This is a genomic window from Streptomyces sp. NPDC056347 (assembly GCF_042262625.1).
Classification (GTDB): Bacteria; Actinomycetota; Actinomycetes; order Streptomycetales; family Streptomycetaceae; genus Streptomyces.
On the sequence record NZ_JBHJQP010000012.1, the window covers coordinates 1 to 57,671 of the forward strand.

Here is a 57,671-nt window from a genome sequence, read left to right on the forward strand (position 1 = left end):
CGCCGGGCCGTTCCCGCACCAGGCGGCCCGAGGAGGCATCAGGAGGCGCCCACCCCGCTGTACCGGACCAGCTGGGGCACCCGGACCGCGAGGGTCAGCAGTACGGCGACGAGCAGGAGGCCGCTGAGGAAGGCGGTGGTCGCGACCCCCATCAGTTCGGCGGCCGCACCGAGCCCCAGCGAAGCGACCGGCATGACGCCGATGGCGAGTTCCTGGAGCCCGAGGGCGCGGCCGCGCACCTCGGGCTCGGTCGTCATCAGCAGCAGGGTGGTCTGGAGCACCCCGAACGACGCGCTCATCAGACCGATGCAGGCCATCAGCGCGAACGAGAGCGGCACACTCCGGGACAGCGCGAACAGGGACCACAGAGCGCCCCAGGCCGCCGTGCCGAGTACGAACAGGCCGCCCTTGAACGTGAAGTCGCCGAGCATGGCGATGACCAGGGACCCCACCAGACCGCCCAGCCCGCTGCAGGTCAGCAGCCAGCCCAGCCCCGCGGCGTCCAGGCCCAGGGCGTCCTTCGCGAAGACCGGCATGAACCCCTGGTAGACCGGCCACAGCAGGACGTTGGCCGCCAGCGTCACGAACAGCACGGCCGCGGTGAGCCGGCCGGCCAGGACGGCACGGAAGCCGCCGACGAGCATCCGCAGCACCGGCTCCGGGCGGCCCCGTTCCGCCTGGCCCGTACCGCGCAGCGGCCAGAGCGCGAGCAGGGACACCGCGTACCAGGTCGTGGAGATCCAGAGGGCGGCGGGCGCACCGAAGGCGCTGATCATCGCCCCGCCGATCGCCGGGCCGACGACCTGCGTCATGTTCATCGCCAGCGCGTTCAGCGCGTTGGCGTTGCTGAGGTTCTCCCGTCCGACGAGATCGAGGACGAGTGAACCGCGCGCGGGCTGGGACGGGGACTGTGCCAGGCCGATCGCCAGTCCCCCGGCGACCAGCGCCCCGTACGACACCTGGCCCGAGGACGCCATGGCCGCCACCACCACGACGGCGGCGAGCGCCCACAGGCAGGCGGCCATGAGCAGCCGCACCCGGTCGTACCGGTCGGAGAGCACTCCGGCGAAGGGGCCCAGGAGCATGGGGGCGAGCCGTACGGCGGTGAAGACGGCGAGCAGGAACTCGGAGTCGGTCGTGTCGAAGACCAGCCAGCCCAGCACCATGGTCTGCGTCCAGGCGCCGCCGTAGAAGAACAGGTTCGACACCCACAGCAGGCGGAAGCCCGGGCTGCCGCGCAGTGAGGCGATCGCCTGCCCCGCCCGCGACGCCCGCGGTTTCCCCGTTCCCGGCGACGCCTCAACCGGCCTTTCGCGTGACAACGCGCCCCTCCTCGTCCGACGACACCGAAAATGGTATACCGAATGCGCCGGGGCGGGCCGGCCGGGCCCTGCCGAGGCGCCTCGGCACGGTGCGCGGGGAGGCGGGGCGCGGGAGTGGCGGCTACTCGAAGCGGCTGACGTCGCCCGCGCCGCGGCGGACGATCTCCGGTTCGCCCTCGGAGAAGTCGATGACCGTGGTGGGCTCGGTTCCGCAGTCGCCGGAGTCGAGCACGGCGTCCACCACGTGATCGAGCCGTTCCTTGATCTCCCAGCCCTGGGTCATCGGCTCTTCCTCGTCGGGCAGGAGGAGGGTGCTGGAGAGCAGCGGCTCACCGAGTTCGGCCAGCAGGGCCTGGGCGACGACATGGTCGGGAATCCGCACCCCGACGGTCTTCTTCTTCGGGTGCAGCAGCTGGCGCGGCACCTCCTTCGTCGCGGGGAGGATGAAGGTGTAGCTGCCGGGGGTGGCCGCCTTGATCGCCCGGAACACGTCGTTGTCGATGTGCACGAACTGCCCGAGCTGCGCGAAGTTCTGGCAGACGAGGGTGAAGTGGTGGCGGTCGTCGAGATGCCGGATCGACCGGATGCGGCCGATGCCGTCGCGGCTGCCGATCCGGCACCCCAGCGCGTAGCAGGAATCCGTCGGGTACGCGACGAGCGCGCCGGAGCGGATGCTGTCGGCCACGCTGCTGATAGTGCGCCGCTGAGGGTTCTCGGGGTGCACGTCGAAGTATTTCGCCATTCGCGGAGTCTAGGGCCTTTCGTTTCGGTCGGGCCGGGTCGGCGAGCGGAGTCCGGTGCCGCGGTTCGCGAAGCCGAGGAGGGAGCCGGATGGAGTCTCTCCCGTTCGAGCGGAGCCAAGGGGCCGGGGAAAGGGTGTCGGCGAGTGCCGGCGACGCGGCGGGGCGCGGCACCGGGGGCATGCGAGCCCGGCCCGATCCGGACGCAAGACCTCGGGGGCGGGGTGGTTCGCGGCCCCCGGCGGATCGGCGACACTGTTGGCGAATCCGTGTCGGCGGTCACGCATTCCCCAGGCGGTGGACGTAGCAGCTACCGGGGCCCGCACGTGATGCGGAGCCCGACGGGTCAGTCTTGCCCGTCCAGCTCTGGTTCGGGGATCCTGATGCATCGTGCGCGGTCCGCAGCCTGCCGTGAAGACACCTGTATCCGAATCCGGTTGCTGCTTCGTGGTCAGCTGCGCATCCTGCTGGGATGCGCTTCTCCGTCAACATCCCGAACTTCGGTGACTTCGCCGACCCCCGTAACGTCGCGACGGCGGCAGCGGCCGCCGAACAGGCCGGCTGGGACGGGCTCTTCGTCTGGGACCACGTCCTGCACCGTCGGCACCAAGGGCGTCCCTTCGGAGATCCCTGGATGCTGCTGACCGCGGCCGCGCTGACGACCTCCCGGATCCGGCTGGGCACACTGCTGACGCCGGTCCCCCGTTACCGTCCGCAGCAACTGGCCCGCCAGGTGGCCACCCTGGATCACCTCAGCGGCGGCCGGGTGATCTTCGCCGCCGGCCTAGGCGGTCCGGTCGAGGACGAATACCGCAGCTTCGGCGACGCCGCCGAGCCACGCGTACTCGCCGAGCGGCTGGACGAGGGACTGGAGCTTTTGGGCCGCTTCTGGTCCGGCGAGGCGGTGAACCACCACGGTCGGCACTACGAGGTCCGGGATGTGGCGCTGCTGCCCGCCACCGCGCAACGGCCCGGTCCGCCGGTGTGGATCGGCGGGTTCTGGCCGCGTCGTGCGCCCATGCGGCGGGCAGCGCGGTGGGATGGCGCGGTGCCGCTCTTCGAGTCGGCCCGGCATGGGCATGTGCCAGACGCGGCGGAGGTACGCGAGCTGGTCGGTTATGTGCGCAAGCACCGTACAGCCGGGGCCGAGCGCCCCTTCGAGTTCGTGCTCGGCGGTGCCACGCCCCCGGACGCGGCGAAGGCCAGGGACGTGATCGGTCCCCTGCACGACGCCGGTGCCACCTGGTGGGACGAGCGACAGGTCCAGACCGGCCCCGACCTGGACCGCCTCCCTCCGGTGCTGCGCCGCATCGAGGCGGGGCCGCCGGTGGTCTGATCAGCCATTCGAGATTGTGCCGGGCGCGTTTAGCATCTTCCTGGGGAATTGTGACCGCGCTCGGAGGGCCGGAGGACTGCCAGGTGTGATGTGCGCGGGCGGGCTCGCGGGGTCTCGGTCCACCAGGCGTCGAGGCGGTGGAAGTTCATCGCGGTGGCGGCGAGCTGGTGCTGTAGCCGAGCCTTGGCCAGGCCGTGATACCGGCACCGACGCAGGCCGAAGGCTCGCACTCCCTGGGAGATCGTGCCTTCGATCCCGGCCCGGTGTGCGTACTGCTCCTTCCACTCCTTGGTGTCTTCCTGAGCCCGGGCCTGCTGGATCGCCTCATATTCCGCCTGCGGGCGGAGGGCGATCCGGCGGCCCATGTCCGACTTGTTGTTGGAGCGAGTGCACTGCTCTCGGACCTTGCGGGGACGGCAGGCGGCTGTCGGGAACCATGCCCGGACCACGGCCGCCCCGTACTGGGAGCGGTCTTCTCGCCAGTGGCTGGTGGTGGTGCCGTTGGGGCAGGTCACCCGCCTGTTGTCCCAGTCGATAACGAAGTCGGCCTGGGAGAAGCCGCCACCGTCCTTGGTCTGCCAACTGGCGGACGCGAGGATCGGGCCCACCAGGTCAACTTTGTGGTCCCGGCGGGCGGTGACTACTTCCCGGGCTGTCGCATAGCCGAGCCGGCGTCGACCAGGTGCCGGGCGGGCAGCAGGTCACGCTTGGCGAGGTGGTCGTGGATCGGGGCGACCAGGCGCACGTCCTGGACGGTGGAGTCGGTCGTGGCGACGTGCGTGATCAGGTTCGGGCCGTCCGGCTCGCAGGCCTCAGTGAGGTGGACCTTGTAGCCGTCCCGGAAGATGCCGTGTTTCACGCTTCCCCGCGCGTCGGTGTCGTAAGGCGTCACCAGCCGCTGCGCGCCCGGCGGGCAGTCCTTCAGGTCCCGACGACGGACCTGCCCGTCATCGATGAAGTACTGCTGAATCCGCATCTGCCGCAGGGTATGAACCCGCGGAAGCAGGCGCAGGGACGGAGGGGCGTCCGGTCCGTGCAGGGCTGCAAGCAGGCTCAGCCCGTCGGCGCCGATCTGCTCGATCAGCTCGGTCTGCTCGGTCTGCTTGGCCTTCCCTTTGGGCAGGCGGGTGTCTTCGAACCGGATCGCGTACCGGTCGAACCACTCAGGCGGAACCCAGTCGGCCGGCCACTCCGGCTCGCGGGTGGCCACGCTGTTCAGCGCGGCTCGCAGAGTCTCACCGAGCCGTACCAGTCCGTTGATCTGCCGCGCGGCGGCCAGCACGATTGCGGAGTCCGTGCGTGCACGGCCACCGGCCTTGAGTAAGCCGTGCTCCGCGGCGGCCTCAAGGACCCGGTCCAGGAGCTGGATCCCGGCGTCTCCGGCGATCAGCCGGTCCCTGAACTCGGTGAGCACCGAGTGATCGAAGCCCGGATCGACCAGCTCCAGCCCCAGCAAGTACTTCCAGTCCAGACGCCCGCGGACCGCGTCCGCGGCCTGCCGGTCCGACAGGCCCTCAGCGAACTGCATGACCGATACGAGCGCCAGCCTGCTCGGCGGCCACGCCGGCTTCCCTCTGGTCGGATACAGCCCGGCAAAGTCCGCGTCCGAGAACAGCTCGCCCAACTCGTCACGAATCCGCATGGCCAGACTGCCCTTCGGGAACGCAGCCCGCGCCACCCGGGCCGTTTCCTCAGGAACCCCATCGATCTTCCTGGCGTGCAACGACACCGACACCCTCCCCAAACACAACGTCGGCCTTCACAACCACAACGGGTCGTGAAGGCCGACGTCACGTTCAGCCACAGGATTCGCCAACAGTGTCGATCGGCGGGCGGGGGCGGGCGGCATCGGGCGCGGGGTGGCGCACGGGCGCGGGGTGGTGCGCGGGCGCGGGGTGGTGCGCGGGCGCGGGGTGGTGCGCGGGCGCGCGGGCGCGGAGGCCCACGTCAGGCGCGGTCGCGGAGGGAGGCGGGGGCGAGGCCGAGCAGGCGCTCGGCCGTCGCGATGGCCATGCCCTCCAGCACCGGATGGTCCAGCGGCGCGTCGTCGTTCGCGTACACACCGAGGCCGTCGACGGTGACCAGGACGTGCAGGGCCGCCCCGAGCGCGTCGCCGGTGGCGAAGATCCCGGCGGACCGCCCCTCCTCGATGAGTTCCGCGAGGGCGTCGCGGGTCGCGGACTCCTCGGCGCGCACCGCCTCACGGAGTCCTGGCCGGAACCTGCTGGCGTGCCGCGCGTCGAGCCAGAGGCGGCTGAGGTCGCGGTGGGCGCCGTCGGTGAGGCGTACGAGGAAGCGCGCGAGCCGCACGTCCGCCGCCAGTCCGCGTTCGGCGGGCGGCAGCAGCGACCCGCGCTCCTCCGTCGCCGCGTGCGAGAACGCCTCGCTCACCAGCCGGTCCGCAGCCGGGAAGTAGTGGCCGATGAGCCCCGGACGGACACCCAGCTCGTCCGCGACGCGGCGGAGCGTGACGCGCTCCAGCCCCTCCTCCAGAGCGATGACCGCCGCGGTCCGCAGAATCTCCGCGCGGCGCTCACCGGGCTGCTTGCGAGTTCGTACCGGCCGAGGTCTTGACGTCATGGGGGACACGCTATTGGATGTGTGACCAACATGCAGTTGGCCATTTGCCCAATAGTGGTCGACGGCCGGCGGAACGCGAGAGGCCCCCGATGACCACGACACAGACCGGCTCCTCCGCGAGCCCCCTGGACGAACCCGGCTCCGAGCGCGCGGGACACATCGAGACCCGGGGCATCGACCTGGTCCCTGAGGACGAACGCGGCGGCCGGCCGCGGCAGCTGTTCGCGGTCTGGGCGGCACCCAACGTCAGTTACCTGAGCTTCGTCGTCGGCGCCGCGCTGATCCTCATGGGCCTCACGCTCCCCCAGGCCCTCGGTGTGATCGCGGCCGGGAACCTGTTGTGGATCTGTACCGGCGTCCTCGCGGCGAGCGGCCCGGTCGCCGGGACGAGCGGGTCGGTGATCAGCCGCGCGTTCTACGGTGTCGTGGGCAACAAGGTGGTGCTGGTGGTGACCGGCTGGCTGATTGCCGCCGCCTATCTCGCGCTGAACTGGTCGGCCGCCTCCGTCGCCGGGATCGGCCTGGCGGGCCGGTTCGGCCTGCCGGACAACTCGGCCGTCGACGCGACGGTCATCTGCCTGATCGCCGGTGGCACACTGCTCATCGCGATCTTCGGACACGCGACGATCGTCCGTCTCTACACCGCCCTGAGCGTGCTGCTGACCGTGGTGTTCGTCGTCGTCACGGGGTACGTGCTCGCCCACACCGACTGGTCCTACGCACCGGCCGAGCCGCTCAGGGGCGGCGCGCTCGCCGTGGCTCTGGCCACCGGCTTCACCCTCATCGCCTCCACGCCGCTCTCGTACAGCAACAGCCCCGACCTCGCCCGCTATCTGCCGCGCGACAGCAGCTCGTTCGCGGTCGCCGGGTGGACGGCGCTGGGCGCGTACCTGCCGAGCACTCTCTTCACCATGGTCGGCGCGCTGGCCGCGACCACCCTCGACATGAGCGAGCCGGAGGCGGCACTGGAGAGCATCCTGCCGGGCTGGTTCATCCCCGTCTTCGTCATCGCGGTCGTCGTCAACACCATGACGAACAACGGCATGACGGCCTACAGCGCCAGCCTCTCCATCCAGTCGGTCGGCGTCCGCCTCGCCCGCATCCCCGCGGTTCTGATCATCGGGGTGCTCGGCACGGTCATGACGCTGTACGCGATCCTCGTCTTCGACTTCCTGACCAGCGTCCAGACCATGCTCCAACTGGTCGTTGTGGTGACCGGGCCGGCCATGGCGGTGGCCGTGTGCGACCTGCTCCTGCGGCGCAACCGCTACAGCGGGGCGGACCTCCTCGAACAGCGGCGCGGCGGCCCGTTCTGGTACCGCCGCGGTGTGCACTGGGCCGGATTCCTCGCCATCGTGACCGGCGGCCTCGTCTCCGCGCTCTGGGTGAACACCAGTTTCTGGGTCGGCCCGATCGCCGCGGCGCTGGGCGATGTCGACCTGGCGATCCCGTCCGGGATGATCACTGCCGCCGCCGTCTACCTGGCGGCGGCCCGCGCCCTCGGAACCGTCCCACGCGGCTGACCGACGCCGGGTCCGCACTCCGGACCCGGCCGCCCCGTCCGCGCCCCGTCCGCGCTCCGGACCCGGCAGGACACCGCATCCGCCCCCTCCGCAAGACCCGAAGGAAACCCTGTGCACGCCGACCTCATCGTGCTCGCCCAGCACATCGAACACCTGGCCGGGGAGGCCGCCGACACCTCCGCCGACGCGATCGCGATCACCGACGGCCGGATCGTCGCCGTCGGCACCGCGGCGGAACTCGACGCGTTCCGCGGCCCCGGGACGCTCGTCCACGACTTCCCGGGCGCCACCGTCCTGCCGGGACTCACCGACGTCCACGCCCACCCCGTGTGGGGGTCGATCTCCATCGGCAGCGGGGTGGACCTCTCCGGCGCCGCCACCCTGGAGGAGGTGTTCGCCCGCCTGGCCAGGGCGGTGGGCTCCGGGCCGGCCGACGAGTGGATCAGCGGTTACGACCTCGATGTGAACGTGTTCGACGGTGAACCGGCGGGCTCCGTGTTCGAGGAGCGCTTTCCCGGACGGCCGATCTCGCTGATGACCTCCGACGCGCACGCGCTCGTCGTCAGCCCCCGGGCGGTGGAGCTCGCCGGGCTGACCGGCCGGGAGACGTTCGGCGACGCGTCCTGCGTGGTGGCCGGACCGGACGGCCGCCCCACCGGCTACGTGGTCGAGCTCCAGGCGATGGACCTGGTCTTCGCCCACTACCCCGAGGTTCCGGTGGAGACGGCCGCCGGTTACGTGCGCGAGCAGCTCGAACAGCTCGCGCGCGGCGGGCTGACCGGGCTGCACGCGCTCGACTTCTCCGACCCCTCCGAGGCGGTGTACCGGTACCTGGAGGAGCACGGGGAGCTGCCGCTGCGCATCCGGTGCTCGCCGCTGGTCCCGGCCGACTCGCCTCCCGAGGTCTGGCGGGAGATCGCCGGTCTCCAGGGCCTGCGCGGGCGGCGCTGGCACGTCGAGGGCGCCAAGTTCATGCTCGACGGCACCGCCGACAACGGCACGGCCTGGTTCGAGCAGCCCGACATCCACGGCGAGAACCGCGAGCCGCTGTGGCGCGACACCCAGGCGTACCGGACGGCGGTGCGCTTCTTCGCCGGGCGCGGCATCCCCACCGCCACCCACGCGATCGGCGACCGGGCCGTCCGCTTCGCCCTAGACGTCATCGAGGAGGCGGGCCCGGCCGCCCGCGGCCCGCACCGCATCGAGCACCTGGAGTCCATCCCGGACGACCTGCTGGACCGGTTCGCCGAGCTCGACGTCGTGGCGAGCCTCCAGCCCGTGCACGGCACCCGGCACACCCGCGCGGACGGCTCCGACAACTGGTCCCGGCGCATCGGCCCCGAGCGCGCGGCCCACGGCTGGCGCACCCGCGACCTGCTGGACCACGGCGCCGTCGTCGCACTCGGCTCCGACTGGCCCATCGGCCCCGGCGATCCGCGGATCGGCCTGGCCGACTGCCAGCTGCGCCGCCCGGTCGAGGAGTCCGGCGCCGCACCCGTCCAGCCCGGACAGGCCGTCACCGCGCGCGAGGCGTACGCCGCGATGACCACCGCCGCCGCGTACGCCGCCGGGGCCGGGGCCGAACTGGGGCGGATCGCCCCCGGCTGCCTCGCCGACCTCACCGTCTTCGCGGCCGACCCGCTCCGCCTCGCCCCCGAGGCACAGCCCGGCAACACCGTACTCGCGACGGTCGTCGGCGGTGCCGTACAGCTCCACCCGCACCACGCGAAAGGACAGTCGTGACCACGACGCCGATTCCCCGCCCCGCACACCGCCGTCACGTCGAGGCCACCGGCGCCGACCCGCGCGCCCGCGGCACCGCCCGCGGCGAGCGGCTGCGCGATGCGCTGCCCGCCGCGATCGACACGTACGACCGGCTCTTCGCGCTCGGCGGGATCTCCCCCGCCCGGGTGCGCGAGGACGCCGAACGCGCCCTCGACGACATCGGCCGGTTCCGTCCGGGCGCCCGTGCCGAGATCGAGGGCATCGCCCATGGCTCCGGCATCGACACCTGGCGCATCGGCGCCCTCAACGCGCGCACCGAGATCCTGGCGCGCAGCGCGACCGTGCCGCCCGGCGAGTGCACCACGCTGGTGCGCCGGACCACCGGGGCCGGCGGTCCGGCGCCGCGCACCTTCGGCGTCCAGACCTGGGACTGGCACGTGGAGCTGAGCGGTGCCTGGCACACCCAGGAGATCCGCGGCGGCCGGCACGACGTCGTCGGTCTCACCGAGGACGGCATCCTCGGCAAGATCGGGATCAACAGTGCCGGTCTCGCCCTGCACTTCAACATCCTCGGGCACGTCCGCGACGGCGTGGGCGGCGTCCCCGTGCACGTGCTCGCGGCGATCGTGCTCGAAGAGGCGGGCAGTGTCGCCGAGGCCGTCGAGCTGGTGCGCTCCGCTCCGCTGGCGTCGTCCGGTTCGTTCGCGCTGTTCGACGGGGTGGACGCGGTGCTGCTCGACCTGAGCCCGGTCGGCGTGTTCCCGGTCCCGGCCGAGAACGGCACGCTCGTGCGTACCAACCACTTCCTGACCCCGGAACCCGCCGCAAACGAGAAGACCTGGCTCTACCAGCCGGACTCGGGCGAGCGCCACGACTTCGTCCGCGATCGTCTCGGCCGGGGGCGGGGGCCTGCCACGCCCGAGGAGCTCGCCGGGCTGCTGGTGACGGGCGACGGCGAGCCCGCGGTGACCTGTCTGCCGGACCTGGACAAGCCGCTCGGGCAGCGCTGGGCCAGTCTGGCGACGGTCGCCCTGGACCCGGCGACGCGTACCGCCCGGATCCTCGACGGCACACCGGCGGACATCGGCTCGCGCGACTGGCGCGTGCTCACCGCCGCCTGACCGGGTCCGCGCCCGCCCGTGGCCCGGCGGGCCTGCCCGGGCGGGCGCCGCTCGGGGCGCCGCTCAACCGGTGCCCGCGTACGAGGCGGTCTTGCTGACCCACTGGGAGAGCGTGATCTGCCGGGCCGTGGCCCGCTCCGCGCCACGCCGCTGCACCGGGCCGTCGCTCCCGCCCGGCCCGGCCGCGGCGCCCGCGCGGCGCTCGCGGCCCTGGCCGTGGGCGAGGGCCTCGCACAGCAGGGTCAAATGGGCCGGAACCGCCGCGGGGCGGACGTGCTCCGCACGGCAGGCGGCGCAGGCCGCCAGGTGGGCGCCCACGGCACGCGCCTCGTCGGGAGCGAGGGTCTCGGGCGCGTTCGCGGCCAGCTGTTCACGGATCGTGCGGCATTCCTCGGCAACGGGCTTCCCGCCGGACATCTCGGTCGGGCTGTGGGCTCCGGTCATGGCGAAACCTCCGTTCATGGCCCCACCCTCCCTCCACGAGGGCCCCCGGCACATCGTCCGCACACAGTGATTCGCGACTACCACGGCTGCGGTATCCGGTGCGCCGGAGTACTGCCGCCGCCGGGCGCGGGCGCCGTGCCACCGCTCAGGCGGGCACTTCCGGGCCGCTCGGGCTCACCAGCCCGCACTGGTAGGCGGCGACCACGAGCTGGGCGCGGTCCCGGGCCGCCAGCTTGGTCATCGCCCGGTTGACGTGCGTCTTGGCGGTCAGCGGACTGACGAACAGGCGGTCGGCGATCTCCTCGTTGGACAGGCCCAGCGCGGCGAGCGCCGTGACATCGCGCTCCCTCGGCGTCAGACAGGCCAGCCGCTCGTGCACGGCCACCGGGCAGGGGTCCGGCTGGGCCAGGAAACGTGCGATCAGGGCCCGGGTCGCGGTCGGCGACAGCAGGGCCTCGCCGCCCGCGACCGTACGCACGGCGTCCAGCAGTTCCTCCGGCCGGGCGCCCTTGCCGAGGAAGCCGCTCGCACCGGCCCGCAGCGCCTCGGCGACGTGCTCGTCGTCCTCGAAGGTGGTCAGGACGAGCACCTTGACCCCGGCGGCCCCGTCCGCTCCGTCCACCCCGTCCGCCTCGGTGATGAGCCGGGTGGCCTCCAGGCCGTCCATCTCCGGCATGCGGATGTCCATCAGGACCACGTCCGGCTGCTCGGCAGCGGCCAGCTCGACCGCCTCGCGCCCGTCGGAAGCCTCGCCCACGGTCTCCATGTCCTCCGTGGCGTCGAACAGCATCCTGAAGGTGCCCCGCAGCAGGGCCTGGTCATCGGCAAGCAGTACGCGAATCGTCATGCCCGTCCCTTTGATCCCGTGCCGGTCCGGGGCGGGATCGGCCGGGGCGCAGCGGCAGTTCGGCCGTCACCGTGAATCCGCCCTCGGGGCGTGGTCCCGCGTGCAGCCGGCCGCCGATGGCGGCGGCCCGTTCACGCATGCCGATCAGTCCGTGACCGGCGCCCGGATGCGGACGGCGCGGTCCGGCGGACCCGTCGTCCTCGACGGTGATCGTAAGGCGTTCGCGTCGGTAGTGCAGGGACAGCCGGGCGTGGTCTGCCCCGGCGTGCTTGCGGACATTGGTCAGGGATTCCTGGACGATGCGGAACGCGGCGAGGTCGACGGCCGGGTCCAGTGGTCCGGCGTCGCCGCGCCGGGTGTGGCTGACGGACAGCCCGGCGCGTTCGAAGGAGGCGAGCAGGGCGGGCACCTGGGCCAGGCCCGGCATGGGGGCGCGGGGGGCCACCGGGTCGTCGGACTGCCGGAGCAGGCCCACGGTCACCCGTAGTTCGTCCAGGGCGGAGCGGCTGGTGTCACGGATGTCCTCCAGTGCCGTGAGGATCTGTTCCGGCCGTTGGTCCACCAGGTGGACGGCGACGCCCGCCTGGGCGTTGATGAGAGCGATGTGGTGGGCGACGATGTCGTGCAGCTCGCGTGCGATCCGGACCCGTTCGGCGGCCACGCGCTGCTGCGCCTCCTGCTCACGGGTGCGCTCCGCGTGCTCCGCCCGTTCCTCGACGGCCATCACGTAGGCGCGGCGCGAGCGGACGCCCTCGCCCACGGCGACCGGCAGGGCGGTCCAGGCCAGCATCGCGAGGGTGTCGGGTTCCAGCCACGAGCCGGTGGTGCTCGTCGTGGCGGCGACCAGAACGGCAGCCGATACGGCGGCCGCGGTCCAGGCGGTGCGCCGGTCGGTGCGCACCGCCACGGTGTACACGGAGACCAGGACCGGGCTCGACACCAGTGGGCTGTCGCGGACGCCGAGCAGCTGGAAGATCACGCCGCAGCCGGTGGTGACGGCCAGTACGCCGAGCGGGTGGCGGCGCCGCCACATCAGCGCGGCGCAGCCGATCGCCGCCACGAGCACGGTGGGCCAGCCGACCTGGAACGTGCGCCGGTGCGGGTCGACCGAGGCCGCCACGACGGACAGCACGAACAGCACCACCGCGCGTGCCGCGTCCGCCGCGAGCAGCCGGGCCGGTCCGCCCGGCCGCCACACATTGATCATGGCCATTCCCCCACGGTAGGGGCGGGGAACGAATCGGGCATCGGCAGCGCCGTACGTCCCCGGCACAGGCCGGGCGGGGTGCCCTCGTCCGGCCCGCGCACCGCGTCGATGAGCCCCGCGCGAACAGAAAGCCCTTTCGGGTTGCTGTGACCTTCGACACATTGAATGTTTCGCACTGTGCGCACTCACGTCCTACACGTGTCATGGCCATGACTTGCAGGTGACGGCCGGTGCACACCCGTGCGAGGAAGTCCGCATTGCCGCGCCTCGGGGTCTTTGCGGTTCACACCCGCTTAACGCGCGTAGACACCGAGGGTCGGGCGGACCAACACGACCTGTTGACCCCGCTGAGTCCGCACCAGTTAACTACCGCAGATCACGCCCAACGGACCCTTGAATCGGGGGACTTCATGTCGACGCCGTTATCCGGCGCGCCCGCTCTGCCCTCGGCGCCGGACCTGGTCATCGCGGTCAACCCGCTCCACCGGCCCTCCCCGCGGCTGACCGCCGCGGCGGCCCGGGCGGGCGCACTCGGTGTGCTGGAGCTGCCCACGGGGGACGCACGCGGGGCCGAGGAGTTACTGGCCCGTACGGACCGCTGGACCCGGGCACCGTTCGGCGTACGGATCCGCCCCGGCTGCTTACTGCCGGGCGACGGCACCGCGGACTCGCTCCCCGAGGGTGCGGCCACCGTCCTGCTGGCCGATTCCGCCCGCCGCCCCGCAGACTTTCCCGGCCGCCGGGTCCTGGTGGAGGTCACCTCCCTGGCCGAGGCCCGCACGGCGGCCCTCGACGGGGCGCACGGTCTGGTGGCGCGCGGCCACGAGAGCGGCGGCCGCGTCGGACAGCTGAGTACGTTCATCCTCCTCCAGCAGATCCTGGCCGACGAGGCGCTGGACCTCCCCGTGTGGGCCTGCGGGGGCATCGGCCCGTACAGCGCGGCGGCGGCCGTCGCGGGCGGCGCCGCCGGAGTGGTGCTCGACACCCAGCTGGCCCTGTTCGACGAGGCCCAGCTGCCCGCCGGGACCGCGGAGGCCCTGCGCGGGCTCGACGGCTCCGAGACCGTCGTCCATCACGGCCACCGGGTGCTGCGCCGCCGGGGCCCCAAAGCGCCCCCGCTGCCCGAGGACGCCGCGGAGTTCGCCGCCCGGATCGGCTCGGACGACCTGCGCGACCAGTTCCTGCCGGCCGGGCAGGACGTCTACCTGGCCGGATCGTTCGCCCGACGGTACGCCAAGGTCTCCCGGGCCCTGCGCGCGGTCCGCGACGCGGTGGCCGGGGCGCTGGCCGACGGTACCCCGGGCGAAGCGCTGGCGGCCGGCTCGCCCGGTGCCCGGACGCTCGGCACCGCCCTGCCCGTCGCCCAGGGGCCGATGACCCGGGTCAGCGACCGGCCCGCGTTCGCCGCGGCCGTCGCCGCCGAGGGCGGGCTGCCGTTCCTGGCGCTGGCGCTGGCCGGGCCCGAGCGCACCCGCGCCATGCTGGAGGAGACCGGGGCCCTGCTCGGGGACCGCGCCTGGGGCGTCGGCATCCTGGGCTTCGCGGACGACGCGGTCAAGGACGCCCAGCTGGAAGTGGTCCGCGAACTGCGGCCCTCGCACGCGATCATCGCGGGCGGCAGACCCGCGCAGGCCGCCGCCCTGGAGGCCGAGGGCATCACCACCTTCCTGCACGTGCCCTCGCCGGGACTGCTGCGGCAGTTCCTGGCCGCCGGGGCGCGCCGGTTCGTCTTCGAGGGTTCGGAGTGCGGCGGCCACGTGGGCCCGCGCGGCAGCTTCCCGCTGTGGCAGGCGCAGACCGAGGTGCTGCTGGACTTCCTGGCCGAGTCCGGCGGCCGGGGCGCGGACGAGCTGACCGTGCTCCTCGCCGGCGGCATCCACGACGAGCGGTCGGCGGCGATGGCGGCGGCCCTGGCCGCCCCACTGACCCGGGCCGGGGTGGGCTTCGGCGTGCTGATGGGCACGGCGTACCTGTTCACCGAGGAGGCCGTGGCCGCCGGGGCGATCCAGCCGCTGTACCAGCGCCAGGTGATCGCCGCGGACCGCACCGACCTGCTGGAGACCGCCCCGGGGCACGCCACCCGCTGCGCGCACTCCGCGATCACCCGCGACTTCGCGGCCCTCAAGGACGGGCTGCGCGAGCGCGGGGTGCCCGACCGGGAGGCGTGGGAGCAGCTGGAGCGCTTCAACGTCGGACGGCTGCGGCTGGCGTCCAAGGGCATCGAGCGGGTCGGCGACGAGCTGCTGACGGTGGGCGAGGACCGCCAGGCGCACGAGGGCATGTTCATGGCCGGCGAGGTGGTGGTGCTGCGGGACGGCCCGACCGGGGTGGCGGCACTGCACGCCTCGGTGACCGAGGGCGCGGCCCGCCTGCTGCGGGAGCGCTCCCCCGGTCCGGACGCGCCCGCCGGGGAGCCAGCGCCGCTGCGCATCGCGGTGATCGGGATGGCCGGGATGTTCCCGGGCGCCGCCGACCTGTCCGAGTTCTGGGCCAACGTGCTGTCCGGGAAGGACTGCGTGACGGAGGTTCCGGCGGAGCGCTGGGATCCGGAGCTGTACTACGCGCCGGACGGCGACGGCGAGCGCACCCCCTCGCGCTGGGGCGGATTCCTGCCCGAGATCCCCTTCGACCCGCTGGTGTACGGCATCCCGCCGGCCTCGCTCGCCAGCATCGAACCGGTGCAGCTGCTGGCGCTCGAAGCGGCCCGCCGGACACTGGTGGACGCCGGGTACGACGCGCCGGGCACCGACCACCGGCGCACCTCGGTGATCTTCGGGGCGGAGGCGGGCAGCGACCTGTCCAACGCGACGACGCTGCGCACGGTGCTGCCCGCGTACACCGGGAGCGTCCCGGCGGGTCTGGACGAGCAGCTGCCGCGGCTGACCGAGGACTCCTTCCCGGGGATGCTGGCCAATGTCATCGCGGGCCGCATCGCCAACCGGCTCGACCTGGGCGGCGCCAACTACACGGTGGACGCGGCCTGCGCCTCCTCGCTGACCGCGGTGGACGCGGCCTGCAAGGAGCTGGTGACCGGCACGAGTGACCTGGTGCTGTGCGGCGGTGCCGATCTGCACAACGGCATCAACGACTACCTGCTGTTCTCCTCGGTGCACGCGCTCTCCCCCTCCGGCCGCTCGGCCACCTTCGACAGCGGTGCCGACGGCATCGCGCTCGGCGAGGGCGTGGGATGCGTCGCGCTGAAGCGGCTCGCCGACGCGGAGCGCGACGGGGACCGGATCTACGCCGTCATCGACGGGGTGGGCAGCGCGAGCGACGGCCGTGCGCTGGGGCTGACCGCGCCCCGTCCCGAAGGTCAGCGCGCGGCGCTGGAGCGGGCGTACGCAGGTGCGGGCGTCTCCCCCGCCGAGGTCGGTCTGATCGAGGCGCACGGCACCGGCACGGTCGTCGGTGACCGTACCGAACTTGCCACGCTCACCGAGGTGTTCACCGAGTCCGGGGCACCCGCCGGAAGCTGTGCGATCGGTTCGGTGAAGTCGCAGATCGGGCACACCAAGTGCGCGGCGGGCATGGCCGGTCTGATCAAGACGGCCCTCGCCCTCCACCACGGGATCAGGCCGCCGACGCTGCACGTCCGCGAACCCAACGCGGCCTGGGACGGGGCGTCGAGCCCGTTCGTCTTCCACACCGAGGCCCGTCCGTGGCCGGTGGAGCCGGACCGGCGGATCGCCGGGGTCAGCGCCTTCGGCTTCGGCGGCACCAACTTCCATGTGGTGATGCGCGCCCACGAGCAGGCCCCGGCACCCCACGCCCTGGAACGCTGGCCCGCCGAGCTGTTCGTGTTCCGCGGCGACGACCAGGCCGCCGCCCGCGCCGTACGACGGCTGCTCGATCTGCTGGAGCGGGGCGGGGCCTGGCGGCTGCGGGACTACGCCCGGCACGCCGCGCTCCGCGCCGACCGGGCCGCGCTGAACGGGGAGCCCGTCCGGTACGCGGTGGTGGCCGAGTCGCTCGACGCCCTGCCCGGCCTGCTGGAGCGGGCAGCGGCCGGTGAACACGCCCCCGATGACGGGATCTTCGCGGCGGAGCGGGAGCGGGAGGGTCTGTACGGGGCCGCCCAGGCGGCTCCCGCCGAGGCGCTGGCGTTCCTCTTCCCGGGGCAGGGCAGCCAGCGGCCGGGCATGCTGGCGGACCTCTTCGTCGCCTTCCCCGAGTTGCACCGCTACCTCCACCTCGGCGCCCGGTGGGCCGAGGCGCTGCACCCGCCCACCGCCTTCGACGCGGACACGAAGGCCGGGCAGCTGGCCCGGATCACCGACACGGAGTTGGCGCAGCCGGCGCTGGGCATCGTGGAGCTGGCCGCGGCCGAACTGCTCGGCGAGCTGGGAGTACGGCCCGCGATGGCGGCGGGGCACAGCTACGGCGAGCTGGCCGCGCTGGGCGCCGCCGGGGTGTTCGCGCCCGAGGACCTGCTGGCGGCGAGCGCCGCCCGCGCCGCGGCGATCCTGGGCGCGGTCGACGGCGGCGACCCGGGTGCGATGGCCGCCGTGAACGCCTCCGCGGAGCGGATCGAGGAGGTGCTGCGGCTGACCGGCCACCACGGCGACGTCGTCACCGCCAACCACAACTCACCGCGGCAGACCGTCATCTCGGGCCCGGCCGGGGCGGTGGACGCGGCCTCGGCCGCGCTGCGGGACGCCGGGTGCTCGGTCACCGCGCTCCAGGTGGCCTGCGCCTTCCACAGTCCGCTGCTGTCGGGCGCCGGCGAGGCCTTCGCCGGGCAGCTGGCCCGGTTCGCGGTGCGTCCGCCCGCCTTCGACGTATGGGCGAACCGGACCGCCGCGCGCTACCCGGCCGAAGCCGAGGAGATCCGCGCGTCGCTGGCGGCGCAGATCGAGGCGCCGGTGCGGTTCGCCGAGCAGATCGAGGCGATGTACGCGGCGGGCGCCCGGGTCTTCGCCGAGGTCGGCCCCGGCCGCATGATGTCGCGGCTGGTGGACGCGATCCTCGAGGACCGCCCGCACCGCACCGTCCCGCTGGCCGCCGACCGCCGCGGCGGGCTGCGCGGTCTGCTCGACGCCCTGGCCCGGCTCGCGGCCCTCGGCGTCGACGTGCGCCTCGCCCGGCTCGTCCAGGGCCGCGACACCGTCGATCCCGAGACCGCCGCCGCGCCGCGTGCGGCGGGCTGGACGGTCGACGGTCATCTGCTGCGCCGCGCCGACGGCACCATCCCGCCGGGCGCCCTCCATCCCCCCACCCAGATATCGGAGTCGGTCGTGCCGGAGCATCCCCACCCCAGCGGTTCCCTGTCCGGCCCCGATGCCCTGATCGCGGAGTTCCTCCGCAGCAGCCGCGACATGGTGGCCGCCCAGCGCGATGTGCTGCTGCGTTATCTGGGCGGCCCCGAGGGCGGCTACCCGGCGGCTGGTTCGGTGCCGGGTACGCCGGTGTACGCCCCGGCCGTGGCGTACGAGCCTCCCGCGCAGCCCGTGCCCGCGCTGCCGGCCGCCCCCGCTCCCGCCCCCGCGGCCTCAGCTGCGTCCGGACCCGCCACCGACCGGGAGAGCGTGCTCGGCGCCGTCCTCGACGTCGTCGCCGACCGCACCGGCTATCCGGTCGACATGATCGAGCCCGAGCTCGACCTGGAGGCCGACCTGAGCGTCGACTCCATCAAGCGCGCCGAGATCGCGGGCGAGCTGGCCGGACGGCTCGGCCTGCCCACCAACACGCCCGACGGGCTCGACCGCCTCAGCGCGGCCCGCACCGCGGCCGCCCTCACCGATCTCCTGGTCGAGGCCCTCGGCACCGGTGCCCCGGAGCCGGAGACCGCCGCTCCGGAACCCGTACCGGCTCCCCCGGTGGCCGTCTTCGAGGGGGCCGAACCGGAGATCGTGGCCCCCGTCCGGCTGGAGTTCACCGAGGCACAGCTGCCCGAGGTGACCGCCGCGCTGCCGGCCGGTACCCGGGTGCTGCTGCTCGGCGGCGGTGCGTGGGCCGGTGCGGTGGCCGACCGGCTGCGGGCCGCGGGCGCCGATCCGGTCATCGCCGAGGACGTGCCCGACGACCTCCCCGGCACCGTGATCCACCTGGGCGCCCTGGACGCCGAGCTCCCGCCGCTGCCCGAGGCCCTGCCGCTGTTCCAGAAGCTGCTGGCGGCAAGCCCGGCCCGGCTGGTCTCGGTGGAACGGCGCACCGTGGGCGCGGTCAGCGGGCTGCGCGGCTTCTTCCGTACGGTCGCCCGGGAGTATCCCGGGTGCGCCGCGACCCTGCTGGAGGTGGCGGAGGAAGCCGGTCCCGGGGACATCGCCGGGGCCCTGCTCACCGAGGCCGCCGCCACCGACCGGGAGCCGGTCGTGCTCACCGACGGGGCCGTCCGGCGGGCGCTGCGGCTGACCCCGACCGGGCTGGGCGCGCTCGCCGGGACCGGTGCGGGCCCGGCCGGGGACGGGGCGGCGGAGGCGGAGGCCGTCGGACTGGACCGGGACGCCGTGGTGCTGCTGGTCGGCGGGGCGCGCGGCATCACCGCCCGCTTCGCCCGGACGCTGGCCGCCACCAGCCGTTGCCGCCTGGTCCTGATGGGCCGTACACCGGTGCCCACCGGGGCCGAGGACCCGGCGACGGCGGGGGCGCGGGGCCGTGACGCGCTGCGCCGCGCCCTGCTGGCGACGGGGCTGACGCAGCCCGCCGAGATCGAGCGGAGGCTGAACTCCCTGCTGTCGGCCCGCGAGGTGCGCGAGACCCTGCGGGAGCTGCGGGAGCTGGGCAGCGAGGCCCGCTACCACTGCGTGGACGTGCTGGACACCGAGGCCGTCAGCACCACGGTGAAGGAGGTGCACCGGGAGTACGGCCGCCTGGACGGGGTCGTGTACGCGGCCGGGGTCATCGAGGACAAGCTGATCGCGGAGAAGACGGCCGCCTCCTTCGACCGGGTGTTCTCCACCAAGGTCGACGGGGCCGGGGCGGTGCTGGACGCGGTGGACTCGCTGCCCTCCGGGCCGCGTTTCGCGGTGCTCTTCGGCAGCATCGCGGCGGCCCTGGGCAACCGCGGCCAGTGCGACTACGCCACCGCCAACGACGCCCTGGAGGAGCTGGGCCGCCGCTGGACCCGGCCCGGACGGCGCGGGCTGACCGTGCACTGGGGGCCCTGGGCGGCGGCGGAGACCGGCGGCGGCATGGTGACCCCCGAGCTGATGCGCTCGTACGCGGCCCGGGGCATCAAGCTGATCGACCCCGAGGAGGGCCCGCTGAGCCTGCTGCGGGAACTGGCCTGGGGGCCGTCGGACACGCACGCCGCGGTCTACACCGCCTCGGGCTGGTGACCGGGGTGGCCGCACAGACCCCGGTCGCCGTCGTCGGCATGGACGTCTTCCTGCCGGGTGCCGCCGACCTGGACACGTACTGGCACAACATCGTCGGCGGGGTGGACGCCATCACCCAGGTGCCGGACGACCGCTGGGACGCCGGTTTCTACGCTCCGGGCGCCACCGACGGGGAGCGGCGCAGCGACCGGATCTACTGCCGGCGCGGCGGATTCGTGGACCGCTCGGCCGAGTTCGACGTGGCCCGGTTCGGGATCATGCCGTCGTCGGTGGCGGGGACCGAGCCGGACCAGCTGATCGCGCTGGAGGTGGCGCACGGTTCGCTCCAGGACGCGGGGGGCGCCGCCGTGCTGCCGTCCGCCCGGGAGCGGGCCGGGATCGTGCTGGGCCGGGGCGGCTATCTGACGCCCGGTCTGGTCCGGCTGGACCAGCGGGTACGGACCGCGCACCAGTTGGTGCGGACGCTGGGCGAGCTGGCCCCGCAGCTCGGCGAGGACCAGTTGGAACGGGTGCGTGCGGCGTTCACCGAGCAGCTCGGGCCCGAGCGGCCGGAGTCCGCGATCGGGCTGGTGCCGAACCTGGTGGCCTCCCGGGTCGCCAACCGGCTCGACCTGCGCGGGCCCGCGTACACGGTCGACGCGGCGTGCGCGTCCTCGCTGATCGCGGTCGACCACGCGGTGCGCGAACTGGCCTCGGGGCGCTGCGACCTGATGCTCGCGGGCGGGGTGCACCACTGCCACGACATCACCCTGTGGAGCGTCTTCAACCAGCTCGGGGCGCTCTCCCCGTCCGAGCGCATCCGTCCCTTCCATCGGGGCGCGGACGGGGTGCTCATCGGTGAGGGCACCGGGGTGGTCGTCCTGAAGCGGCTGGCCGACGCGGAACGGGACGGGGACCGGATCTATGCGGTGATCACCGGTACCGGGGTGGCCGGGGACGGCCGCTCCGCGAGCCTGCTCGCCCCGGACCCGGGCGGCCAGGTCCGTGCGGTGCGCCAGGCGTGGCAGGCCGCCGGGCTCGACCCCCGGGCCGCCGGGTCGATCGGTCTGCTGGAGGCGCACGGCACCGCGACACCCGCCGGGGACAAGGCCGAACTCACCACGCTCGCCGAGGTCTTCGGGCCGTCCGGACCGGACGGCCGGGCGGCCATCGGCTCGGTGAAGTCGATGATCGGGCACACCATGCCCGCCGCCGGGATCGCCGGGCTGATCAAGGCCGCGCTGGCCGTGCACCACGGGGTGCTCCCCCCGACGCTGCACTGCGAGGACCCCCATCCGGCGCTCGCGGACACCCGGTTCGCCCCGCTGGCCGAGGCGCGGCCCTGGCGGGACCCGGCGGACGGCGCGCCGCGCCGGGCGGGGGTGAACGCGTTCGGCTTCGGCGGCATCAACGCCCATGTGGTGCTGGAGCAGCCGGTCACGGCGACGTCCCGGGCGACGCCACGGGTGACGGTGAGCGAGCCGGAGCGGGTGCTGCGGCTGGCCGCGGACACGGTCGACGAGATGGCCCGGCTGCTGGCCGGCGACGACGCCTCCGTCCTGGCCGCGGGCCGGGACGAGCGGGCCCCGGGCGGTGGTCCGGTGCGGCTGGGCATCGTCGATCCGACCGGACGCCGGCTGAAGCTGGCACGCAAGGCCGTGGCCAAGGGCGTGCCGTGGCGGGGACGCAGCGACGTGTGGTTCACGCCGCGCCCGGTGCTGGGGGCGGGCGGCGGGCTGACCGCGTTCGTCTTTCCCGGCCTGGAGGCCGAGTTCACGCCACGTGTCGAGGAGTTGGCGACCCGCTTCGCACTGCCCTGGTCCCCGGGTTCCGACGCCCGGGTCGGTGATGTGGGGCGGCACGGCGCCGCCGTCTTCCAGCTCGGCCGGCTGCTGGACACCGCGCTGCGCCGGGTGGGCGTGGTCCCGGACGCCGTCGCCGGGCACAGTGTGGGCGAGTGGACGGCGATGGCGTGCGGCGGCATCCACGCGGCCGGTGAGGTCGACGCCTTCCTCTCCTCGTTCGACCCGGACGCGCTGCGGGTGCCGGGGGTCGCCTTCGGGGTGCTGGGCATGCCCGCCGAGCAGGTCCTCCAGGAGCTCGGGGACCGCGAGGACGTCGTGCTCTCGCACGACAACGCGCCGCGCCAGTCGATGGTCTGCGGCCCCGAGGAGGCGGTGGCGGGGCTGGTGCACCGTTTCCGTGCCCGGGGGATCATCTGCCAGGTGCTGCCGTTCCGTTCCGGCTTCCACACCCCGCTGCTCGCGCCGTACCTGGGGCCGATCCGGGAGGCCGCCGAGCGGTACTCGCTGCATCCGCAGACCACCCCGGTCTGGTCCGCGACGACCGCCGCGCCCTTCCCCGCCGAGGCGGCGGCGGTGCGTGAGCTGTTCGTACGCCATCTGCTGGAGCCCGTCCGCTTCCGGGAGACGGTCCTCGCGCTGCACTCGGCCGGATTCCGGGCCTTCGTGCAGCTCGGGGCGGGCCAGCTCGGCTCGCTCATCGACGACACCCTCGCCGGGCAGGACCGGCTGGTCGTCTCCGCGCACTCCCCGGCGCACGACAGCCTGGCTCAGCTGCGCCGGGTGGTGACCGCGCTGTGGACGGAGGGGGCCGCCCCCGATGCCGCGCCGCTGCTCACCCCCGGCACGGCCGAGCCCGGGGCCCGGGGGGCACGGCGCACGGCGCGCGCCGCCCGCCCGGGGGTGCGCCTGGACCTCGGCGGGGCGCTGGTGTCCCTGCCCGCGCGGGAGCACGGGCTGCTGGCCCGGACGTCCGGCGTCTCCAACGGCACCGCGCTCCCGGTCCCCGGTGCGGCGCACGATCCGCTGAGCGCCGAACTGTCCGCACTGCTCGACGACACCGCGTCGGTGGCCAGGGAGCTCATCGGCGCCCGCGGCCTCGCCCGCCGTGCCCCGGCCGCCCGGCCGGAACGAGGGGGGCCTAAACGCGCCCGCCGCCCGGCCCCCGTGGCGGAGCAGGAGCAGGTGCTGCGGGTGGACGTGGCCACGATGCCCTATCTGCTGGACCACTGCTTCTTCCGGCAGCGCCCGGGCTGGCCGGACGAGGGGGACCGCTGGCCCGTGGTTCCCGCCACCACGGTGGTCACCCACCTCATGGAGTTCGCCGAGCGGTCCCGCCCCGGGACGCGCGCCGTCGCGGTGCACGACGTGCGGCTGCTGAAGTGGATCGCCGCGATCCCCTCGGTCCGGGTGCCGGTGGAGGTGCGGGACGTGGCGCCGGACCGGGTGGAGGTCACTCTGAGCGGCTACTCACGGGCGGTCGTCGAGCTGGCGCCGCGCTACCCCGGCGCCCCGGCGGCGTGGCCCGCCGACCCGGCGGCCGAGCGCAGGCCCGAGCTGCGTGCGGAGCAGCTGTACACGGACCGGTGGATGTTCCACGGCCCCCGCTTCCAGGGGGTCGGTGAACTGACGGCCGAGGCCGACCGCTACGTACGAGGAGTGCTGACGGCCCCCGAGGCGCCCGGCGCGCTGCTGGACAACGTGGGCCAGCTGCTCGGCTACTGGATCATGTCGAAGCTCGACGAACGCACCACCGTCTTCCCCGTGGCCATGGAACGCATCCGCTTCTTCGGCCCGCACCCCGCCCCGGGGACCCGGCTGACCTGTGCGATCCGTATCACGGAGGTGACCGGTTCGACGCTCACCGCCGACATGCAGCTCAGTCATGAGGGCCGGGTGTGGGCCGAGTTCACCGGCTGGCAGGACCGGCGCTTCGACAACGACGCGACGATGCGCGCGGTCGACCGCTTCCCCGGCCGCAACACGCTCTCCGAGCGGCGCCCCGGCGGCTGGCTGGCGGTCCGGGAGCGCTGGCCCGACCTCGCCACCCGCGAACTGGTGATGCGCAACATGCTGGGCGGCGCGGAGCGCGAGGTGTACGAGGGTCTGAAGCCCATGGTCCGCCGCCGCTGGCTGCTCGGCCGGATCGCCGCGAAGGACGCGGTGCGCACGTTGCTGTGGCAGGAGGGCCGGGGCGAGGTCTACCCGGCGGAGGTGGCCGTGCACAACGCCCCGTCCGGGCAGCCGCTGGTGCGCGGGGTACACGGGTGCGAGCTGGGCGAGGGGCTGGTCGTCTCGCTCGCGCACTGCCGGGAGACCGGGGTGGCCATCGCCCGCCGGGGTCCCTGCGGGATCGACATCGAGGAGATCGCCGACCGCTCGCGCGACACGATGAAGGCCTCCTGCGACCCGGCGGAACTGGCCCTGCTCGACGGGCTGGTGGAGGCGGGCGAGGAAAGCGCGGCGGTCTGGTTCACCCGGTTCTGGGCCGCCAAGGAGGCGGTCTCCAAGCGACTCGGAACCGGGCTGCGGGGCCGCCCCGCCGACTTCCGGGTGGTGTCCGCGGCCCCCGAGCGGCTGAGCGTGGTGACCGGGGGCGTGACGTACGAGGTGAACAGCACCGCCATGACCGGCGGGGCACGGGAGCAGGACGGGCGGCGGTTCGTCGTCGCCTGGACGACGGACGACAGAGCGACAGGAGCCCAGGATGACCACTGAAGCGACCGAGGCGATCGGGCGGAGCGCCGCGACGGCCACCGCCCCGGAGGACGGACTGCGGGCGAGAACCCTCGACGACATCGCGGGCATGCTCCGCGAACTGCTGGCCGAGGAGGGGCTGGACGACGTCGAGATCGACCGGGGGACCCGGTTCCACGACGATCTCGAACTGGAGAGCATCGACCTGGTCACACTCGCCGGTTCGCTGCGCGAGCACTACGGCGAGAGGGTCAACGTTGCCCTGTTCATCGCCGACCTGGAACTCGACGAGATCATCGCCCTGACGGTGGGTCAGCTCGTCGACTTCGTGACGGACTCGCTGCGGTCCGCGTCATGAGCCGGGGCGCCCTCCCCGCCGGGTGAGGCGCCTCTTCCCCCGTGCCCGTCCGGCAGCCCCATGACCGGCGTCTCCCGTGTCACCACCGATGAAAGGGCCCGACCCCCCATGCCCAAGATCCGTACCGGCGAGATCATCACCCACGTACAGCAGTTACCGGCCACCGCCGTGCCGGCGCACGGCGGTGAGCCGCAGGTCGTCGTCTTCGTCCACGGGCTGCTCACCGACAGCCTCGCCAGCTACTACTTCACGCTCGGCCCCGCCTTCGCCGCCGCCGGGCACGATGTCGTCATGTACGACCTGCGCGGCCACGGGCGCAGCGACCGGCCGCGCACCGGATACCGCCTGGAGGCGTTCGTCGACGATCTGGCGGCGCTGCTGGACGGGCTGGGCATCACCGACCGGGTGCATCTGGTCGGCAACTCCTTCGGCGGGACGGTCGCCGCCGGGTTCGCCGCCTGGTACCCGGACCGGGTGGCCACGATCACCATGATCGAGTCCGAGCCGCCGGTCGCCGTGTGGAACGAGCACATGAAGGCGGGGCTCGCGGACGCCAAGGAGCACCTGGTCCTGGAGGAGTCGATCAGCTGGATCGCCGCCCACCACGGCGCGCACACCGCCCGGCTCTCGCGGAACGCGGGCCGCATCCTGCGGACGACGACGCTCGCCGAGGACGTGCCGCTGAGCCGGACCATCGACGACGACCTGTCCGCGCTGGCCTGCCCGTTGCTCGCCGTCTTCGGTGACGAGTCGGGGCTCAGCGCCCAGGTGCCGGACCTGGAGGAGCGGGTGGCGGGCTGCCGCACGGTGGTCCTGCCGGAGCAGGGGCACTCGGTGCTGGTCGAACAGCCCGCCGTCACCCGTGACCTCGTCCTGGGGTGGATCGCCGAGCACAGCCCGGCGGGAGCGTTGCGGTGACGCGTGTCCTGCTGGTCGTACCGCCGCTGGTCGGTCACACCAACCCGCTGGTCGGGGTGGCCGACGAGCTGGCCGGGCGCGGGCACCACGTCGCCTGGTGCGGAAACGCCGAGCAGCTGGGGCGGCTCGTGGGCGAAGGCGCGCGGATCTACGACTGCCCGATGCCGGTCGACGGGCAGATGGTCCGGCCGCCGGGGCTGACGGGCCCGGCCGCGTTCCGGTTCCTGTGGGAGAACTTCCTCGTCCCGCTGGCCGATGCGATGGCCCCCGGCGTGGAGGCCGCCGTCGACGACTTCGCGCCCGACCTGGTCCTCACCGACCAGCACACGCTGGCCGGTGCGCTCGTCGCGGAGCGGCGGGGCATCGCGTACGTCAGCTCGGCCAGCACCTCGGCCGAACTCGTCGATCCGCTCGCCGCGTTCCCGAAGATCGGTGCGTGGCTGCGGGAGCTGCTGGACGGGCTGCGGCGCCGCATCGGGAACCCCGGCGCCGAGGGCGATCCGCGGTTCTCCCCGTACGGGGTGGTGGCCTTCACGGGGCGCGAGCTGCTCGGTGACGCGCCGCTGCCGCACGACCGGGTCCGGCTGGTGGGCCCGGTCATCTCCCCGCGCCCGGGCGACGGCGGCTTCCCGTGGGAGGAGCTGGACGAGGACCGGGCGCTGGTACTGGTCTCGCTGGGCACCGCCAACACCGACGCGGGAGGCCGCTTCCTGCGGGAGGCGGTCACCGCCCTGGACGCGCTCCGCGACCGGGTCCAGGGTGTGATCAGCGACCCGGGCGGCCTGCTGGAGGACGTACCGGACGGCATTCTCGTACGGGGGTACGTGCCGCAGCTCGACCTGCTGGCGCGGGCGTCCGCGGTGGTGTCGCACGGCGGGCACAACACCGTCTGCGAATCGCTGTGGCACGGTCTGCCGCTGGTCCTGGCACCGATCCGGGACGACCAGCCGATCGTCACCGAACAGGTGGTGGCGGCGGGCGCCGGGGTGCGGGTGCGCTTCGGGCGGGTCGACGCGGCCCGGCTGCGGACGGCGCTGGAGACCGTCCTCGACGACACCGGCGGGCACCGGACCGCGGCCCGCGCCATCGGCCGGTCCCTGCGGTCGGCGGGCGGCCGGCGGGCGGCGGCCGATCTCGTGGAGAGCGCCGCGGCCGGCCAGGGCTGAGACATATCCCTCGCGCCGGGGCGGGGGCATCCGGCCCACCGGCCGAACACTCCCGCCCCGTTTTCCCGATGCTTTTCCTTCGTTTTCCCTCGGAACCTGCCCGGCGGAAAGGCCGGTATTTCATTTCCCGTTTCCGTGGGTCCCACGATCCCGCATGCCTTTTTCAGGATTTCACGACGCGGGAATTAAGGTCGGCGGATTCAGCCGGTAATACCGTTGAGCAGGGCGAGATATCCGTCGCGGTGCCCGGCGGTGTTCGGGTGGTAGGACTCGTCCAGCTTGCTCCACTCCAGGCTCGTGACCCACTCGGAGCCCTTCGAGCAGATGGTGTGGGGATCGAACGAGGACCGCGGGTCGAGATAGGTGAACCCGGCGCCGGAGGCGGCCGCCGACTCCACCCCGGCCAGCGTGTCGGCCGCCGAGTTGAGCGCCGTGCGCTCCTTGTCGCTCAGCCCGAGGATGCCGCAGGTGCCGCCGATGGTGTAGAGGCGCGGGTAGCCCACGACGACGACCCGGGCCTGGGGGGCGCGGGCCCGGATCGCGGCGTAGACCTGCTGGAGCCTGCCCGGAAGATAGCCGGTCGCGGCGGCCTTGGCGGCCTCCACGCCCGCGACGCAGTCCTTGTCGTCGATGGTCAGGATGCAGTTCTTCAGCACGTCGACGAAGCCCACGTCGTTGCCGCCGACCTGGACGGTCACCAGGGTCGTGTCCGCGGTCACCTGGGGCACCTGGTTGGCCAGCAGCTCCGTGGTGGTGTCACCGGAGCAGGACGCCTCGACGAAGGCGTAGCCGGTGTGCTGCGCCGCCCACAGCCGGCTGTACGCCAGCGGCCCGCGGCGGCAGGCGTCGCCGGAGTTGTCGTACGTCCGCGTGCCGACACCCACCGCGTAGGAATCACCGAGCGCCACATACTTTCCGCCCGCCGCATGCGCCGGGGCGGCCGATATCGCACCGACCAATAAGGCCGACACCATACCGAGAATGATCTTCATGGATCTCATGGGACCCTCTCCGGTCGAGAAAATTTCCGACCCCCATGAAATACCATTGATGAATGCGACGGGAATACCCGTTCATCGGAAAAATCGAGAACTCCCGATGACGCCCGCCCCAACGGACGACTCCCCCGTCCGGGACGGAACGGGCATGCGCCGCCGCGGGCGCGGGGGTGTCCGACGCGCCCCGGGCCGGGCCCCCTATGCTGCGCTCAGCATGGATACGCCAGGGGGGGCTGGACGGATGACGGCCGAGTCGCACGAGTCGCTGGAGTCACTGCCGGGGTGGGGGTCGGCCCTCGATTCGGTCGTGGTGTACGCACGGGGTGCCGTCTGCCGTCGCCTGGCCCGGGGCAGCGTGCCGCCCGGCGGCCGGGTACGGGTGACCGGCCTGCCCCGCTCGCTGGACCCCGGCTCGCTGCGGGTCCGGGTCCTGGGGGACTCCGGGAGGCGGGTCACCGGAGCCCGGGTGGAGGTCGCGGCCGAACCGCCCGGCGCGGGGGCGCCCGACGGACTGCGGGACGAGGTCGAGCGGCTGACCGAGGCGTGCGCGGCGGTGCGCGGGCGCCGGGACCGGCAGCTGGGGCTGATCGAGGAGATCGGCGCGCTCCGCCCCGTACCGCCCGCCCGCAGGCGCGAGGACCCGCACCGCCGTACCGCGGCCGACGCCTGGCTGGCCCTGGCCGACTTCGTCGACGAGAGGCTGACGGGTCTGCACGCCCGCCTGGCCGAGCTGGAGGAGGCGGTGCGCGAGGCGGAGCACCGGCTCGCCCTGGCCGCCGACCGCCTCGCCCGCGCCTCCACCGACGCGCCCTCGCCGCATGTGGACACCACGGTCTGCGCGGTCCTGACGCTCGACGGCGCCGGGGGCCCGGACGCCGAGGTGGAGCTGGAGTACGGGGTGCCGGGTGCCGTCTGGGTTCCGACGTACCGGCTGAGCCACCGTCAGGACGACGACAGCGGCCGCCTGCTGCTGCGCGCCTCGGTCGCCCAGCGGACCGGCGAGGACTGGACCGGCGTACGCCTCGCCCTGGCCACGGCCGATCCCGGGCGCCGCACCGACCTGCCGAGGCTCCGCTCGGTCCGGATCGGACGCGGTCAACCCACCCCCGCGCCCTCCGGCTGGCGCGAGCCACCGGCGGGACTGCGCGACCTGTTCGCCGGGTACGACGCGGCGGGACCCGCCCCGGCCCCGGCGGGCATCCCCTTGGCCGTGGGCGCCGCGCCCGGTGCCGCACCGCCGCCCCCGCCGCCCCCGCCTCCTCCGCCGACCGGGGTTCCGGTGGCCGGCGGGTACGGGGCCGCCCCGGCGGCGTTCCACGGCATGCCTCCGGCGCCCGGCGGTCCCGTCCCCGCACCCGCGGCGCCCGGCCGGGCCGTACCGCCGCCCCCGTCTCCGTCGCCGGCACCCGTGACGGGGCCGCCGCGGCCGGGTGACGCCGAGCTCGACTACGCGGGGCTCGTCCTGTGCGGCCCCGACGAGCAGGGCGGCCGGCGGGGCAGGCTCTTTCCCGGCGCGTCCTTCGACCCGGTGGCGGGTGAGTACCGCCGCCGCGCCGAGGCCGTGGCCGCCCTCCCGCTGCCCGGCCACGCGGTGCGGCCCCGCGAGTCGGCGGGCTCCTTCGACCACCGCTTCGACGCCGCCGCCCGCGTCGACGTACCGTCCGACGGCACCTGGCACACCGTCACCGTCGGGGAGATCCCGGTCGGTCTGCGGACCGAGTACCTCTGCGCGCCGTCCGTCGAACAGACCGTGTACGCCACCCTGATCCTGTCCAACGCCACCGACCAGGCACTGCTGGCGGGGCCGGTTGAGGTCACCGTCGACGGCGACTTCCTGCTGACCGCCGCACTGCCCACGCTCGCCCCGGGCGGGGTACGCCGGATGGGGCTCGGCCCGGCCGAGGCCGTCCGCGTCACCCGCCGTACGCGGCTGCGCGAGTCGACCGCGGGCCTGCGCAGCACCACCACGGTCCTCGACCACGAGGTCCACGTGGAGCTGGCCAACCGGCTGGCGCGGCCGGTCACCGTGGAGGTCCGCGAGCGGGTTCCGGTCACCTCCGATCCGGACGTCCGGATCGAGGAGAAGGCCGACTGGACCGCGCCCGAGGCCGGCGCGGGGTCCGAACCGCACGTGCCGGGCACCCGCGTGTGGCGGCTGGACCTGCCCGCGGGCGCCACCGCCGCCCTCGACGGCGGCTACGAGATCCGCATCCCGGCCGGCAAGGAGCTGACCGGCGGCAACCGCAGGAGCTGAGCACATCATGCCCACGGCCCCGAAGCCGATCGCCCTTCCCGTCACCGCCGTCACCTGCCTGGAGGACCGCGCCCATGTGGAGCGGACCGCCGTGCTGGACCTGACGGCCGGGGTCCAGCGGCTGCGTCTGGGTCCGGTCGGCGCGGCGGCCGTCGACCGGACGCTGCACGCCGAGCTGGTCTCCGGTCACCCCGCGACCGTGCTCGACGCACGGATCGTCCGCACCTGGACGCCGCGCGGGCCGCAGCCGCCCGCCGAAGACGACTCCGCTCTGCGCCACCGCCTCCACGCCCTCGAAACGGAGCTGCGGGAAGAGGAACGGCGGCGCGACCGGCTCCGCGCCCGCCTCGGACTCCTCGGCCGCCTCGCCGCCGACCTGCTGCGGGAGATCGGCGAGGGAGCCGGTTCCGGGGAGAGTGAACCCTCCCGCTGGACCCGCGAGCTGGACCGCGCCGACGAACAGCGCGACATGTACGCGGAACAGCTCCGGGCCGCCGAGGCCAGGCTGGCGGCCCTCGCCACCGAACTCACCGGGACCCGGCAGGCCATGGCGCTCGCCGAGCGGGAACCCGCCGAGCTGGTCGGCCACGTCGAGCTGACCGTGGCGGCCGAGGCGGCCGGGCCGGTCACGCTGCGCCTGAGCCATCTCACCCCGTGCGCGCTGTGGCGGCCCGCCTACCGGGCCGTGCTCGACGGGGACGTACTGACGCTGGAGACCGACGCGATGGTCTGGCAGCACACCGGCGAGGACTGGTCGGACGTACGTCTGACCCTGTCGACGGCCCGCTCCTCCCTGGCCACCGAACCGCCCCGGCCGGCCGAGGACCGGCTCACCCTGACGGACCGTTCCCCGGCCGAGCGCCGCACCGTCGACGTGGAGCTGCGCGAGGAGGAGATCACCAGCCTCGGCCCGGCCCCGGTGCTCGGTCTGCCCGGGGTCGACGACGGCGGCGAGACGCGCGTCCTGCGAGCCCCCGCACCGGTCTCGGTGCCGGGCGACGGCCGCGCCCACCGGGTGCCGCTCTCCTCGTTCAGTACGGCCGCGTCCACCGAGTACTCCTGTGCGCCGGAGCTTTCGCCGCTGGTCACCCGGGTGGCACGGTTCGACAACCGGTCCGGTCACGCCCTGCTCGCCGGGCCGGTGGACCTGGTCCGCGGCAGCGGGTTCGCCGGGCGCGGCACGCTGGAGTTCACCGCCCCCGGCGCCCCGGTGGAGCTGGCCTTCGGCAGCTGCGACGACTTCCGGGTGGTCCGCCGCACCGAGGAGTCCCGTGACACCACCGGCCTCACCCAGCGCACCGTGATCACTCGCACCGTGCGGCTTCACCTGTCCCGGTTTTCGGCTCCCGGTGACCGGGCCGAGCGGACCGTGGTGGTCCGCGAACGCGTCCCGGTCTCCGAGGTCTCGGCGGTGGAGATCCGGCTGCGCGAGGCCGCCTGCTCCCCCGCCCCCGACGCGGTCGACACCGAGGGCATCGTCCACTGGGCCGTGCCGCTGCCGCCCGGCGGCCGGCGCACCGTCACCCTGGTCCACGAACTGACGGCGAGTGCCAAGGTCACCGGCCTCTGAGCCCGCCGGTGTCACGCGGCCCGTCCGTGTGCGGGGCCGTCGGGCGCCCGCCGGTGATCACGGGGCAGCCCTTAGGGTCTGCCGGGTGACGAAACTCGGCTTGACCGGCAAGGCGCTTCCCGGGCCGCCCACGGCTTCCGGGCGGGCGTGGCTGTTCGACGCGGCGCTGTGGACGGTGCTGGCCGGGGCGGGGGCGTGGGAGTTCCGGTCCGCGCTGGAGCCCTCGGCGGTGCGGGACCTGGTGGTGCCCTTCCTCGTGCTGGCGGCGGCCGTTCCGGGCAGTCGCCGGTGGCCGGGCGCCGCCGTGTTCGCGGTGAACGGGCTGTGCGCGCTCGGCCTGACCGACGAGTCGGACCCGGCCAACGCCTACGCCGTGGCGCTGGGGGCGATGACGTATCTGCTGGGTGCCCGGGTGCGGGCGGGGCGCGCCGCGCTGGTCGTGCTCGCTTCGTGCCTGTTCGTGGACCTCGCGGTGTGCGTGGTGCTCGGGCAGGGGGCGATCCGGTGGTTCTACGCGGTCACCATGCTGCCGGTCGCCCTGCTGGTGCCGTGGCTCGTCGGCCGCTACCAGCAGGCGCGACGGGCCCTGGTGTCGGACGGGTGGCGGCTGGCACGGAGCCTGGAGGAGGAGCAGCGCTTCGTCGCCGAACGGGCCCGGCTGCGGGAGCGGACACGTATCGCGGCCGACATGCACGACTCCCTCGGGCACGTGCTGAGCCTGATCGCGCTGCGGGCGGGCGCGCTGGAACTGTCACCGGAGCTGAGCGGCCGGGACCGTGACGACGTGGCGGAGCTGCGCAGGACCGTGTCGGAGGCCGTCGACCATCTGCGCGAGACGGTGACGGTGCTGCGGGACGGACCGGACGCGGACCTTGAGGGTTCCTCCGTCGAGTCCGTCGAGGAGCTCCTGGACCGGGCGAGGGCCTCCGGTGTCGCGGCGGAGCTGGTCCGGGAGGGCGACAGCCCCTCCCTGTCCCCGCTCGTCGGGCACGCCGTGTACCGCGTGGTGCAGGAGTCCCTGACGAACGCGACGAAGCACGCCCCCGGCAGCGCCGTGCGCGTCCGGATCGCCCACGCGGACGGCCGCACCGAGGTCGGCGTGACCAACTCGGCCCCTTCGGCTGTTCCGTCGCCCGGACGGACGCCGGGCAACCGCGGTCTCGCCGGGCTGCGGGAACGGGTGGGGGCACTCGGCGGGGTGCTGCACGCCGGGCCGTTCGAGCGGGGGTTCCGGGTCACCGCCGTGATGCCGGACCGGGTGGGCGCCGCGCCTCTGGGCGGTGCGGTGCCGGCCGCACCCGGCGACGGGGCGGAGTCGGCGCGCCGGATGCGGTACGCGCGGCGCGAGGTCAGGCTGCGGTTCGCGGTGGCCTTCGTCGCCCCGGCCGCGCTCGCCGTGACGGTCCTGCCGTCCGCCGGGTACCTCGCCTACCAGCTGGCGACGTGCATCCTGCGTCCGGCGGACTACGCCGCCATCCAGGTGGGCCAGGAACGGGCGGAGTTCGCCCGTCTCCTGCCGCCGCGCGGCTACCGCTATCCGTCGGACGCCGCCCGGGCCGTGCCCCGCCCGGACGGCAGTGTGTGCACGTTCTACCGGTCGAACGGCAACCTTCTCGACCAGGTCGACCTGTACCGGCTGTGTTTCTCGGACGGCCGGCTGATCGCCAAGGACGTCATACCGGGCGATCCGGTATGACGTCCCGGGGCGCGGGTCAGGCGTCCCGACGCCGGAGCACGCAGGCACCGGCCGCGTGGGCGGCGGCCGCCCACGCCAGCAGGACCAGGAGGCCCGTCGAGGCCGAGTAGGGGGCCTTGCCGTCACCGAGCATGAAGTAGCCGCCCGCGGTCTGCGGCAGGTAGTCGTTGACGGCCAGCAGCACCGGGCCGCCCAGCCCGACCAGCATGCCCGGCAGCGCGGTGATCAGGAAGAACAGGACGGCCACCGCCCCCGCCGCGGTCCGCAGCGCGAACGACACCCCCACCGTCAACACCCCGGTCAGCGCGCAGTAGACGGCCATGGCGAGGATCTGGGAGACCACCTTGGACGTCTCGAACTCGGCGTGCCCCCGGAAGGGTCCCCAGGCCAGGGCGACGCCCAGCACACCGAACACCGTTCCGGCGGTGAAGCCCACCACCGCGCTCAGCAGCGCCTTGGCCACCTGCACCCGCCACCTGACCGGCACCCACAGAAGCGAGGTACGCACGCTGCTGGTCGCGTATTCGCTGGTCACCACGGTCACCGCCAGGACGACCAGGGCGAACTGGGTGAGGATGACCGAGGACACCGGGGCGTTGCCCACCGGCTGGAGCGGTTTGTCGTTGATCCGGGCGATCGACCCGTAGTAGAAGGTGAAGACCGCCGTCACGACCAGGCCCACCACCAGGCAGACGTAGGGCGTACGGATGGACCACAGCTTGGTCCACTCCGCGGCGAACGCACCGGCGAAGCCGCCGCCGGCCCGGTCCGTGTCCCGGCTCCGCCGCTGTGCCCCGCCCGTGGCGGCCGGTACCGCGCTCATGCTCCCGCCTCCCGCGTCCGCGCGGTCTCCGCTTCCCCGGAAACCGTGCCGCCCGTCCCGTACTCCACGCTCCGCGCGGTCAGTTCCATGTAGACCTGTTCCAACGAAGCGGACTCGGTGCGCAGTTCGTGCAGACGCACACCGAGACGGTGCGCCAGGTCACCGACCTCCCCGGCGCTGCGGCCCTTCACGACGAGCCCGTCACCGGCCGATGGCTCCACGTCCCCGTTCCCCTTCCGCAGATGGCCGGCCAGCAGGCGCAGTCCCTCCGGGTCGGGCGTACGGACCCGTACCGACGCCAGGGAACTTCCGGCCAGCAGCTCGGCCATCGAGGTGTCGGCCAGCAGCCTGCCCCGGCCGATGATCACCAACTGGTCGGCGGTCAGCTGCATCTCGCTCATCAGATGGCTGGACAGGAAGACCGTCCGGCCCTCCGCCGCCAGGGACCGCACCAGCTCACGCACCCAGCGGACACCGTCGGGGTCGAGGCCGTTGACCGGTTCGTCGAGGATGAGCACCCCCGGGTCGCCGAGCAGCGCGCCCGCCACCCCCAGCCGCTGGTACATGCCGAGGGAGAACGCCCCGGCCCGCCGTCGCGCCACCTTTGCCAGGCCGACGGTCTCCAGCACCTCGTCGACCCGACGCGTCGGAATGCCGTTGCTGCGGGCCTGCGCCACCAGGTGGGCGCGTGCGGACCGGCCCGGGTGCAGTGCCTTGGCGTCCAGCAGGGCACCGACCTCGCGGACCGGATGGCGAAAGGAGGAGTACGGCCTCCCGCCGATGAGCGCCTCGCCCCCGGACGGGCGGTCCAGGCCCAGGATCATGCGCATGGTGGTCGACTTCCCGGCACCGTTGGGCCCCAGGAATCCGGTCACCCGGCCCTCCCCGATGTCCAGGGTCAGGCCGTCCACGGCGACGGTTTCGCCGTAACGCTTGGTCAGGCCTCGCAGGCTTATCACTCGTTGTCCCTCCGGCTCGCTCGAACTGTTCCCACGCTAGGAAGCGGCCGGACCGGGCACATCGGCCGTTCGCCGGGGGCACCCCCTACTTTCGTCGGGGCGGTGTCACGTCTCCGTTCGAAACGGCCGGTACGACCGGTTCGCCGGGGAGTGCCGGTACTAGGGTCGCCCCGTGCGAGAGACGCGAGAGATACCAGAGATGCCCGAGCCCCCTCGGGACCGGCCGCCGGTGCGCATCCTGCTCGCCGACGACGAGGCGATGATCCGCTCGGGAGTGCGCGCGATCCTGGCGCGGCACCCGGGGACGGAGGTGGTCGCGGAGGCCGCCGACGGCCGGGCGGCCGTGGAGCTGGCCCGCCTGCACCGGCCCGATGTGGCCCTGCTGGACATCCAGATGCCCCGGCTGGACGGACTGGACGCCGCGGTGCAGATGTACCGCGACCGCCCCGGCGCTGCGGTGATCATGCTGACCACGTTCGGCGAGGAGAAGTTCATCGTCCGCGCCCTGCACGAAGGGGCCAGCGGGTTCCTGCTGAAGGCCGACGACCCCCGCGAACTGCTCAACGGGGTACAGGCGGTGGCCGCCGGCGGCGCCTACCTCTCACCGCGGGTGGCGGCCCGGGTGATCAGCGCGCTGCGGACCGGCCGGACGGCGCACGAGACGCCGGCGCGGCATGCGGTGGGACGGCTGACGAAGCGGGAGCTCGACGTACTGGCCCTTCTCGGGGCAGGGCTGTCCAACGCCGAGATCGGGGCGGAGCTGTTCCTGGTGGAGGCCACGGTCAAGGCGCATGTGAGCGCGATCCTCGGCAAGCTGGGGGTACGCAACCGGGTGGAAGCGGCGATCGCCGCGCACGAGGCGGGCGTGGTCCGCCGTGCCTGAGAGCTCCCGCCGGGGCGGACGGCGCCGCCTGGCACGCCCGCGCCGGCCGCTGCCCGGTCGCCTTCTAGGCTCGTCCCCATGACGACCGACACCGACGGCCCGCTCTTCGAATCCCTCCGGGCGGACGCCCTCACCGGACCGGACCAGCTCCGCGAGCTCTACCCGGAGCCGAATCCGAACGCGCTCCGCAAGGAGACCGACCATCTGACCGAGGCGGCCCGGGCGCTGATCGGCTGTTCCTCGCTGGTGTTCATCGGCAGCGCGGACGGCGAGGGCCGGGCCGACGTGACGCCGCGCGGCGGTCCGGCCGGGTTCGTGTCCGTACTGGACGAACGGACCCTGGTGATCCCCGACGCGACCGGCAACAAGCGGCTCGACACCATGCACAACGTGCTGCGGACCGGACGCGTCGGACTGCTCTTCCTCATTCCCGGCCGCCCGACCACGCTGCGTGTCAACGGCCGCGCCTGCGTCTCGGCGCGCCCGGAGCTGCTCGCCCGGCTCACTCCCGTCGGAAAGCCGCCGGTCACCGCGATCGTGGTGCAGGCCGAGCAGGTGTACCCGCACTGCCCGAAGTCGCTGATGCGCGCAGGCGCCTGGCAGCCGGAGCGGTGGGTGCCCGCCGACGCCCAGCCGACCAGCGCCGAGGTGACGCTGGCTCAGCTGAATCTGCCGGACCTGACCGTCGACCAGGTCGAGGAGGCCGAACGGGAGTCGCTGCGCCTGCGTTACGAGTGAATCCGGGCCGGTCCCCCTCGACGACCGGGCCCTTCACGGCTTGAGGTTCTCCGCACCGTCCGCAGCGGCTGCGGGGTCCTCGGGGCTGTCCCGACGCGTCAGGCGGACGCCACGCGCAGCACCAGCGCGGCGGCCGCTATCAGCGTGAGGACGATCACCGGTGCCACGGCGTAGTCCTTGACGCGCAGGTGAGTGATCACGGCTCCGGCGAAGTAGAGCACCAGCCCCGCCGCGGCGGCGATCCCGAGCGGCGCGACCACCAGGCCCGCGAGCAGGCCGAGCGCGCCCGCGGTCTTCGCGGTGGCCAGCCAGGGCATCCAGGAATCCGGCACGCGCACCTTCGTCATATTGCCCACGACCTGCGGATTGCGGGTGAACGTGAGGAATGCGGAGGCGGCGGAGGCAAGCGCGAGCAGCGCGGCGACGATGACGTACCCGACGAACATGATGGAGAGTCCCCAATGATCAATGACCGATAACCGTTGAAGAGTATCAATGATTTATCCAGGTCCACAATGGAGTCACTGTTACGGTGGCGCCATGGCAGCTGCGCACCCGGACGAACGACTCGGTTTTCTCCTCTCCCTCCGCGGAGAGCTCACCGGGGCACGCATTCGCGCCGCCCTGGGCGTCGTCGGGCTGCACCCGCGCAATGCGATGACCCTGATGCATCTGGCCCCCGGGGCCACGAGCCAGCGGGAACTGGCCACCACGATGGCGGTCGACCCCAGTCAACTCGTGGCCATACTCAACGAGTTGGAGTCCTCGGGGCTGTGCGAGCGCCGACGGGACCCCGCCGACCGGCGACGCCACATCGTGGAGATCACGCCGGCCGGTCAAGAGGCCCTCGAACGTATGGACGAGGCGGTGAAAGAGGCCGAGCGCGAACTCTTCGGCAACCTCACCGAGGCCGAGCGGACGCTGCTGCGGAATCTGCTCGACCGTGTCGTGGTGGACCCGACCACCCATGAGTGCGGCGAGTAACCGCGCGCACCGGCCCGACCGGACGTCGCGGTTGAACCGGTGCCGCGTTCGGCGCTGACATCGGCGCTGATCCCGGTGCCGGCATGACGAGCAGAGCGGCGGACGTGCGCCGCCGCCCGGGTCAGCCCGCCTTCGGCGGTTCCTGGGTGTCGAAGGCGAAGAGCGTGTTCGTGGCCGCGGCCACGACCACCACCCGCCCCACGGCCGTCACACGCGGGCTCGCGCCCAGCTCGCCCGTCAGGCCGTCGGCCTGCGGATCCGAGGTCCACAGGGCCGTGCCGTCCTTCGGGGACAGCGCGACCACCCGGCCGGTGGCCGAGCTGAAGTACAGCGCGTCGATTCCCGCGGCGGGGCCCGACGCCCCCTCCACGCCGGTCTGCCGCGACCATTTCGTCCGGCCGGTCGCGGGGTCGATCGCCGTGACGAGGCCGGTCTGCCGGCTCACGTAGAGGGTGCCGTCCACCATCCCGGGCGTCCCCGGGTAGGGCTCGGCCAGCCGGGAGTACGTGACCTTCCCCGACTCCGGGTCGACCCGCACCACCCCGTCGTACCCGGCCAGAGCCGTCCCCTCCCGGTATTCCTGGAGGAGTACGAGATCGCCGTGCGCGACGCCCATCGGCACGGCCGGGCCGTCGACCGTGACCGCCTTGCCCAACGTCCCCGTGGCCCGGTCGAGCGCGTACAGGGTGGAGTGGCGTACCTCCACGGCGTCCACCTCGTCATCCGGCGCGCACATCGCGAAGAGCCGCGGCCCCGCCGGGACGGGGGCGCACTGCGCGTTCGCGGGGAACGGCGCCGTCCAGGCGACCTTGCCGCTGTGCGCGTCCCGGGCCTCGAAGCGGGAGTTCGCGGCGTCGACCGTCACGACGGTGGAACCGATCACCAGGGCGTCCTGACTCCGGCCCATGACGGCCTGCGACTGGGCGCCGGACGGCACGGACCACAGCTCCCGGCCACTGTCCGCGTCGACGGCCACCACCTCGATGGGAGGGCCCTGCGGGGCGTCCTGGGAGGCGATGCGGTAGCCGAGCACCGTGTCGTCGGTCGCGCCCACCAGGTGCACGCCCTGGGTGGGGACGCCCGGGCTCTTCACCGTCCACTTCTGCGAGCCGTTCAGGACGTTGATACGGGTCGCGACCACGCCGCCGCCCCCGCAGAACACCGCTTCGCCGTGCGCGACGCAGCGCAGCTCGTCGGGGATGTCCTCGCGGCCGCCCGGTACGACGGTGTGCCACGGCTCGAAGCCGTCCGGGAGGGCGACGGCGGGCGGCGTGACGCCGTCGCCCTTGCCGTCGCCGTCTCCTCCGCGGTCGCCCAGCGTCAGCGCGGCGGCTCCCCCGCCGATCGCCGCGACCGCGACCGCGGCCGCGAGCACGGGACGCCAGCGGCGACGCCGGCGGACACCGGCTGCGGTGTCGGTGCCCCCGGTGACGGGCCCGGCCGCAGCGGTGGCCGGGACGCCCGGTGCCCGGGTGGTCGGCGTCGGGAGGTGGTGCTGGGTGCTCACGTCACGGGTGTGGCTCGCGCCCGCCGCGCTCGCGACGGTGCCGCCGAGGTCGGCCGGCAGGTCCCGCAGCAGGACGAGGAGCTCGTCCGCCGAGGGGCGCCGCTCGGGCTCCTTCTCCAGACACCGCTCGACGACCGCGCGCAGCGCCGACGGCACGGCGTCCAGCGACGGCTCCTCGTGCAGAACCTGGTACGCCGTCATGTAGGGGCTGTCCGCGTCGAACGGGCCGCGGCCCGTCGCCGAGTAGACCAGCAGCGTGCCGAGCGAGAAGACGTCGGATCGCGGCCCCACACCGCGCGGCGCCTGCAGCTGCTCCGGGGACATGAACGGCGGCGTACCGATGATCCGCCCGGTCATCGTCAGCGTCTGCTGGTCCGTGGCGCGCGAGATGCCGAAGTCGATGACGCGCGGACCCTCGGGCGAGAGCACGACGTTCGAGGGCTTCAGGTCACGGTGCACGACCCCCACCCGGTGGATGTCGCGCAGCGCCTCCGCCAGCCCGATGGCCAGTCTTCTGAGCTCCGCCCCGTCCAGCGGGCCCTTCGTGGCGATGTGCTGGGTGAGCGTGTGCCCCTCGATGTAGGCCGTCGCCATCCACGGCCGCTCGGCCTCGGGGTCGGCGTCGACCACGGCCGCGGTGAACGCGCCGCTCACCCGCCTCGCCGCCGCGACCTCCTGGCGGAAGCGGATACGGAACTCGTCGTCCGCCGCGAACTGCTGGTGGATCAGCTTGATCGCGACGGGCCGCCCCGAACTCGTACGGGCGAGAAAGACCGTGCCCATGCCACCCGAGCCGAGCCTGGCCTCCAGCGGATAGCCGCCGACCTCGACCGGATCACCTCCGCGCAGCGACACTCTCCCCGACCTCCCGTCCCCCGTGCACCTCTGCCGCCACGGGCCTGCGTGTTTCTCCTGCACACAAACTAGCCGCAGGGCGGCACGGCGGAGCAATGCGGGTGGGTGACGGACGGGAATCGCGTTGATGGCGGGAAGGTCCGGCCGCGGATGCGCAGGACGGTCTCGTCGCCGTCCCGGTGCCGAGCGGCGGGTGGTCGGCGAAGTCCGTGCTCACGGCCGGGCCTCGGCGGAGGAAGCCGGAGAACGTCCGACGCTGTCTCGCCCCCTCCGCAGAACGGTCGCCGAGGTCACGAGCCCGCTCGTGCCGAGCAACGGCGGGCGTCGGGTCCTGCGGCGTCCGGCCTGCCGGCGCTGTCGCGAGGGCGGGCGGGGGGCGCGTCCCTCGGTGCGCAGGGCCGGCGGCGTTCCGGTACCCCGCCCGGAGGCTGCCGACGGGCGGCGCGGACGCTCATCCCTGCTCGCGGCTCAGCCAGTGGGCGATGTCGGCGACGACGGCAGGGTCGACATGCTGCGGGACTCCGTATTCGGCGGGGGTGGACGGTCCTGTGCCGGGGAAGAACAGGTGGTCGGCGGCTTCGTGGACACGGATATCGACTTCCGGCCGGCCGGCCAGGCCCGTCCGCCATCGCACGAGGTCGTCGGCGACGGTGACCTGGTAGTCGCGTCCTCCTTGGAGGATGAGCATCGGCTTGCGCAGTCCGGCCGCGATCGCGACCGGGTCGTAGTCACGCAGTTCGAGCCAGTAGGACGCGGACAGGCCGAACGGCAGATCCGCTGCGGGGGTCGAGGGCGTGAGCTCCGGGCTGTCGACCAGGGCGGCCTGCCGCCGGAAGGTCTCGACGACCGCGGGCGGGACCTGATCGGGGAGCATGGCGGCGAGGTAGCTGACGACTCGGACGGCGGCGTGGTGCATCGGCTGCGCGTCACCGGCCATGATCACCAGACCCGCCACCGCGGGTGCGGCGGCGACGACGGCGGGGGCGACCTTGCCGCCCATGCTGTGGCCGAGGACGAAGACCCGGCCGGGGTCCACCGACCGGTGGCTACGGAGCAGGCCGACCGCGTCGACGGCGTACGGCACGTATTCCTGCGTCATCGTCAGATCCGATGCCGCGGCCGCATCGCGGTGGGCGTATGCGGCCTTGTCGAAGCGCAGCACCGTCGTTCCGCGGCCGGCGAGCCCCCAGGCCAGGTCCTTGAGCGGTTTGTTCGGCCCGCTGGTCTCGTCACGGTCGAACGGCCCGCCGCCGGCGAGCAGCACCACGCCGGGGCCGGGAGCCTGCCCGTGAGGGACGCTCACCGTGCCCGACACCGCGAGTGGACCGGTGCCGACGGTGACCTCGTACTCGCTGAAGCGGCCGGGCTCGGCATAGGGCGGTGGCATCCACTCGGATTCCGAGCCGGTCATGGACTCTGTCGCAGCGCCGTCAGGCATCCCGTCACAACCCTTCTCATTGAGTGCGAACGGTAGCATGGCATGAGATCATTGCGGGATGGATGCTTTCGAACTCTTGGCCCACCCGGTGCGGTTGCGAGTGGTTCACGCGATGTGCGGCGGCAGGGAACTGACCACCGCCGAGCTGTGCGAGCGCATTCGGGACGTCTCGAAGGCCACGGTCTACCGGCACGTCGACCTGCTCGCAGCCAACGGGGTCCTGGAAGTCGCCCTGGAACGACGCGTGCGCGGCGCGGTCGAGCGCCGCTACCGGCTGCGCCGCGACCGTGCGGGGATCGATACGGGCACGATCGATGCGCTCTCGCCCGACGACCATCGCAGCGCGTTCGCCGCCGCCCTGGCGGTTCTGGCCGCCGAATTCACCGCGTATCTCGACCGCGACACGGCCGACCCGGTGGCCGACTCGGTCGGCTACCGGCAGCATGCCATCTGGCTCGGCCCCGGGGAGCTGCGCGGGATGATCGACGGGATGCGGGAGGCGATCGCCCCCCACCTTGCCAACGAGCCGTCACCCGACCGCACGCAGTACCTGATCAGCCCGATCCTCTTCCCCGTCGAAACGCCGCCGGCCGGGACCGGCGCCGGTGGCGCCACCGGGGGCCGCCGGAGCCCGGAACCCTGTAGCTGAGCGACAAAGGACGGCCCGACGGGACCGCGGGCTCAGGCACCACGTCCCGGACCCGCCGCGACACGGCAGCCCAAGGCGTGCGACTCCTCGCGGACGGGCCGGGACGGCGCCGCGTCCGTCTCGATCGTCCGGGCGCACACCAACCAGGCCGGTGAGCCGGGCGACCGGTAATGGTTCGGCCCGAGGTGCGAAGCACCTGTGTGACGTGGAGTGTCTCGTGTGGCGCCGTACGGCCGCTCCGGCCCCCCTGACCACTTCCGTACCGGCCGGATCGCGCCCTACCGCGCCCGCCGGCCCACCCGGACCCTGAAGCCCATGGGGGACACCGAGAACTCCGTGCCCGGCCCGGACCGCCCCGACGACGACCTGCAGGCCCTCCGTGAAGGCGCCACCGCACCGCCGCCGCCCGCACCGCCCCGCTGCCCGGACTGCGGGCTCCCGCAGGAGCGGTATCCCACCCTCTACGACGGCCACTGGGTGCTCCTCGAATCCGGCATCACCGTGCCCTCCCACCACCTGCCACCCCGTCGACGATGGCTCACCACCACCGACGGCACCGCGTGGAACACATGGGACGCCGAACCGACCCCCGGCGCCCGGTGCCGGGTCGCCCATCATCTCGTCTGCCCCTCCCCCACCACCGGCCCCTCCTGGCGCTGGCCCCTGGGCACGGCCTTGCGCGAGAAGAACGGCCACCGGGCGCAGCGCCTGTTCGACCTGCCCGAACTCCGCGACTTCCCGGACGCGTGCTGACGAAACGGCGCCCACCGGGTGGCGAGGCCGCAGCGGAACGGGCCCGGCGACCGTCTCCGACGCGGCCTCGGATCACCTGCGGGGCCGGGGCGGGGGCAGGATCAGAACAGGGCGATCGTGCCGTCCGACGAAGACGCCTCGCCCGGGGCCGCATCATCGGTCGTGAGCTCCATCCGCCGGCCCGCCCAGGGCCGTTCGACGATCGCCAGCGACTGACGGCAGGACACGAGCATGCCGTCCGCGTCACGACGCTGCGCGGGAGCGTCGTGACGCCACAGCTGCCCCTTCGTGGGGCGCCCGACAACCGGGGCGACAGCGACGTCGCGGCCACATCCTGGGCAGTCCATGCGGGGTAATCTCGTCATCCGCTCAGTGTGCCCACGCCCGATCGGCCGCACACGGCCGGCGCGGCTCCGGCTCGAAGCCGTCCGCCCTCCTCGTCAGGCGGGGCCGGGCGGCAGGTGAACGGTCATGATCAGATGGCAGGTTCCGGTCCCCGAGCCCCGGTAGGCGTGGGCGACGTCGCCGCCGAAAGCGACCGTCTGACCCGCCTCGACCGGGTACTCGGCGCCGTCGACCACGAGGACCATCCGCCCGGCGTTGACACTGACGGTTTCGGTCACGCCGGCCTGGTGGGGGTGGCTCGGACACTCCTCGCCGGGCTCCAGTGTCCAGCGCCAGACCTCGGTGGCCGCCGGCCCGCCCGTGGTCAGCATGAGCCGGGCCGCACTGCCGCGCTCCCCCTTCCACAAGGGCGTGACGGCATCGGCGCTCACCACCCGGACGCGTTCCTCCGAGCGGCATTCCATCAGGGCGGACACCGAGACGCCCAGGGTGTCGGCGAGCCGGACCAGAGTGGCGAAGTTCGGGTTGCCCTGGGCCTTCTCCAGCGCGACCAGGGCTCCCTTGCTGACCTTGGCGCGGCGGCCGAGTTCGTCCAGGGACAGCCCGGCGCGGGTGCGGGCCGCGCGGACGTTGTACGCGAGCGTTCGCAGCGCCGTCTCGGTCCCGGCCATCGCTTCCTCCCGGCAGGTGGGTCGTCGCACCGCACCGCGCGGTCGGTCGGTTGACAACCTTCGGTCGGTGCGTTGTACGGTTCAGTCGTTTCACTGATGCTAAGGGATGCACTCGTGATCGCTCTGCTGCTGGCCCTGGGCAGCTCCCTGGCCTACGGATGCGCCGACTTCCTCGGTGGCCTCGGCGCCCGCAGGGCTCACGTCCTGCGCACCGTGATGATCGCCGCACCGGCCTCCCTCGCCGTCGAACTGCTGCTGTGGCCCTTTCTCGGCGCCTCTTTCGCCCCTGCCACCCTCGGCTGGGGCGTGGCGTCCGGCATCGCTTCGGCCGGCGTTCTCGCGCTGCTCTACCGCACCCTCGCGATCGGCCCGATGAATGTCCTCTCGCCGCTCACCGCGCTGGTCTCGGCGATGCTGCCGGTCGGTGTCGGCCTGCTGCAGGGCGAGCGCCTGGGACCGGCGGGGCTGATCGGCCTGCCACTGGCGCTGGCAGCGGTGGTGCTGGTGAGCGCGGGACACGGATCCGGCGGCGCCCGGCCGTCGCGTACCGCGCTACTGCTCGCCTTCGGCGCCGGGGCCGCCATCGCCCTGCAGCTCGTCTTCCTGCACCAGGCGCCCGCGGACAGCGGCGTCGGCCCGCTGATCATCGGCCGCGTCACCTCCTCCGTGGTCACCCTCGCCGCGGCCGGGCTGATGCGCCGGCGGCTGGGCCCGGAGAAGCCCGCGTACGCGATGTCGGCGACGGCAGGCGCGCTGGACTCGGTGGCCAACCTGCTGTTCCTGCTCGCCGCCCGCAGTGGAGACCTGGCCGTCGTCGCCGTGATCACCGCCCTGTACCCGGCCGGCACCGTCCTGCTCGCCCGCGGCGTCCTCGCCGAGCGGATCCACCGCGGCCAACTGGTCGGCCTGGGCGCCGCCGCCGTCGCCGTCGGCCTCCTCGCTCTCAGCTGACCCCACAGCCCCGCCCGCGCTCCTGGAACGGACCCCGCCAGATGACCGCCTTCCGCATCGCCCCCGCCGTGGCCGACGCCTTCCCCGGCACCCTCATCGCCGTCGTCATCGCCACCGGACTGCGCGGCGACCGGCCCTGGCCCGCCACCGGCGCCGCCATGGAGAAGCTGGAGCGGCAGCTCGCCGACGGCACCTGGCAGCCGGCCGACGAGAGCGACCCGCGCATCGAGGCATGGCATACCGCCTACCGCTCCTTCGGCACCAACCCCCGCCGCATCCGCCCCAGCGTCGACGCCCTGGGCCGCCGCCTCGCCAAGAGGGGCGCCCTCCCCCGGATCAACCCGGCCGTCGACTCCTACAACACCGTCTCCGTACGCCACGGCCTGCCCGCCGGAGCCTTCGACCTCGACCACGTCACCGGTGACATCGAGATCCGCTACGCCGACGGCGGCGAGACGTTCATCCCGCTCGGCGAGGAGGCCACCGTCGAGCACGCCAGGCCCGGCGAAGTCGTCTACACCGACACCACCGATGTCCTCACCCGGCACTGGAACCACCGCGACGCCCACCGCACCCGCGTCACCGAGACCTCCACCCACGTCGCCTTCGTCCTCGAAACCCTCCACGCCGTCCGCGACGGGCACCTGCTCAGGACCGCGGCCGACGACTTGCGGACCCTGCTCCGGCCGCACTGCGAGAAGAGCACCGTGCGCCACCTCGGCCCGGCGCACCACGACGCCGACGTCTGACCACCACCGCCCGGCTCCACCCCGCAACCGCCCCGGCACCGTCCCTTGCCGCGGACACGGGGGTCCCGCCGGCGAGGACGTCGCGCACCTGACGGCCTTGTTCCCTTCGACCGCTCGTGGTCGCGCGGCCGGGGGCATACTGGTCGCGACGCTTCGTGGCACGCACCGCGCCGCCGGGCCGTTCCCGGACACGCGTCCGGTCGGTACGGGCACCTCATTGCCGATGTCTTCGAGGGGAGCCGTTCATGACCACGGCGAAGGACCTGTTCATCATCGCCATGGATCCGAAGCACTCCGTGGGGCAGGGCGACCTGTCGCTCGCGCTCGCGGGGGCCGAGCTGATCGATCTCATCGGCGCGGGAGCGGTGGCCGTGGACGCGGACCGCATCGTGCCCGGTGAATCCCCGGCGCCGGGCGACCGGTTCGTCGGCGAGGCGGCGGCCGGGCTCACCCGGCAGGCGCCCTTCGAGCGGATCGATGACTGGCTGTGGCGCCGGGGCCGGGACCTGTCGGCCGCCTACCAGGCCGCCCTGGAGGAGAGCGGCGAGCTGAGACCGCGGCGAGGCGGCCGGCTGTCGTTCGGCTCGGAACGCGTGGAGCCGGCCGATACGCCCGCGCGCCGCCGCGCCACCGAGCGCCGGCAGGAACGGGAGCCGGTTCTGGCCGCCCTCGCCTCGGCCGTGGGCATCGACGACGAACGGCCCGACGACGGGACGACCGGTCTCGATGACGAGGCGGTGACGACCGTCGTGGCCGCCGTCCACGACGCGGTGATGGAACTGGAGGCCGTACGCCAGCGGCGGACCATCGAGAACGCGGCCTTCGCCAACATCTGGCGCGGCCCCTGAGCCGTCCCGCCTTCGGGAACGCCGCCGGGTCCGTACGGCCCCGGCAACCGGCCGGGGCGGGGCACGCCGGCCGCGAGCCGTACGCGCCCCCGTCCGGGCTGCCCTCCTGCGAGTGGTCACCGTCTCGTCGAGGGGGCCCGTGGACATCCCCGACCGCCTGAGTGCGGGTGAGCGGATCCGGCCCCTTCGGGAGTCGCGCGGCGCGTCCCGTGACCCTTGCCGTGATCCCGGCGAGGACCTAGCATCCCCTCTCGATCGACAAAATTGGTCCAGTCCAGTCCGGTTCGAGGCTGAACACCACGTCGGGAGACCCTTGTTGCCCCCGTTCCCTCTCTCTCCGGAACAACGGAGCATGCTCTTCCTGGAGGGCCTCTTCGGTCCCGGGATCTTCCGCAACACACTCATCTCCCTCCCGCTCCGGCCCGGAACGACAAGGGCCCGGGTCCAGTACGCGATCACACGCCTGCAGCGGCGACAGGAGGCGCTGCGCAGCGCTCTCGTCGGGCGTGCGCCCTACCTGCAGCGGATCGGGACCGCCGATCCCCGGCTGCGCACCGTCGTCGCACGCCCCGGCGAGAGTGCGGGAGACCTGCTGACCGCCCGGAAAGCCTCCTGCCTGGGGTCGGCGCAGGTCCGCGAGACCCCTGGCCGCGCGGAGTACGAGCTGATCGAGGATTCGGCCGGGCTGGAGCGATTCCTGCTGGTGACCCTGGATCACCTCGTCTGCGACGGGCACGCCGAGCGGGTCCTGACGGCCGAGCTGACGGCCCTGCTGGAAGGGGCGCCCGGACAACGCGGGATTGATTCGAGCCAACTTCCGGTCAGTTACCGTGAGTTGTGCGAGCAGCGGGTGGAGGCCTCGGCCCGTGCCGAGCGCGAGACACGGTACTGGTCCCGCGCCCTGGACCGCCTCGAGCCGGTTTCGGGACTGATCCCCCGGACCGGCGGGCCGGCCACCGGACCGGCGGGCGAACTGCTCCTGGGCCAGGTGCAGAAGCTCTACCGCGGGCCGGCCCTGCATGCGCTGGTCGGCGCCGTCTGCCGGGCCCATGGGGCCACCGCCTTCTCGGTGCTGGCGGCACTGACCGCGGCGGCGATCTGGCATCGCGGCGGGCCCCGTACGCTCGCGCTCTTCACACCGGTCTCGACCCGGCAGCGGCCGGGGTTCGACGTCGCCGCCGGATGCTTCGTGCACGACCGCCCGGTGGTCTGCCGCATCGATCCCGACCAGGCCCTGTCGGACTGCTTCAAGTCCGTCATGGGCCAGAACCTGGCCGCTCTCCGCTTCTCCGCACTGAGCGTCGCGGATCTCGCCTGCGCCGTACCGCCGTTGGGCGCGGCGCTGCTCCACGACGGCATCGACTACGTGCAGCTGCACGTCGGGATGGCGGCCGAGGCCGCGGCCGACCCGGCGGCCACCTCGCGTTCCACCGCCGACGCCACCGGTCCGGTGCCGGTCCCGGACGAGCGCGAGCCCCGCGCCCTGGGGCCCTTCCGCCCGGCCCTGGACCTGAGTGTCACCACTTTGCGCTTCGAGTTCACGCCCGGGGCAACGACCGTGCGGTCCTTCTGCGGGGGTCCCGCGGACGGGCCGGCCGTGGCCGAGGGCCTCGCGGACGACGTGCTGGCACTGCTGGCCGGCGTGGAACGCAATGCGGAGGGCACGGTCGCGGCCCTGGTCGAGAGTACGCTGCCGCGGTGAAAGCGCGGGCGCGCCCCGGACACAACGGTGCCGCGGCGACGGAACGGCGTGAACAGCGGCTGTGGTCAAGGGACTTCGGGCTGTTCTTCCTTTCCCGCGCCGTGGCGCGGCTCGGCGACACGATGCTGCCGGTGGCGCTGGCCGCGGGGCTGCTGCAGCAGGGCCACAGCGCCACGTCGGTCGGTCTGGCCATGGCGGTACCCACCGTGTCCTGGGCCGTCCTGGTCATCTTCGCGGGGGTGATCGCCGACCGTGTCGATCCGCGGCGGCTGATGATCGGGGCCGATCTGCTCCGACTGGCCAGTCAGTCCTGCGCGGCCGGCATCTTCCTCTCCGGTCATGTGGCGCTCTGGCAGGTCCTGGTGATCGGTCTGGTCAACGGTGGCGCCGCGGCGGTCTTCCAGCCCGGAGTGGCCGGCACGGTGCGCCGGTTGTCCGCGGACGCGCAGCAGGGCAACGGGGCGATCCGCACCGTCGAGGCGGTGATGTCGCTCGTCGGCCCGACGGCCGCGGGACTTCTGGTCGCCGTGGCATCGGCCGGCAGCGTCTTCGCCGTGCACGCCGGTACGTACGCCGTCAGCGCCCTGTGCCTGTGGGCGATGCGACTGCCGGACCGTACGGCGCCGCCGGGAACGCGCACCGAGGAGACGGGCACGAAGCGGTCCGCGGCCAAAGACATGCGCCAGGGCCTGGGAGAGGGCTGGAGAGCGGTCCGGGTGCGGCCCTGGCTGTGGGGTGTGCTGGCGCTGTGGAGCTTCTTCGCGCTCACGGCGCGCGGCCCCACCGCCCCGCTGATCGCGACGGAGATGGTCCAGCGGCACGGCGTGACCGACTACGGCCTCGTCAACTCGGCGCTCGGCTGCGGCACCGTCGTCGGCGGGATCCTCGCCATGCGGCTCCGGCCCGTCTTCCAGCTGCGGGCCGGAGCCGTGGGGGTGGCGCTGTTCGCCGCCTTCCCGTTCGCGGTGGGCGGCGGACTGCCGGTGCCGGTGATCGCGGCGGGCGCGGTCGTCGGAGGCCTGGGGATGGCGTTCTGGGGGGTGATGTGGGCGACCAGCATCCAGACCCAGGTCCCGCACGAGGTGCTCAACCGCGTGTACGCCTACGACATCGCCGGCTCGATCGCCTTCCTGCCGGTCGGCGAGGCACTGGCCGGGCCCGCCGCGGAACTGATCGGCCGGCGCACCATGCTGCTGACCGGTGCGGTGTGCACCGTGGCCGTGTCGGTGGCACTGCTGAGCGTGCCGGCGATCCGACGGCTGCGGCGGGCCGACGGGCAGGACCGAGGCGAGCAGGACCGAAGCGAGCAGGGCTGAGACGGGCAGATCCGGGACAGGCAGGACCGGGGCGGGCAGGACCGGGGCGGGCCGCGCTCCGGCCGCCCGGCTACGACCTGACCAGGCGGCTGTCGAATCCGGCCCGCACCAGATGGTCGTAGGCCCCGCGCACCGGGGCAGGAACCCGCTGCTCGGTCGCGAAACCGAGCCGCGGGTACTCCTGTATCCGCTGCAGCTCCCCGACCAGCATGTCGATGACGAGTTTGCGGTCCCCGATGGCCGCCAGGTAGTCCTCCAGGCCGATGCGTTCGGACGCGCACTGCACGGCGACCTCCGGCCACACCTTGCGGCAGGTGGCGTAGGCCCGCCGCTCCATGTACGGCTTGCAGATGAGCATGACGGAGTCGACGGCCAGGCCCCGCTGGTCCAGCAGCGTTCGGGTGTAGGTGATGTTCTGCCCGGTGTTGGCGGCGCGCGGCTCGACCAGCACGGCGTCCTCGGGCACACCGAGGGCGATCGCGTGCTCCCGGTAGTGCACCGCTTCGCCGCGCGGAAAACGGTCCTTGGTGGTGCGGCTGTTACCGCCGGTGAACACGAGAGTCGGAAAGAGCCCGGCGCGGTAGTGGCCGACCGCGGTCGTCGCGACCCCGAGATCATGGCTGCCGAGTCCGATCGCGGCCGAGCAGGGGCTCACCGGGCGGTTCAGCCGCAGGTAGTCCCACATCTGCTGCGCCGCGTGCAGGTCCCGGTCATGGATGGTGATGGTCATGGGTGTGTTCCACCTTCGCCTCGGGTTCACGGAGTCAGCAGGCCGTCGAGGAGATTGCGCGGCCGGGCGGCGGCGCCGAGGAGCGCCCGGTGCAGGGGCTCCAGGCGTTCGGGGGCGAAGTTGCAGGCACTCCAGTCGTCGTAGGACAGGGCGAAGCCGAGTTGCCGCCACAGCCGCCCGTTGGCGGCCTCGTGGCTGCCCGCCGGCTCCAGAAGGATCAGTGGAGTGGCCGTCCAGAGGCTGTCGAGCAGGGTGCCGCCGCCCGGCTTGCTGACGATGGCACTCGCCGACCGGGCGAGCTCGTACGACAGCGGCCGCCCGGGTACTTCGCGTCCCACGGGCTCCGCGGGATCCGAGGAGTCCGAGGAGTCCGAGGAATCCGCGCGGACTTTGAGCAGTGGCGGCAGTCCGTCGTCGTGCCAGGGGTGCCAGTCGGGGTCGAGAGTGAAACAACAAGCCCAGCCGACGGCCGCGGACGCCTCCGGCACGATCAGGTCGAGCGGCAGACCGGCCCGCGCCAGCTCCCGCGCCCGGTCCCGGTAGCTGCCGATGGCCCAGCCGCCGCCGTGCACCAGCAGCCGTCCCTCCCGTGCGGACCAGGGGATCGGCGGGCGCGTGTCGACGGGGATGGTCCAGGGCAGGGTGCCGTCCTCGCGGGCCAGCCACACGTGCTCGGCCCCAGGCGCGTAGCGGCGCGCGCGGCGGTACGAGGGTGAGACCACGGCATCGACATGGCAGGCCACGGTGCGCGTCGGCCGACGGCCGAGGTAGTTGTCGAGGAGGCGCAGCCAGAAGCCGGAGAACACCACGAAGGTCTCCACCCCCCGCTCCTCCCAGTGCCTCTCCAGCGCTGCCACGGCCTGTGGCGTGAAATCGTCGACCGGGTCGGTCGCCAGGCCCTGGGCGGCCACCACGAAACGCAGATCCCGTTGGAACCGCCGACGGGACTCCACCACGTTCGCCAGCCGGTCGCCGGGCAGCCGGCGTTCCAGTACGTCGACCGTGACGTCCGCGCCGCGCTCCCGCAGCCGCTGGGCAAGGCGCAGCCCTGGAACATGGGCGCCGAGCGCCACCCCGGAGGTGAGGACGGCGATCATCCTGTGGGCACCTCCGCGCGCGTCGTGCTGATCCCGGCGGTCGCCGCGCGGTCCTCGGTACGGGCGCGCAGCGCCGCGAAGTCACCCGGGGCGCAGAAGGCGGCACAGACGAGCCGGCCCCGTGGGGTGGACAGGCTGCCGCCGGACAGGGGCAGGACCCCGGGCCGCGCGTCACCTCCGTACAGCAGCCCCGCCGCGTTCAGGGCGGACAGCAGCGATGTCACGTCGGCTCCGGGATCCACGAACATGTCCTGTTGCCACAGGTGTGCCCGCAGGCCGTGTGCGCGGGCGCGTTCGTCGAGTTCCAGCGTCAACAGCCCCATCGACATCCGGGCGTTGATCTCCAGGACCGGCAGCCAGCCGCCGTCGGCCAGCAGCATCGAGTCGATTCCGGCGGGGCCGAAGTAGCCCGCCGCCGCCAGGGCACGGGCCACCCGCTCCAGGACGGCCGGATAGCCGCGTCGGTCGAGCTCGGCCGACAGGTCCGGCGGCACCGGGTGGGAGACCGCGTGCCGGTAGCCGCCATTGGTCATGCCCTGGAGGCCGCGCAGGGACCAGGTGCCGTCACGGCGCACCTCCAGGTGGGCGGAGAAGTCCTGGGCCCGCTCGTAGCGGCGCTGCACCACCAGTTCGGTGCGCAGGCCCGCTTCCTCCTGGGCCCGCAGTCTGCGTACGAGCCGGCCCAGCGGCCCCGGCCCGGTGACCTCGACGGTGCCGCGCCCGGCCACTCCGTAGGGGTCCTTCACCAGCACCGTGCCCCGCAACCGCTGCACGGCGGCGGCCAGTTCGTCCGCCGAGCGCACCACCGTGCCCGCCCCGGGCAGTCCGAGCGCCGCCGCCAGCTCTGACGACCACGCCTTGCCGTTGACCTGCTGGACCACGGAGGGATGCGGCAGTTCGTCGGTCCTGTCGCAATGCTGCCGCAGCAGCCGCGCGGTCGCCGGGAGCACCGCGTACGGCCGGACGTCCGTGGCCGCGGCCAGGGCACGGCTCAGGGCTGGGTCGGCGGCGATCGCCTCCTCCACGGTGGCGCCTGGGTCGCCGGTCCCGGCCGGTCCGGCCGCGATGGTCCGGAAGGTGAGGCCGGCCGCGCCGAGGGCTTCGAGCTGGGCCGGGGCCAGGGTGCTGCGGGTGACCAGCAGGTCGTCCGGCCGACAGGCCGCGGCAAGCGTCTCGTCCAGGCCGGCGACCACCGCGCGGGCCCCGGTGTCCGCCAGGCTCGGTAACCGGGCGAGGTCGGCGGGGCGCCAGAGCCGCTCCGCGTCGAAGGTCCCGAAGCGGGCGGAGCCCCGCGGCCGCAGCGGGTCGGTTCCGACCGTCACCGGGTGGGCTCCCGGCGTGCGACGACCTCCGCGCTGAACGTACGGACCGAATTGAGATGCTGCAGACTCAGGTTCTCGAAATCCAGCTCGATGTCGAATTCTTCCTCGATCTGCAGCAGAAATTCGATGGCCTCCAGCGAATCCAGACCGAGCGCGGCCACCATGTCGGCATCGGGCGAGATCCGGGCGGGCTCGAGTCGGCTGCTGAGCACTTTGGCCAGCACCTTCATCACGCGTGTCTCGGTTTCGGTCATCTCCTGCACCGTTCACACTCCGTTCATGTAGAGGAGAATGCACTTCGAGCAGACCGGCATCATTCCCGTCTCCGCCAGGATCGTCCGGACGCGGCGGAACCGTTCGCTCTGCCACAGTTGCAGCGTCGGCGTCTCGTACAGATTCCCGACGACGAACTCCGGGAAGAACTTGCACGAACTCACATTGCCGTCCGCGTGCACCTCCATGCGGTTGGTGACCGCCAGGCAGCGGGTGCGCCGCTGCGCCGGCTGCGAGGTGCCGAGGATGAACGACTCGACCTCGTCGTCCGCCAGTTCCGGCTGATAGCGGATCCGCGGCGCCCAGGTGCGCGAAGCCAGTCGCGCCATGGACTCCCGGAGCACGGGCAGCAGTTCCTCGGGCAGTCGGTAGGTGTAGGAGTGCCAGGTGGGCCGGGCCGTCCCCGTGTCGGGCTCCAGCCAGGCGAAGTGGTCGCGGTAGACCTCGTCCATCGCCTGGGCGACCTGCGGGCTGATGTACCAGGGGAACTGGAAGTAGACGGTGTTGACTCCGACTTCCTCCGCCCACTCCATGAACTCGTACATGCGGTGCACGGTGACATGGGAAACCATGCATCCGACCGATACCTGGCCGCGGTACTCGCCCTTTCGCTGCAGGTCGAGCATGGCTTCCATGTTCTTCATCGTCCGTTTGAACGTGCCGCGGCCGCGCAGTTCGTCGTGGTCGGAGTCCAGCCCGTCCAGGCTCACGAGAAGATTGAGATGCTCACCGATGCGCAGCAGGTCGTCCATGTTCCGCTGGAAGAGCAGACCGTTGGTGCACATGGTCACCGTGCGCGGATAGCGCTCGATCAGACGTGACACCTCGTCGAAACGACTGTGCATCAAGGGCTCGCCGCCCCAGATGTACAGACGCCCGGGAACCCCCGACGTCTCCTGCAGGATGTTCTCGATCAGTTCCGGGGCAAGTTCCTGGCGCTGCTTGTCGATTCCCCAGTCCCGAAAGAATCCCTGCTCGTTCCACTGATAGCAGTGTGTGCAGCGAAGGTTGCACTTGTAGGTGAGCTGCAGACTCACCTCACGCGGAACATCTGCCGCGTAGGCACGGTCGGCGCGTAACCCCGCCCGCGATTCCGAACGAATTGCGACCGTGTGCTTGATGTCCGCGAATTCCTTGTCGGTGAGCTTACGGCTCGTCCTGGGGGACATCTCTCTCCTCGGTTCGACTGGCAAGGCTAAGCGAATTCGTGGAGCAATGCGACGCATCGTGGCGTGCGCGCACCACCACTGTCAACCGTCACTCGGGCCACCGAGCAGGAGCACCAACTCACCACGCAGTGCGGGTTCTTCAGCGGTGTGACCCCAGGTGGAGGCCTTGACACCCATGGTTGGTCTAGGCCACTATTCCAGTGTGTCACTCTGCCCACCCGGCGTGGGTGACTCATGGATTCGGATTGCCGTGCCGGAGGTCGGCCGTGGAATCGCTTGTGCTGGACAGGTTCGCCACCGTGGCAATTCAACCCGACTTCACCAGAACGACAACTGACGCAATACAAATGGCCAAGAATAGACAGCCACACTGATTTTTCTCAGTGCTGATCATTCCCGTATTCCGTCGGGGACGAGAGCAGTGCGGGCGATGCCCCCGAGCCGATCCCAGCGCCTTCCCGGCCGGAGAAGGCGAGACCGGTACGGACGTACACCTGATACAGCGCCGCGTCGCACCGGTTCCGACGGTCACGGACGAGGCGGACGTGCTGCGGACCATGGCCGACCTGGTGCAGGCGGACCGGGGAGACCTGCTCGACGCCCCTCTTCGCCCTGCTCACGGTCCTGGACCGGTTGTGCGACACGTACACGAGCAAGGGAGCCCTCCGTACGGCCCCGGAGACCACACACCACCGCGACATGCTCGCCGACCTGCTGGAATCGCCCGCGAACCACGACGGGGTCCAGGGGCGAATGGAATCCTTCCCCGATGTCTGCCCGGCTGTTCCCCGGGCACCGGCAACCCGCCCCTCTCCGGTCACCGGCCGGAGTACGCACCGCCGCGGCCGTACGGAGTCCTCGACGCCTCCCATCTCACAGGAGGAGTGACGGGCACGGGGCCGGGTCTCCGGAAGAGGGCCGGGCCCCGTGCCGGGCGGCCTTCCTGCACACGCGGCGCACAGCAGCGCGATGCGCTCGCGGTTCAGGGTCCTGCGGGTGCGGCCCACCGGGAAGTTCCTCCGGACTCTCGCCACCGACGCCGACGCGCGCGTCCCGGCCGGCGAAGTCCGCGCATCACCTGTCGCTGCGGGCATGCGGCTGACCTGCCCCCGGTCGGCCCCGGCCACGCGGTGCGGCCGGGGCGTTCACCAACAGTGTCCGCGCCGACCGGCGCGAACCGGCCCTTACCCGGGTCCCGGCCGCCGGATCGCCGGTCCACCCGGAGGCCGCCGAGCCGGAGGGGGCGCGCCGGCCGTACCGGCGGCCTCGTTCTCGTTCTCGTTCTCGTTCTCGTAGGAGTTGACCCGGGACAGACGGGTCCAGCTCTCACACCAGTTGGCGATGGAGCGTTTCAGCGGCGGGCGTACCGTGCGGTCATCACGGCGGCCAGTGGGGCGAAAGCGAACAGTCCGAACATCCAGCGTGCGGTGGTTTGCAGGTCGCCGGTGGCCACGCCGTCGGAGAATCCGACGACATTGGCGACCGTTCCCGCGAGCGCCGAGCCGAACGCCGTCGCGGCGAGCTGGATCGTCGTGACGGAGGAACCAGCGAGTTCCTGATCCGCGTCCGGCGCCAACCGCAGGGCCTGGGTGAGCAGATGCGGCCACCCCATGCCGATCCCCCAGCCCAGCACGAGCAGTCCGACGCTCACCGCCGCAATCGCCGCGACCGTGCCCGAATGCACCGGACCGGCGAAGAAGAGTACGGCCAGTCCCACCAGGGTGAAGACCGGACTGATGCCGATGATCGTCCGGCTGCGGTGGGACATCCCGCTGCACGCGATCGATCCGAGCGTCCAGCCGGCGGCCAGAACGGCGCCCAGATAGCCGGCCGCGAGCGGCCCGAGCCCCTGCAGTCGCTGCCCGAAGTAGGGGATGTAGACCTCCACCGTGCTGGCGAGCACCAGCAACGCCATGGTCAGGTAGACGAAACGCAGCCGCGCGTCGGGCCCGAACGCGGTGGCCGGGACGAGCCGGAGCGTCGTACCGCGCTCACGCCGCAGCCAGCCGATGAACAGCAGCGCCGCCACCACGAGTCCGGCGGCGTTGACCGCGAGCCGAGACGAGATGCTGGCCGCGGAGATGACCAGAACGGCCAGGCCGAGCAGGACCACACTCATCCAGGGAATCCGCGGGGTCGATCCACCCGTCCTCCCCTTCGGCAGGCGCGCCGCCCCCCAGAAGGCGAAGAACAGCAGGAACGGCAGCAGGCCCCAGAACGCGTTGCGCCAGGCGCCGAATTGGGCGCAGATACCACCGAGGGCGGGGCCGACGAGCGTCGCGACGCCCCACATGGCGGAGACGAGCGCCATGGCGCGCGGCCACAACGCCTCGTGCAGGGTGATCCGGACCATGGCGTACGACAGCGCGAAGAGCAAGCCGCCCCCGAGCCCCTGGACAAGCCGTCCAGCCAGCAGAACCACCATGTTGGGAGCCAGCGCGCAGACGGCGGAGCCGACCGCGAGCAGGAGTGCCGCGAAGCGGTAACTCGAGCGCGGGCCGCGGGCCCCGAGGACGGCTGCCGCGCCCGCCGATCCGAGCACGGACGCGAACACGAAGACCGTGGTGGCCCAGGCGTACAGGCCGGCCCCGCCGATGTCGTCCACGACCGACGGCATGATGGTCGTCGCCAGGTAGACGTTGACGGCGTGCAGGGCGACACCAGCAGCGAGCGTGACGGCGACGGGTCCGTGTTCACGGCCGAACAGCACCCTCCATCCCACGGTCGCCCCGGTCGCCTCGGTCGGCTCCTGGCTCGTAGCGGTCACGATCAGCCCCTTTCCAGTTTCGTTACGAGTCGGATCGTAACGAAACTTTAGACTGGTGGGATGAGGCAAGCAAAACCAGCACCCGACGGACGGGCACCGGGCGGACGGCCCCGCGATGCGGGCATCGACCGGGCGATCCTCGACGCGGCGCTCGAACTCCTCGACGAGGTCGGCTACACCCGGCTCACCGTCGAGGCCGTCGCGCGCCGCGCCGGCACGACGAAACCAGCGATCTACCGGCGCTGGGGCACCCTGCCGAACCTGGCGCTCGAAGCCCTGACCGCACGTCTGGGCCACCTCAAGGCACCCAGCACCGACTGCACGATCTGCGATCTCAGCGATGCGATCAAGCTGTACGTCGCCGCGTTCCAGCGCATGCCGCCGGAGGCGCTCGCCTCGCTGCTCGCCGACTGCGGAGACGATCCGCAGCGGCGGGAGTCCTTCATGGCCGCCCTGTTCGACCCGCCACGGGCCGCCGTCGGCCAAGTGCTCGACGGCGCCCTCGCGCGCGGGGACCTGCGTGACGACGTCGACCGCGGCCTGCTGCTCGACCTGCTCGCCTCACTCGTCCACTACCGCGCA

43 protein-coding genes and 1 pseudogene (1 of these 44 running past the window's edge) are annotated in these 57,671 nt (G+C 73.1%); 23 read left to right on the forward strand and 21 right to left on the reverse strand.

What is annotated here, in order from left to right; all coding sequences use genetic code 11:
- Positions 1-38: 38 nt before the first annotated feature.
- Both ACFCV8_RS05130 and ACFCV8_RS05135 read right to left on the reverse strand, forming a co-directional pair.
- Positions 39-1,322, reverse strand: coding sequence for an MFS transporter (locus ACFCV8_RS05130; protein ID WP_376683867.1), 1,284 nt, complete (start codon positions 1,320-1,322; stop codon positions 39-41).
- Positions 1,323-1,443: 121 nt separating this feature from the next.
- Positions 1,444-2,064 carry an L-threonylcarbamoyladenylate synthase gene (locus tag ACFCV8_RS05135; protein WP_376683868.1) on the reverse strand — a complete coding sequence of 207 codons (621 nt, stop codon included), beginning with the start codon at positions 2,062-2,064 and terminating at the stop codon, positions 1,444-1,446.
- Between the two features lie 470 nt (positions 2,065-2,534).
- Between ACFCV8_RS05135 and ACFCV8_RS05140 the strand changes: the two genes are divergently transcribed.
- Positions 2,535-3,398 (forward strand): LLM class flavin-dependent oxidoreductase, encoded by an 864-nt coding sequence (locus tag ACFCV8_RS05140; RefSeq protein ID WP_376683869.1) that lies wholly within the window; start codon positions 2,535-2,537, stop codon positions 3,396-3,398.
- Positions 3,399-3,427: 29 nt separating this feature from the next.
- On the opposite strand, the pseudogene ACFCV8_RS05145 reads toward ACFCV8_RS05140, so the two are convergent.
- Together ACFCV8_RS05145 and ACFCV8_RS05150 are read right to left on the reverse strand one after the other, a co-directional pair.
- Positions 3,428-5,127 (reverse strand): annotated as a pseudogene (locus ACFCV8_RS05145) (IS1182 family transposase).
- A gap of 218 nt (positions 5,128-5,345) precedes the next feature.
- Positions 5,346-5,978, reverse strand: a complete 633-nt coding sequence (locus ACFCV8_RS05150; RefSeq protein ID WP_376683870.1) for a TetR/AcrR family transcriptional regulator — start codon at positions 5,976-5,978, stop codon at positions 5,346-5,348.
- 89 nt (positions 5,979-6,067) lie between these two features.
- Here ACFCV8_RS05150 and ACFCV8_RS05155 point away from each other — a divergent pair, with 89 nt between their 5' ends.
- From ACFCV8_RS05155 to ACFCV8_RS05165, 3 genes are all read left to right on the forward strand, one after another.
- The gene (locus ACFCV8_RS05155; RefSeq protein WP_376683871.1) at positions 6,068-7,501 is read left to right on the forward strand and encodes a purine-cytosine permease family protein; all 1,434 of its coding nucleotides are present in this window, start codon (positions 6,068-6,070) and stop codon (positions 7,499-7,501) included.
- A 111-nt stretch (positions 7,502-7,612) separates the two neighbouring features.
- Complete coding sequence (locus ACFCV8_RS05160) at positions 7,613-9,244, forward strand: amidohydrolase (protein ID WP_376683872.1); 1,632 nt, start codon at positions 7,613-7,615, stop codon at positions 9,242-9,244.
- On the forward strand, positions 9,241-10,347 hold the full coding sequence (locus ACFCV8_RS05165) for a C45 family autoproteolytic acyltransferase/hydolase (RefSeq protein WP_376683873.1): 1,107 nt from the start codon (positions 9,241-9,243) through the stop codon (positions 10,345-10,347). Before ACFCV8_RS05160 ends, ACFCV8_RS05165 begins: the two co-directional genes overlap by 4 nt.
- Positions 10,348-10,410: 63 nt before the next feature.
- Here ACFCV8_RS05165 and ACFCV8_RS05170 read toward each other — a convergent pair whose 3' ends face one another.
- The 3 genes from ACFCV8_RS05170 to ACFCV8_RS05180 form a co-directional block, all read right to left on the reverse strand.
- Positions 10,411-10,791: a zf-HC2 domain-containing protein gene (locus tag ACFCV8_RS05170; RefSeq protein WP_376683874.1), complete on the reverse strand. Its 381-nt coding sequence runs from the start codon at positions 10,789-10,791 to the stop codon at positions 10,411-10,413.
- A gap of 145 nt (positions 10,792-10,936) precedes the next feature.
- Positions 10,937-11,638: a response regulator gene (locus tag ACFCV8_RS05175; RefSeq protein ID WP_376683875.1), complete on the reverse strand. Its 702-nt coding sequence runs from the start codon at positions 11,636-11,638 to the stop codon at positions 10,937-10,939.
- Positions 11,610-12,851: a sensor histidine kinase gene (locus ACFCV8_RS05180; protein WP_376683876.1), complete on the reverse strand. Its 1,242-nt coding sequence runs from the start codon at positions 12,849-12,851 to the stop codon at positions 11,610-11,612. The genes ACFCV8_RS05175 and ACFCV8_RS05180 overlap by 29 nt, the downstream gene beginning before the upstream one ends.
- Positions 12,852-13,255: 404 nt before the next feature.
- Here ACFCV8_RS05180 and ACFCV8_RS05185 point away from each other — a divergent pair, with 404 nt between their 5' ends.
- The 5 genes from ACFCV8_RS05185 to ACFCV8_RS05205 all read left to right on the forward strand — a co-directional run bounded on the left by ACFCV8_RS05185 (position 13,256) and on the right by ACFCV8_RS05205 (position 27,042).
- The gene (locus tag ACFCV8_RS05185) at positions 13,256-20,122 is read left to right on the forward strand and encodes an SDR family NAD(P)-dependent oxidoreductase (RefSeq protein WP_376683877.1); all 6,867 of its coding nucleotides are present in this window, start codon (positions 13,256-13,258) and stop codon (positions 20,120-20,122) included.
- On the forward strand, positions 20,119-24,621 hold the full coding sequence (locus ACFCV8_RS05190; protein WP_376683878.1) for a beta-ketoacyl synthase N-terminal-like domain-containing protein: 4,503 nt from the start codon (positions 20,119-20,121) through the stop codon (positions 24,619-24,621). Before ACFCV8_RS05185 ends, ACFCV8_RS05190 begins: the two co-directional genes overlap by 4 nt.
- A gap of 88 nt (positions 24,622-24,709) precedes the next feature.
- Entirely contained in the window at positions 24,710-24,958 is a 249-nt protein-coding gene (locus ACFCV8_RS05195; RefSeq protein ID WP_376683919.1) for an acyl carrier protein, read from the forward strand.
- A gap of 108 nt (positions 24,959-25,066) precedes the next feature.
- Positions 25,067-25,876, forward strand: coding sequence for an alpha/beta fold hydrolase (locus ACFCV8_RS05200; protein WP_376683879.1), 810 nt, complete (start codon positions 25,067-25,069; stop codon positions 25,874-25,876).
- Positions 25,873-27,042, forward strand: a complete 1,170-nt coding sequence (locus tag ACFCV8_RS05205) for a glycosyltransferase (protein ID WP_376683880.1) — start codon at positions 25,873-25,875, stop codon at positions 27,040-27,042. The genes ACFCV8_RS05200 and ACFCV8_RS05205 overlap by 4 nt, the downstream gene beginning before the upstream one ends.
- Before the next feature lie 200 nt (positions 27,043-27,242).
- On the opposite strand, the gene ACFCV8_RS05210 is transcribed toward ACFCV8_RS05205, so the two are convergent.
- Positions 27,243-28,034: an SGNH/GDSL hydrolase family protein gene (locus ACFCV8_RS05210; protein ID WP_376683881.1), complete on the reverse strand. Its 792-nt coding sequence runs from the start codon at positions 28,032-28,034 to the stop codon at positions 27,243-27,245.
- Between the two features lie 247 nt (positions 28,035-28,281).
- On the opposite strand from ACFCV8_RS05210, the gene ACFCV8_RS05215 reads away from it, so the two are divergent.
- The 3 genes from ACFCV8_RS05215 to ACFCV8_RS05225 all read left to right on the forward strand — a co-directional run bounded on the left by ACFCV8_RS05215 (position 28,282) and on the right by ACFCV8_RS05225 (position 33,560).
- Positions 28,282-30,294 (forward strand): DUF4139 domain-containing protein, encoded by a 2,013-nt coding sequence (locus ACFCV8_RS05215; RefSeq protein WP_376683882.1) that lies wholly within the window; start codon positions 28,282-28,284, stop codon positions 30,292-30,294.
- A 7-nt stretch (positions 30,295-30,301) separates the two neighbouring features.
- Entirely contained in the window at positions 30,302-31,864 is a 1,563-nt protein-coding gene (locus tag ACFCV8_RS05220) for a DUF4139 domain-containing protein (protein ID WP_376683883.1), read from the forward strand.
- Positions 31,865-31,949: 85 nt separating this feature from the next.
- Positions 31,950-33,560, forward strand: coding sequence for a sensor histidine kinase (locus ACFCV8_RS05225; RefSeq protein WP_376683884.1), 1,611 nt, complete (start codon positions 31,950-31,952; stop codon positions 33,558-33,560).
- Positions 33,561-33,576: 16 nt separating this feature from the next.
- Here ACFCV8_RS05225 and ACFCV8_RS05230 read toward each other — a convergent pair whose 3' ends face one another.
- Complete coding sequence (locus ACFCV8_RS05230; protein WP_376683885.1) at positions 33,577-34,383, reverse strand: ABC transporter permease; 807 nt, start codon at positions 34,381-34,383, stop codon at positions 33,577-33,579.
- Positions 34,380-35,342, reverse strand: coding sequence for an ABC transporter ATP-binding protein (locus ACFCV8_RS05235; protein WP_376683886.1), 963 nt, complete (start codon positions 35,340-35,342; stop codon positions 34,380-34,382). The genes ACFCV8_RS05230 and ACFCV8_RS05235 overlap by 4 nt, the downstream gene beginning before the upstream one ends.
- A 199-nt stretch (positions 35,343-35,541) precedes the next feature.
- On the opposite strand from ACFCV8_RS05235, the gene ACFCV8_RS05240 reads away from it, so the two are divergent.
- Both ACFCV8_RS05240 and ACFCV8_RS05245 read left to right on the forward strand, forming a co-directional pair.
- The gene (locus ACFCV8_RS05240; RefSeq protein WP_376683887.1) at positions 35,542-36,225 is read left to right on the forward strand and encodes a response regulator; all 684 of its coding nucleotides are present in this window, start codon (positions 35,542-35,544) and stop codon (positions 36,223-36,225) included.
- 78 nt (positions 36,226-36,303) lie between these two features.
- Positions 36,304-36,963, forward strand: coding sequence for an MSMEG_1061 family FMN-dependent PPOX-type flavoprotein (locus ACFCV8_RS05245; protein ID WP_376683888.1), 660 nt, complete (start codon positions 36,304-36,306; stop codon positions 36,961-36,963).
- A 98-nt stretch (positions 36,964-37,061) separates the two neighbouring features.
- Here ACFCV8_RS05245 and ACFCV8_RS05250 read toward each other — a convergent pair whose 3' ends face one another.
- Positions 37,062-37,409 carry a DoxX family protein gene (locus ACFCV8_RS05250; RefSeq protein ID WP_376683889.1) on the reverse strand — a complete coding sequence of 116 codons (348 nt, stop codon included), beginning with the start codon at positions 37,407-37,409 and terminating at the stop codon, positions 37,062-37,064.
- A gap of 94 nt (positions 37,410-37,503) precedes the next feature.
- Here ACFCV8_RS05250 and ACFCV8_RS05255 point away from each other — a divergent pair, with 94 nt between their 5' ends.
- Positions 37,504-37,947, forward strand: a complete 444-nt coding sequence (locus ACFCV8_RS05255) for a MarR family winged helix-turn-helix transcriptional regulator (RefSeq protein WP_376683890.1) — start codon at positions 37,504-37,506, stop codon at positions 37,945-37,947.
- Between the two features lie 121 nt (positions 37,948-38,068).
- On the opposite strand, the gene ACFCV8_RS05260 is transcribed toward ACFCV8_RS05255, so the two are convergent.
- A complete protein-coding gene (locus ACFCV8_RS05260; protein WP_376683891.1) occupies positions 38,069-40,309 on the reverse strand; it encodes a serine/threonine-protein kinase in 2,241 nt (746 codons plus the stop codon).
- Positions 40,310-40,760: 451 nt separating this feature from the next.
- On the reverse strand, positions 40,761-41,720 hold the full coding sequence (locus ACFCV8_RS05265) for an alpha/beta hydrolase family protein (protein ID WP_376683892.1): 960 nt from the start codon (positions 41,718-41,720) through the stop codon (positions 40,761-40,763).
- Positions 41,721-41,805: 85 nt separating this feature from the next.
- Here ACFCV8_RS05265 and ACFCV8_RS05270 point away from each other — a divergent pair, with 85 nt between their 5' ends.
- The gene (locus ACFCV8_RS05270; protein WP_376683893.1) at positions 41,806-42,396 is read left to right on the forward strand and encodes a helix-turn-helix domain-containing protein; all 591 of its coding nucleotides are present in this window, start codon (positions 41,806-41,808) and stop codon (positions 42,394-42,396) included.
- A 315-nt stretch (positions 42,397-42,711) separates the two neighbouring features.
- On the forward strand, positions 42,712-43,149 hold the full coding sequence (locus ACFCV8_RS05275) for a DUF6083 domain-containing protein (protein WP_376683894.1): 438 nt from the start codon (positions 42,712-42,714) through the stop codon (positions 43,147-43,149).
- A gap of 101 nt (positions 43,150-43,250) precedes the next feature.
- Here ACFCV8_RS05275 and ACFCV8_RS05280 read toward each other — a convergent pair whose 3' ends face one another.
- Both ACFCV8_RS05280 and ACFCV8_RS05285 read right to left on the reverse strand, forming a co-directional pair.
- Positions 43,251-43,514: a hypothetical protein gene (locus ACFCV8_RS05280; protein WP_376683895.1), complete on the reverse strand. Its 264-nt coding sequence runs from the start codon at positions 43,512-43,514 to the stop codon at positions 43,251-43,253.
- 75 nt (positions 43,515-43,589) lie between these two features.
- Complete coding sequence (locus tag ACFCV8_RS05285; RefSeq protein WP_376683896.1) at positions 43,590-44,165, reverse strand: helix-turn-helix domain-containing protein; 576 nt, start codon at positions 44,163-44,165, stop codon at positions 43,590-43,592.
- Positions 44,166-44,279: 114 nt separating this feature from the next.
- Here ACFCV8_RS05285 and ACFCV8_RS05290 point away from each other — a divergent pair, with 114 nt between their 5' ends.
- The 5 genes from ACFCV8_RS05290 (at position 44,280) to ACFCV8_RS05310 (ending at position 49,731) form a co-directional block, all read left to right on the forward strand.
- Positions 44,280-45,116: an EamA family transporter gene (locus ACFCV8_RS05290; protein WP_376683897.1), complete on the forward strand. Its 837-nt coding sequence runs from the start codon at positions 44,280-44,282 to the stop codon at positions 45,114-45,116.
- A 41-nt stretch (positions 45,117-45,157) separates the two neighbouring features.
- Positions 45,158-45,865, forward strand: a complete 708-nt coding sequence (locus ACFCV8_RS05295) for a B3/4 domain-containing protein (RefSeq protein ID WP_376683898.1) — start codon at positions 45,158-45,160, stop codon at positions 45,863-45,865.
- Positions 45,866-46,110: 245 nt separating this feature from the next.
- On the forward strand, positions 46,111-46,713 hold the full coding sequence (locus ACFCV8_RS05300) for a GPP34 family phosphoprotein (protein WP_376683899.1): 603 nt from the start codon (positions 46,111-46,113) through the stop codon (positions 46,711-46,713).
- Positions 46,714-46,852: 139 nt separating this feature from the next.
- On the forward strand, positions 46,853-48,415 hold the full coding sequence (locus ACFCV8_RS05305; RefSeq protein WP_376683900.1) for a condensation domain-containing protein: 1,563 nt from the start codon (positions 46,853-46,855) through the stop codon (positions 48,413-48,415).
- Positions 48,412-49,731, forward strand: a complete 1,320-nt coding sequence (locus ACFCV8_RS05310; RefSeq protein WP_376683901.1) for an MFS transporter — start codon at positions 48,412-48,414, stop codon at positions 49,729-49,731. Before ACFCV8_RS05305 ends, ACFCV8_RS05310 begins: the two co-directional genes overlap by 4 nt.
- Positions 49,732-49,801: 70 nt before the next feature.
- On the opposite strand, the gene ACFCV8_RS05315 is transcribed toward ACFCV8_RS05310, so the two are convergent.
- The 6 genes from ACFCV8_RS05315 to ACFCV8_RS05340 form a co-directional block, all read right to left on the reverse strand.
- Positions 49,802-50,461 (reverse strand): YdcF family protein, encoded by a 660-nt coding sequence (locus ACFCV8_RS05315; protein ID WP_376683902.1) that lies wholly within the window; start codon positions 50,459-50,461, stop codon positions 49,802-49,804.
- Positions 50,462-50,487: 26 nt separating this feature from the next.
- The gene (locus tag ACFCV8_RS05320) at positions 50,488-51,558 is read right to left on the reverse strand and encodes a hypothetical protein (RefSeq protein WP_376683903.1); all 1,071 of its coding nucleotides are present in this window, start codon (positions 51,556-51,558) and stop codon (positions 50,488-50,490) included.
- Positions 51,555-52,880: a hypothetical protein gene (locus ACFCV8_RS05325; RefSeq protein WP_376683904.1), complete on the reverse strand. Its 1,326-nt coding sequence runs from the start codon at positions 52,878-52,880 to the stop codon at positions 51,555-51,557. Before ACFCV8_RS05325 ends, ACFCV8_RS05320 begins: the two co-directional genes overlap by 4 nt.
- A complete protein-coding gene (locus ACFCV8_RS05330) occupies positions 52,877-53,134 on the reverse strand; it encodes an acyl carrier protein (protein ID WP_376683905.1) in 258 nt (85 codons plus the stop codon). The genes ACFCV8_RS05325 and ACFCV8_RS05330 overlap by 4 nt, the downstream gene beginning before the upstream one ends.
- 12 nt (positions 53,135-53,146) lie before the next feature.
- A complete protein-coding gene (locus tag ACFCV8_RS05335; protein WP_376683906.1) occupies positions 53,147-54,190 on the reverse strand; it encodes a radical SAM protein in 1,044 nt (347 codons plus the stop codon).
- Positions 54,191-55,673: 1,483 nt separating this feature from the next.
- Entirely contained in the window at positions 55,674-57,089 is a 1,416-nt protein-coding gene (locus ACFCV8_RS05340; RefSeq protein WP_376683907.1) for an MFS transporter, read from the reverse strand.
- Between the two features lie 60 nt (positions 57,090-57,149).
- On the opposite strand from ACFCV8_RS05340, the gene ACFCV8_RS05345 reads away from it, so the two are divergent.
- Positions 57,150-57,671, forward strand: the 5' portion of a protein-coding gene (locus ACFCV8_RS05345; RefSeq protein ID WP_376683908.1) for a TetR/AcrR family transcriptional regulator. Its footprint extends 147 nt past the window's final position; only the first 522 of its 669 coding nucleotides appear in the window; its start codon is at positions 57,150-57,152; its stop codon lies beyond the right edge, outside the window.

Coding starts and splice junctions, on each gene's coding strand:
- ACFCV8_RS05320 (WP_376683903.1), bottom strand. CDS start 51,558: ATGATCGCCGTCCTCACCTCCGGGGTGGCGCTCGGCGCCCATGTTCCA.
- ACFCV8_RS05220 (WP_376683883.1), top strand. CDS start 30,302: ATGCCCACGGCCCCGAAGCCGATCGCCCTTCCCGTCACCGCCGTCACC.
- ACFCV8_RS05195 (WP_376683919.1), top strand. CDS start 24,710: ATGCTCCGCGAACTGCTGGCCGAGGAGGGGCTGGACGACGTCGAGATC.
- ACFCV8_RS05230 (WP_376683885.1), bottom strand. CDS start 34,383: ATGAGCGCGGTACCGGCCGCCACGGGCGGGGCACAGCGGCGGAGCCGG.
- ACFCV8_RS05280 (WP_376683895.1), bottom strand. CDS start 43,514: ATGACGAGATTACCCCGCATGGACTGCCCAGGATGTGGCCGCGACGTC.
- ACFCV8_RS05180 (WP_376683876.1), bottom strand. CDS start 12,851: ATGGCCATGATCAATGTGTGGCGGCCGGGCGGACCGGCCCGGCTGCTC.
- ACFCV8_RS05200 (WP_376683879.1), top strand. CDS start 25,067: ATGCCCAAGATCCGTACCGGCGAGATCATCACCCACGTACAGCAGTTA.
- ACFCV8_RS05295 (WP_376683898.1), top strand. CDS start 45,158: ATGACCGCCTTCCGCATCGCCCCCGCCGTGGCCGACGCCTTCCCCGGC.
- ACFCV8_RS05240 (WP_376683887.1), top strand. CDS start 35,542: ATGCCCGAGCCCCCTCGGGACCGGCCGCCGGTGCGCATCCTGCTCGCC.
- ACFCV8_RS05245 (WP_376683888.1), top strand. CDS start 36,304: ATGACGACCGACACCGACGGCCCGCTCTTCGAATCCCTCCGGGCGGAC.
- ACFCV8_RS05170 (WP_376683874.1), bottom strand. CDS start 10,791: ATGACCGGAGCCCACAGCCCGACCGAGATGTCCGGCGGGAAGCCCGTT.
- ACFCV8_RS05275 (WP_376683894.1), top strand. CDS start 42,712: ATGGGGGACACCGAGAACTCCGTGCCCGGCCCGGACCGCCCCGACGAC.
- ACFCV8_RS05315 (WP_376683902.1), bottom strand. CDS start 50,461: ATGACCATCACCATCCATGACCGGGACCTGCACGCGGCGCAGCAGATG.
- ACFCV8_RS05140 (WP_376683869.1), top strand. CDS start 2,535: ATGCGCTTCTCCGTCAACATCCCGAACTTCGGTGACTTCGCCGACCCC.
- ACFCV8_RS05185 (WP_376683877.1), top strand. CDS start 13,256: ATGTCGACGCCGTTATCCGGCGCGCCCGCTCTGCCCTCGGCGCCGGAC.
- ACFCV8_RS05265 (WP_376683892.1), bottom strand. CDS start 41,720: ATGACCGGCTCGGAATCCGAGTGGATGCCACCGCCCTATGCCGAGCCC.
- ACFCV8_RS05255 (WP_376683890.1), top strand. CDS start 37,504: ATGGCAGCTGCGCACCCGGACGAACGACTCGGTTTTCTCCTCTCCCTC.
- ACFCV8_RS05155 (WP_376683871.1), top strand. CDS start 6,068: ATGACCACGACACAGACCGGCTCCTCCGCGAGCCCCCTGGACGAACCC.
- ACFCV8_RS05330 (WP_376683905.1), bottom strand. CDS start 53,134: ATGACCGAAACCGAGACACGCGTGATGAAGGTGCTGGCCAAAGTGCTC.
- ACFCV8_RS05285 (WP_376683896.1), bottom strand. CDS start 44,165: ATGGCCGGGACCGAGACGGCGCTGCGAACGCTCGCGTACAACGTCCGC.
- ACFCV8_RS05150 (WP_376683870.1), bottom strand. CDS start 5,978: ATGACGTCAAGACCTCGGCCGGTACGAACTCGCAAGCAGCCCGGTGAG.
- ACFCV8_RS05135 (WP_376683868.1), bottom strand. CDS start 2,064: ATGGCGAAATACTTCGACGTGCACCCCGAGAACCCTCAGCGGCGCACT.
- ACFCV8_RS05250 (WP_376683889.1), bottom strand. CDS start 37,409: ATGTTCGTCGGGTACGTCATCGTCGCCGCGCTGCTCGCGCTTGCCTCC.
- ACFCV8_RS05215 (WP_376683882.1), top strand. CDS start 28,282: ATGACGGCCGAGTCGCACGAGTCGCTGGAGTCACTGCCGGGGTGGGGG.
- ACFCV8_RS05270 (WP_376683893.1), top strand. CDS start 41,806: ATGGATGCTTTCGAACTCTTGGCCCACCCGGTGCGGTTGCGAGTGGTT.
- ACFCV8_RS05210 (WP_376683881.1), bottom strand. CDS start 28,034: ATGAAGATCATTCTCGGTATGGTGTCGGCCTTATTGGTCGGTGCGATA.
- ACFCV8_RS05175 (WP_376683875.1), bottom strand. CDS start 11,638: ATGACGATTCGCGTACTGCTTGCCGATGACCAGGCCCTGCTGCGGGGC.
- ACFCV8_RS05300 (WP_376683899.1), top strand. CDS start 46,111: ATGACCACGGCGAAGGACCTGTTCATCATCGCCATGGATCCGAAGCAC.